This window comes from Pseudoalteromonas phenolica (assembly GCF_044788725.1).
GTDB classification, from domain to species: Bacteria; Pseudomonadota; Gammaproteobacteria; order Enterobacterales; family Alteromonadaceae; genus Pseudoalteromonas; species Pseudoalteromonas phenolica_C.
On the sequence record NZ_CP173162.1, the window covers coordinates 346,029 to 403,699 of the forward strand.

A 57,671-nucleotide genomic window follows, 5' to 3' on the forward strand; every position below is an offset into this window, starting at 1 on the left:
GTGAGTAAGATTGTTCATAGCCCAACTAATGAAAATACGATTTACGCATCTACACGCACAGGTATTCAGAAAAGTACAGATAATGGTGAAAGTTGGGAAATAGTATTTACCTCAGAGACAACAGCAACAGGGTGTTTAGATCTTTCTGTTATTGCGAATGATGGCACTGATGTCTTGCTAACCGCATGTGGTTCTTTCGTTGATGGCGGGGTTCATCGCAGTGCTGATAATGGCGCAACTTGGAGTACGGTATTAGACTTTCCAACACAAGGTAGAACTACTCTTGCTGTAGCACCATCAGATAACAATATTATTTACGCCCTGGCTGCGAATTTGAGTGATCACGGCATGGAGGGTGTGTATAAATCAACCGATATGGGTGCAACATGGACTGCCACAGTGACCCGCGACACAGCTGATGATTTTTCTAAATTATTATTAAGTAATACCGTATTTGGTCTTTTTGAACAATGTGGTTTCGGTGCATCTCAATCATATAACCAAGGTTGGTATGACAATATTATTGCCGTAGATCCAGTCAATCCTGACGTGGTTTGGACTGGTGGTATTGATTTGTTCCGTTCAGATGATGGTGGTCAAACTTTCGCACCAACAAGTATATGGTGGTTTGATATGGATAACCCTCAGTATGCTCACGCTGATCAACATACCATAGCTTTTCATCCTAATTATGATGGTGTGAATAATACAACCATGTTCGTCGGTAACGATGGTGGTGTGCAAAAAACGGAAAACTCTAATGGCATTACTTTAAACCTAGATCAGGTATGTGGTAACGCTAGTGATTATCCGGACACGTTAGTGAATTGGACAACGTTAAATAATGGCTATGCTGTGACTCAGTTTTATCATGGTACAGTGAAACCAGATGGTGCAACTTACTTTGGTGGAACACAAGATAACGGTACATTATTAGGCCAAGATGAAGGTTTTAATAATTGGCAAGAGATCAATGGTGGTGATGGTGGTTGGACTGCTGTTGATGCAAATAACCCTGACATTATTTTCTCTGAGAATACTGGGCTCTCTCTACAAAAGTCTTTAGATAATGGACGCAGTTGGGCGCGAGCAACGAATGGTATAACGGGTGATGGCTTCCCTTTTATCACTCGATTTGAAATGGCACCTTCAGATTCGAATACTTTGTGGATTGGAGGTAACCAGCTTTGGCGTACAAAAGATCAGGCCGACTCTTGGGTTGCAGGCTCGCCAATGCTTGATAGTGCTGTGATGGCTATAGGTATTTCCCCTCAAGGGACAAATGCTGTAGCTGCAGGCTCGAGAGGCGGGTTTATTTATGTAAACTACGATGCAGATAATGCTGATCAAAGCTCTGATTGGAAAGCAACTCAGCTCAGTTCAGGTACAATTAGTTCAATTGCTTTTGACCCATATGATAATCAAATTATTTACGCAACGATGACAACATTCGGTGTGCCTCACGTTTGGAAAACAACAGATGGCGGTGATAGTTGGTCTGCAATTGATAATGGTTTACCTGATATTCCAGCAACCTCTATTGTTGTTGATCCTGTTGATAACACACGATTAATTGTTGGTACTGACTTAGGCGTCTTTGTTTCTACTAATTCAGGAGAGTCATGGTTTGCAGATGGTTCAGGTCTTGCTAATACTCAAATTGCTGAATTAGTCATAAAAGATAATGAGCTATTTGCATTCACTCATGGTAGAAGTGTTTACAAAGTTGATATGGCAATGCCAGTTGTTCGTGATTTAACACTTACTGAAGACTCTGAAGTTGGTGTTGTGAAATTCTTAGTTGATGATAATGGTACTCGTTTTGATTCAATTTCATTCACAGTACTCCCTTCATCAGCAAGCATTCTTTTAGATGGCAAGGAAGTTGAAGTCGGAAGTAAAGTTGAATCTGCTGATTTCGCGAAAATTTCATACGTGCCTAAAGCTGACTTTTATGGTTCGGATAGCTTTACTTTTAATGGCAGCATTGCAGATACAGTGAGTGAAGTCGCAATTTCTGTAAATGTTACTCCTATAAATGATAAGCCAATACAGATTGGTACTATGCCAATTATTGACGCAGAAGTAGGTGATAAAATTGAGATAGATTTATCGCCTTTCTTCACGGATGTTGAAGAGCATGAATTAACTTATTCTTCAAACTCAGAATCGAAAAACTTGACTATTAGCCAACAGGGTGTGATTTCTGGTAGTTTTACAGAGGTCTTTACAGGCGAGTTTAATTTTGTTGTTAAAGATGAGCAAGGTGCTGAACTTGAAGCTGCAATGTCTGTGTCTATAAAACCTAGCTCATTTACTGAAGCGCCTGTGATTGAAGAAAATCAGAGTTTTACTACAGACGAAAATGTACCAGTCGGAACTGTGATAGGTAGGATCAAATTCGAATTACCAAACCCAGACAAAGTATCTATCTCTAGATTTAATGTTTTTGGAAATAACACGTTCCGTATTGATAATGACGGTAATATCATTGTTCAAGGCGAAGTTGATTATGAATATGCGCCGACATATACATTTACTATTCAAGCAGAAGATAGCAAAGGTAATTTATCTAATAATGCTAAAGTAAGTGTCAAGATCAATGACCTTGATAAAAATGATGGCGATGATAATGATAGCGGTTCTTTTGGTTGGTTAGCACTTCTAGCTGCACCATTCGCTTTTTTACGCCGTAAACGAAAGTAATAGCTCATATAATTTAAAAGCGGCCTAGGCCGCTTTTTTTATATACGCTTTAAATTTTTATTTAAAATAAATTAAATGCCTTATTTTTTCTTTTTCTTCATTCCTTGAACGGCTTTGAATCTTGGGTTTGACTTACAGATCACAAAAACACGTCCACGTCTTTTTACCACTTGGCAACCAGGGCGACTCTTAGCACTTTTTAACGAACTTAATACTTTCATAAATTTTCCTTTTTATTTGCTTGCTAGATTTTTGAAGCGACGGTTGAATTGAGCAACGCGTCCATCAGAAGCGGTTATTTTTTGCTTACCTGTGTAGAAAGGGTGTGATTCACTCGAAACATCAACTGGCACATAGGGATATGTTACGCCATCAATTTCTACTGTTCTATCAGATTTGATTGTCGAACCTACAATGAAGTATTTATCAATAGATGTATCGTGAAATGCCACTTGTTCGTAATCAGGATGAATATTAGGTTTCATAGAATGCTCTTTAGTTTTGTTATAATGTATCGAATGTTATTCTAAATGAAAACTATTTGCAAATGGGTTTTTGGAAAATTTATTAATTTTGATGGTTTGTTGTGCAAACAAACCATTTGTCACTAGCTATTCGTTGTAGGCCTGATATAAATAAGGTGTTAGTTTTAAAGGGTAGCAACAATGGAAGAGCTAAATAACAATTTGGATAACACAGTGATCGACTCGCTCAAAAACAAAGATCACAGTGGCATTAATCAACAACTCGATAAGTTAAGTTGTACACATAGCGACATCATTGAGTTGCTTGCTGAATATGTTGTTCTAGCAGAGCAAGACGATGAGAGCTTTGACGCTTGGTATGACGGCCTGTGTGAAGATAAATTGAAAGTATTGAAAGCATTTGAAATCATGAGAGCTCACTTAGAGTCGTGAGCTCATTTTACCGATAAGTCATACTGCTTTATCAAGCGTTCAATGTAGCGTTGACGAATAAGTTGTTTTGGTAACATTGGGTTGTCTAATGCTACTGAGCAGTTTAATTGCTTCAGTGCCAAATGAAGTATTTTACGACTTTCTTCATCAAGTATGTCTAAGCTAAAATCTTCAGTTAAAAAGGAAATTACATATTTAAATAAATCAATAGCAACGATTTCTTCTAGCTTTCCTGTTAAACAGATAGCGCCGTATTTTCCCACTAAGAAATACTGCCAGCTTGTTTGAATTGATTCTTCAAGGTCCTCTGTAAATGAAGCGATAAGTGCATCAGGTAAGCCTTGCACCAAACGAGTTAGCGCTTGTTGATATTGATTGCCAAAATGCATGAAGGCTTGAGATGATGACTCAATTTTATGCTTTATCAGTGTTTGAGCCCAAGCTAAATACCCTCTCGGATAATATTCAATCTGCTCTGTATGTTCTGTGATCCCCAAGTAAGAATTGACTTGAAGTTTATTCTCAATAACAAAACTACTAGCAGGAAATAAACCTGATTCTTGCCACTCAAATATGATGTCTTCATCAACCCTTGCAGATTGACATAGTTCAATAGCTTGATAAAAATTTTCATTGAAATGATTGAGTAAGCTCATAGTGATACTGGTTAAATGTACAGTATTTGTATTTAATCAGTAATACAACCAATTTACAAGTCATTCAGTCTAAAGAAAGCTCGGAACTGTTATTGTTTTATGTAAGAATATTGGCACTTGGAATAAAAATACTTGTAAATATGCAGATTAACGAAAAACTACAACAAGCAAGCTTGATCACCGCGATAAAAACCCCTTATTTAGAAACTGGCGAAATTGATTTAGCAGCATACGACAAATTAGTCGAGCTACAGATTGAAGCGAGTGTTGATGGTATTATCGTTGGCGGTACAACCGGTGAAGGCCAATTAATGAATTGGGAAGAGCACCTAATGTTAATTGCGCACACGGTGAGTAAGTACAAGCAACAAATTTTAGTAATTGGTAATACGGGTAGTAATAACACTCGTGAAGCTGTGAAAGCGACAGAATATGGCTTTGCAACGGGAATGGATGCCGCATTACAAATCAACCCTTACTATGGTCGCACTTCAGTTGAAGGTGTAATTAAACATTTTGAAAAAGTGCTCGAGATTGGCCCAGCATTTATTTACAACGTACCGGGAAGAACTGGGCAGGACTTAACGCCTGATATTATTGAGCCCCTTTCGAAGCATGACAATTTTATTGGTGTTAAAGAGTGTGCAGGTAATGAGCGCATTGCTCACTATGAAAAACAAGGTATCTCATGCTGGTCAGGTAATGATGATGAAGCACACGATGCGAGACATTTATATGGTGCTCACGGCGTAATTTCTGTGACGTCTAATATTGTACCTAAGCAATTTAGAGCTTTAATGGATGAGCGTAATGATCAATTAAACCAGTCATTACAGCCACTAATGTCTTGGTTGTTCTGTGAACCTAATCCGATTGCTATCAACACTGCTTTGATGATGACTAATGCTGTAAAGCCGGTTTTCAGACTACCTTATGTACCATTAAGTACATCTCAACAACAACAAGGCTTGCAATTAATCTCTGAGCTAGCAACGGGTAGTTATGTTGGTAATGCACCAACTTTACTAGACTCTGAGTCAATTATTCTTTGTTAGAACTCACTAATTGACGTATAATCTGCGGCCTTTTAATGATTGGCCGCAGGTTTATGTTATGAATTTCAAATCTTTTAGTTTTTCTCCGCTTATTCTGCAAGCACTAGACGAATTAGAATTTCACACCCTTACACCAATTCAGCAAGCTGCTATCCCTGTTGTAAGAAAAGGGCATGATGTACTAGCTACTGCACAAACAGGTACAGGTAAAACCGCTGCTTTTAGTTTGCCAATCATTCAGAATATTTTTGAACATGCTGAGCAACATCCTAGAGCTTTGATCATCGCGCCAACCCGTGAGTTAGCAGAACAAATTGCAAATAACTGCAAACAATTTGCTAAATATACGGACCTTAATGTGGTTGCCTTATTTGGTGGTGTGAATACTGCTGGACAAGAAGAACAATTGAACGCCGGCTGTGATATCTTGGTTGCAACACCTGGTAGGCTTCTCGATCACTTACGTCTAGGCAGCGTAAATCTGTCTCAGGTAAAGCACTTAGTGTTAGATGAAGCCGACAGGCTACTAGATATGGGCTTTATTACAGACATCCAAAAAGTAATAGAGCTATGTCATGAAGATAAACAACAACTTTTCTTCTCGGCAACTTTCCCAACAGCAATGAAACAGTTTGCTCGTCAAGTATTAAAGCACCCAAAGTTTGTCCAAGTCACACCTGAAAATACAACGGCAGAAACGGTTAGACATATTGTTTATCCCGTTGAGCAAGGCAGAAAGCAAGAGCTGCTTTCTGAGTTGATTGGTAAGAAGAATTGGCAACAAGTTCTTGTATTTGTGAACATGAAAGATGTTGCTGACGATATTGTTAAAGAGCTAAACCTTGATGGTATTCCTGCCACTGTGTGTCATGGCGATAAAAAGCAAGGTGCTAGACGTCGTGCTTTACGTGAGTTCAAAGAAGGCAAGGTTCGCGTATTAGTTGCCACTGAAGTTGCTGCTCGAGGAATTGATATCGAAGGCCTGCCTCGCGTGGTTAACTATGATCTACCTTATCTTGCAGAAGATTATGTACACCGTATTGGTAGAACAGGTCGTGCGGGTCAGCAGGGCCAAGCAATCACATTCGTTGCACGTGAAGAAGAACAAGTATTACTACATATTGAAGAGTTAATTGGCCAGCAAATTAAGCGCTATTATTTACCTGGCTATGAAGTAAGCAGTCGTGAAAGTCTTATTAAAAACTTAACTAAGAAACCTTCACATCAAAGAAGAAAGCCAAAGACCAACCGACCAAGCAATCAGGCAAGTGGTGAAGCGAGAGCGAAAAACAGAGCGCGTATTGCGAATGTAAGAAAGCAGATTAAAGGTAAGTCTTTAAAGCTGAGTAAATAATTCTTTTTAAGAAAAATATTCAAAAGGTTGCCAAGTGCAACCTTTTTTATTTTTGAACTACTATGTTCAAATAGAATAAGCTGCGAGGCTTATCTCTTCAATTTTGCAAGCTTGTTGTATTGCTTCATTTCTTGCCATGGTTTTTAAATATCTATTTAGATTACTAAAGCTTAATGGTGGATGCTGAATTTCATCCGCCCAAATACACAGCATAAATAAAATGTAATCACAGACAGTAATTGATTCACCAACCAAATAGGTGTTGTCGTTTAGCTGTTTATCAATGATCTGTAACACATCTTTTAATCTTGTTTGTTGAGTTCTAACTATGTCATCATAAATTAATGCGTTTTGAGTATGCCTTTCTGGATAGAAGTAAGTCATTAGCTCTGTTTGTAGAGTACTGGTTAAATACATCAACCACTGATTGAAAATTGCTTTTTGCTTAATATCAATCGGAATAAGTGCGGCTTCAGGGTGCTTTTCAGCAAGGTATAAACAAATTGCAGCACTTTCGAATAGGATAAAATCATCATCAACCAATGTTGGGATCCGTCCTGTTGGGTTGAGAGATAAATATTGTGCCGACTTTTGAGCCATTTTTTTTCTATCTACAAGCTCAAGTTGATAGGGGGCATTAATCGATTTTAAAACAAAATGAGGGGCAAGACTGGCATTACAAGGATAGTAAAACAGGGTATACATACTTCACCTATATAGTTAGTGTTTTTCGATAGCAGTGTCCTTTCAGTTAAATGGTACTTGAAAAACCTAGGTGAGATAATCATTTTAATCAAGAAAATACTTCACTTTACAAACAAAAACGGCAACCTGAGTTGCCGTTTCATAACTTTAAAATACTGATTTAGTTACCGACTAAGGCGTATAGTAAATCGGTGAGTTAGGACCTACAGGTAAGCCAAAACCGAATACCCAGATATAAAATAGGGCAACCCAGCCAACAAAGAAGAACATACTGTACGGAAGCATAGTTGCTACTAGCGTACCGATCCCCATATCTTTTTTGTATTTAGTTGCAACTGCGAGTATCAGGCCGAAATAACTCATCATAGGTGTGATCAAGTTTGTTACTGAGTCGCCAATACGATATGCGGCTTGAATAGTTTCAGGTGCATATCCAATTAACATTAACATAGGTACGAAGATAGGTGCAGTCACAGCCCATTGAGCAGACGATGAGCCTAAGCTTAAGTTAACTAGTGCACACATAAAGATGAACAGTACAAACACTTCAGGGCCCGTTAGGTTAAGGGCTTGAAGTAGCGCAGCACCGTTAATTGCTAGAATAGTACCTAGGTTAGTCCATTTAAAGAAAGCAACGAACTGAGCCGCAAAGAATACAAGTACAATGTACATACCCATAGAGCTCATTGACTTACTCATAGCATCAATTACATCACGGTCATTTTTCATAGTGCCAACAACGCGGCCATATACAAAACCAGGAATAGCAAAAGTAACGAAGATAAATACCACAATACCTTTTAAGAACGGTGAACCTGCAACAGCACCTGTTTCAGGGTGACGTAAAATACCGTTTTCAGGCACGATGGTTAAAGCTAGAAGGGCAGAAACAACAAGCAAAGAAACACCTGCCCATTTTAAGCCAGACTTTTCTTTAGCACTTAGCTTCTCAATGTTGTTTTCATTTAAGTCGATACTCGCTTCATCTGGGTTGTATTTTCCAAGACGAGGTTCAACAATTTTTTCTGTGACCAATGTACCAACGATGGCAATTAGGAAAACTGAGATCATCATGAAGTACCAGTTTGCCTCAGGGCCAACTTGGTATGTAGGGTCAATCATCTGTGCCGCAGGGGTTGTAATACCTGCAAGTAGCGGGTCGATTGTGCCGAGTAAAAGGTTTGCACTGTAACCACCTGAAACACCAGCAAACGCCGCAGCTAGACCGGCAAGCGGGTGGCGACCTAAGCTATGGAAAATCATTGCAGCTAGCGGAATTAAAACAACATAGCCTAATTCAGAGGCTGTATTTGACAGGATTGCTGCGAAAACAACCATAAAAGTTACTAGACGCTTTGAAGCACCCATTACCATGCCACGCATCGCAGCAGAAAGCATACCTGAGTGTTCTGCAACACTTACACCTAGTAGTGCAACTAACACAGTACCTAATGGCGCGAAGCCTGTGAAGTTAGTTACAAGGCCGGTCACGATACGCTGAAGACCTTCCGCACTTAAAAGGCTAACAACTTCGATGACCCCATCAGGATCACGTCCTTTAGCGCCTTCAGGGCGAGGGTCAATGGCGCTTAAGCCAAACCAATCTGCTATACCACTGAAAATAACAATGGCAATACAAAACATGGCAAATAGTGTAATAGGATGGGGTAACAAATTACCTAAAAATTCAACAGTGGCTAAGAAGCGATTAAACAAACCCTGTGGTTTTTGTTCTGTTGATTGTTGATTTTCAGGTTTTGTCTCAACGGCGTTCGACATAATGAAAAATACTCAATACAAAAATTGCCGCATAACCTACCACTTTTTTAATTTGAAATCATTTTTTTACCGTTAATCGGTATCAAAAATAAGACAAATACCATGAATACAAAAACGCAATTTGGCAAAATGGAATTATCTGAACCCATGATTATTAATTATGAATATACATTTCCTAGGCACTTCATCTGGTGTTCCAAGTAAAACTCGAAATACTTCTTCGGTTGGTATTACGTTCGAGAGGACAAAATCTTGGCTAATGGTTGATTGTGGTGAAGCTACACAACAACAGTTACTAAAATCAGACCTGTCTTTTTTTCATATTGAGACCATCTGTATTTCACATGTTCATGGTGATCATTGTTATGGTTTACCTGGTTTGCTGTCGACAATGTCTATGAATGGAAAAAAGTCTGCGCTTAACTTAATTGCACCTAAAAGTGTCATTGAGTGGATCAACATGACGCTTAAAATGTCTCATACTCAACTCTCATTCGATTTATTAACCCATGATATCGAGAGTATAAATAAACAAATTGAATTTGAGTCTTATGATATTGAACTCATAACTCTGAAACATCGTGTGCCAAGTTATGGCTTCAAATTTACTGAGAAGAATATTCCTAACAAATTAAATATTGAAAAGCTTCGAAATGAAGGAATAGAGAGTGGTCCTCATTTCAATTTATTGCAAAAGGGTGAAGATGTCATTTTCCAAGGCAAAACTTTATTAAGTAAAGCGTATACATATCCGAGCTGGACAGCGCGGCGAGTCATTATTTGTGGTGACAACGAAAAACCTGCTCTATTGCAAAGTTATTGCAATAACATCGATTTGTTAGTGCATGAGGCAACATTTACACACAGTGACTTGCATCAAGTTGGGTTTCACACTGGACACTCCGATGCTAAGAGAGTCGCAGAGTTTGCTCAAATGAATGCAATCCCAAATCTTGCTCTTACACACTTCAGCGTCAGGTATCATGGTCCTCATGGCTTAGCAAAAATAAAAAACGAAGCCGAGATATCTTATAAAGGAAACTTAATCTTGGCAGATGATTTTCAGGTGTATAACATCGTCAAAAATGAGATGCATTAATTGCAATAAAATTCGGTAAAAAATAGCAGTTTGTTAACTTTGATATATGCTTTAGAAAGATGCCGCTACTCATTGTTAATATGCCAAAGTTAAATATAAAAACACGTATCTTATTTTTTGTCGTTGTTTTTGAAGTCTTGGCTTATGCGTCAATTGTTTTATTTAGTAATTTTTATTATCGCGATGCATTAACAGAAATCAAAGAGCAAGAAATAGCAAAAACGTTCAAGACAAGTGTCGATACCATTGATCATACGATCACGTTAATGGAACAAAGCGTTTTTAATTTATCTCAACATGGATTATCTATATATTTACAACAAACACACTGTAGTCTCAGTAAAGAAGCACTTGCAATTAAGTTTGAACAGCTGCTTAAACGACATTTCGATTTCTTTACACTCGCGCTTGGTGGCGGTGTATGGTTTGAGCCCCGTAAACTGTTAAATGATGAGCAATATTTCGGCCCATATGTGTATCGGGAGCAGAGTGATTTAATTTTTAGTTGGGATCTTAGCAAGCCAAGTTACGATTATCATAATCAAGATTGGTATGTGCTAGGCAAAAAGTCAGCGAGCAAAGGCAAGTTAACTGAATGGACTCATCCCTATATAGATGAAGCTGGTAGTCATGCGCCTATGATGACGGTCGATGCACCGATTATCTCTGAGCAAGGGGAGTTTCTTGGATTAGCAACGGTAGATTGGTCACTTTCAAAACTGACAGAATTCCTTGAAGAAGTGAAAATTACAGATAACTCCTCGCCATTCCTCATTCATAAAGCTTCGAAAACAATTATTAGCTTTCCGTTAAATCCAAACTTAGCAATGAAATCAATAGATAATGTTGATTGGGCCCGCATCGCAGATATCAATTCTAAAGCGTCGATTTTACAAGTTGAACGGAATATACATTTAGAGTCTGAGGTTCATGATATGTATTTCATCGAAACTAACAGCGGTTTTATATTTGGTTCATTTAGTCCTCATATAGATATTAATAAAGAAATTAAAGAAATCTCAGCCGTCACTCTTGTTGGTGGGACTGTGATCGGTTTCACGTTTATCGGTTTAATGATACTAGTTATGAAGTATCTATTTCAGCCATTCGACTCTGTATTAGATTTAATAAAAGGTTCTATTCAACATACTACAAACGATGATATTGCTGTGCGTAGTATTTCTTATAAAGAGCAAAATGAATTCACTCCCATAATTCAAGAACTTAATTTAGTTTATGAGCAGGTGAATATTCACATCGATGCAGTTAACAAATCAAATACGGCACTACAGAAATCTCGCCTCGAAGTTCAACAACTAAATACTAACCTTGAAGAAAAAGTAAAAATCCGCACAGTTGAGCTTAATCTTAAAACTCAAGAAGCACTAAATGCTTTAGCTAATTTAAAAGCGGTTCAAAAAAAATTAGTTGAACAAGAAAAGCATGCTTCTTTGGGCCGTCTGGTAGCGGGTATAGCCCATGAAATAAATACACCCGTTGGGGTTAGCATAACGGCTTCATCTTATATCGATAGCGAGATTAACTCCCTCGAACAGAAATTCCATGCTTGTACACTGACTAAAGATGAGTTGCAAAAAAAGATCATCGATTTTAAAGAAGGTTGTTTCATTTTAAAAAGTAACTTGCAAAGAACCGCTGAATTAGTTGCAAGTTTCAAACAAGTTTCAGTAGATCAATCTTCTGAACTTATGAGAAAAATTGAGTTAAACAGTTATTTAGATGATGTGATCCGTACTTTACAACCTAGGATCAAGAAAACATCCCATCAAGTACATTTTGAGCAATCAGAGCAAAGTGTCGAAACGCTTTGTAGTCCTGGTGCTATTGCACAAGTTATAACGAATATAGTAGAAAATGCGTTAGTTCATGCATTTAATAAAAATGAGTCAGGTGAGATAAATATAGTTTTGTCTGATACTAAAACAGAAATCACAATTTTGATTTCTGATAATGGTAAAGGTATGACTGAAAACGTTTTAGATTGTATTTTTGACCCGTTTTTTACCACCAACAGAGAAAACGGTGGCAGTGGTTTAGGTATGCACCTTGTTTATAATATAGTTACACAACAATTGAATGGGACAATAAATTGTTCGAGCATTGTAAATCAGGGAACTCAATTCATCATCAAGTTCCCATTTGTTAAAAGTGATCGTTAATCACTTATTAACGTGCATTTGTACTTTCAAAGATTTTATCTGCAGAAGCTGCAACAAAACCTGTATAGATTTCACCATCAGGCTTATTGTAGCGTAAGGCAAATTCATAGAAGCAACTAGGGATTGCAAACTCACCATCAGAGAATGCTACATTTGCGTGGTCTGCAAGTGTTGATGACTGCTCTAGTAGTACTTCAGGTGAGCCTTTAATTTCACCACCTGATGAATTAAGTTCAAAACCTGCGTCTTTTAAAGACTGGTTCACAGCTTCGATTGTTTCAAAGTTAGCTAGGTGGTTAATGCTTACTGTGAAATGGTTAGCACGGTAACCCCAAGCAGACATCCATGCCGCATATTCACTCTCTTCTAGCAACTTTTTATATGTTTCATTGCTTACTTGCCAATGTGTACCTGAGTACAAAAAGTTATCAGCAGTAACAGCATTCTCATCAATTTGAGCAACCATATCTTTAACGATTTGTTGTAAAGACTCAGAGCATTTCTCTACTAATAATTCAGAAATGAACACTTTTGGTTTTGTTGGATCTGTATGTTCGAAGTGCTTTGCATATAGTTTTTTTGCTTCGAAGTGATACTCTCCACATTCTTTGTATCCGACAGCCAAAAAGTGCGCAGCTAATTTCTCTAGCCCTACTTTTTCAAGATTAAAGGTTCTTAACGCGATATGGTCATTGATAACGTCAGACTGTTGAGTTGAACCGAGAAGTTCATGTACTTTTATTGCAGAAGGCGTAACTTCTAAATAGTTAGACCATAGGTTATCGAAAAGTGTATCAACATTGTTGTGCATAATGGTTCCTTAGATTAACGGCTTAGCCGCTTTGTTTATGTATCGATTAAGCACGACACATAATCTTATACCAATTAATTCAAAAAATTTGTTTAGAGTTTAAATACTCTAACTGAATCGTTATTTTCAAGCCCCAGCGCTTCGGCCTCTTTTTTACTTAATGACAGTTCTGCTGCTTTGATGTCTAAGAGTGCATTTTGGGTAAAAGTGGCTTTAAAATTCTCTAGTTTCTGATTCGAAATCGCATAGGTTTTGTCAGAGTGTACTGACTCAACGATTTTAACTTTGACCTCGTGAGAATTTTGTACAGTTCTGATATTACCTAGTTTTGCCTCGACAGTCGGTCCAGCATCAAATAAATCAACGTAACCTCTATGTTCAAACCCTTCTTTTTGAAGAAGTTTGAGAGCTGGTTTTGTTTTCTCATGTACATGACCGATGACAGCTTGCGCTTCTTTACTCAGTAAATTAGCGTAAATAGGGTACTTAGGCATGAGTTCACTAATAAACACTTTGTCACCTAAACCGACTAAATGATCAGCCTGTGGAAACTCGATAGAGAAAAAGTGCTCCTGCAGCCACTGCCAAAATGGAGAGTGCCCTTGTGCATCACTCACACCGCGCATTTCAGCAATAACAGTCTCACTAAAGCGTGAGCTTTGATCAGCCATAAACGCAAAACGTATACGGCTTAAAAAGCGCCCAGCTAAGCCCTTACGATGGTTTTCTCGTAAAAACAAAGTACATATTTCGGAGCAGCCAGTGTAATCATTACACATACTCAAAATATCAACCGTGTTATAGACATTGAGCGTACTAGAGTGATGTACTGTTTTACCTAGATGATAATGGTAAAGAGGTACTTGTGTACCAACAGCAGCTTCAATTGCTGTTGTGCCGATGATTTCGCAGCTTTCTAGATCTTCAAGAACAAACAAATAACCTTCATCAAACGGACTTGTAACATGTTTTGAAAAACTACTTTCAGAACGTGTAATCTTCTCTTGAAGTAGAGTGTCATCTACAGGCAAAGAAGTGAAGCCATGTCCAGATTCATTGGCTATGAGCTTGAGGGCATCGAAATCAGATTGTTGTATTGGTCGTAAGATTTGCATAATTTGGTTAGGGGCCTAGTTGACCCCATCTCCTTGATATTAGCCGTTTACTACATCAGCTACTGCAAGTTCAAAGCGCGCCATACCTGCTTTGATATCATCTTCTTCAATTACAAGAGAAGGTGTGAAACGAATCACATTGGCACCAGCTACCAGTGTCATTAGGCCATGTTTCATGCTCGCTACTAAGAAATCACGAGCACGACCATCAAACTGTTCGTTTAATACAGCACCAATAAGTAATCCTTTACCACGGATTTCACTGAATACATTATATTTTGCGTTAATCGCTTCTAATAATTCACGGAACATCGCTTCTTTTTGTTGAACACCTGCTAATACAGATTCAGTGTTAACTGTATCAAAAGCTGCCTCAGCTACAGCACATGCTAATGGGTTACCACCATAGGTTGAACCGTGAGTACCAATTTTAAGGTGTTTCGCAATATCTGTGGTTGTGATCATTGCGCCAATAGGGAAGCCGCCACCTAGTGCTTTCGCAGTTGTTAGAATGTCAGGCGTTACGTTCAAGCCTTGATACGCATATAGATGACCAGTTCGGCCGACGCCTGTTTGCACTTCATCAAAAATCAACAAAGCGTTGTGTTTATCACATAAAGCTCTGACACCTTCAGCAAATTCTTGAGTCGGAGAGATGATACCGCCTTCGCCTTGAAGTGGCTCCATCATTACTGCACATGTGTCATCATCGATCAGCGCTTTTAATGCATCTAAGTCATTATAATCACAGTGAACGATATCAGCAGGTTTTGGGCCAAAACCGTCAGAATAAGCGGCTTGACCACCAACCGTCACTGTAAAGAAGGTACGCCCGTGAAAGCCTTTATTGAAAGCAATGATTTTAGATTTTTTCTCACCAAAGTTATCAAGGGCAAAGCGTCGTGCAAGTTTAAGTGCAGCTTCGTTTGCTTCAGCACCCGAGTTTGCAAAATAAACTTTATCTGCAAATGTTGCGTCAGTAATTTTTTTTGCAAGACGAAGCGCTGGTTCGTTAGTCATAACATTTGAAAGATGCCAGATTTTTTCGCCTTGCTCTTTTAGCGCCTTAACTAGATTTGGATGGCTATGGCCTAAGCAGTTTACAGCGATACCGCCTGCAAAATCGATATATTCATCACCCTTTTGATCCCAAACTCGAGCGCCTTTACCTTTAACAGGAATTACTTCTGAAGGGTTATAGTTTGGTACCATTACATGGTCGAAAAGTTCGCGATTTACTTGCATCTTACTGCCTCTAATGAATTGTTTATTAATTATTCTTTACTATCGTTTGATAGTTTTCTTCATTATCTACTCCATTAAATTAAATTTGCAGTGCAATAATTTTCAAATTGATTGATAATTTACGCAAATTGACCAGTAAAAGTGCCAAAATGATAAAAATACAAGATGAAAAGTTAATTGCATTACTGCGAACAAATGCTCGAATGAGTGTTTCGGATTTAGCAAGGGTGCTAAATCAATCTCGCTCTACAGTTCAAAATAGACTCATTAAGCTTGAACAGGCGGGTATTATTAAAGGCTATAGTGTTGAGTTTGGAGAAGAGTATTTAGAGAAGCTGGTTGCTGCTCATGTATCGATTAAGGTAAAGCAAAAGCTAACAACACAAACGACGGTTGCCTTGAAACATCATAACAATGTCACTGCGCTTTATGCTATCAGCGGTGAATATGACATGATCGCCATAGTCGAAGCGCAAAGCCTGCAACAACTAAGTAGTATACTGGACGATATTGGAGATTTAGATGGTGTTGAACGTACAAACTCATCTGTTATTTTAGAAACAAAATTCAAACGTTAAGATTTTTGCACTTCTGGTAACCATACGCTGGTACCTGTAGTTGCAATATGGTTAACATTACCATTTAGCACTTTTGTACCAACGTTATAGGAGGTTTCAGGGCGGCTAACTAAGTAGCCTTGCACACAACGAATACCTAGATTTTTTACGAGTTCGAACTGTTCTATATGCTCAACCCCTTCAGCAACGATTTTCAATCCTAGTTGGTGACCCAGTTCACTGATTGAATTTAATATTTTTAGGTATTTTGGGTTTTCATTTGCTTGAGTGATAAACAATTTATCAATTTTAATCACATCAATTGGTAAGTCGGCAAGTGTGCTTAAAGAGCTAAACCCTGTACCAAAATCATCAATCGCAATACTTATTCCAGCTTTACGACATGATTCGAGTTGCTGAATAATTTCGTCGCTTGCGGTTATAAGCGTTGATTCAGTAATTTCAAGCATTAGAGCTGTTGCAGGAAGCCCCGTTTTGCTTAACGCATCCATAACCCAGTTATAAATATCTCGGTGCTTTAATTGAATACCAGACACGTTAACCGATATTTTCACTTTCTTCATGCCTGCATTGTGCCAAGCAGACATCTGCCTACATGATTCAAGCAAAATCCAATCACCGAGCTCTAATATCAAGTTAGATTCTTCTGCAATAGGTATAAATTCAGAAGGGGGGATAAGGCCTTCTATCGGGTGTTGCCAGCGTATTAACGCTTCAAAATAATCAATGGCGCAATCTTCAACATGCACGATAGGTTGAAAAGACATATGGAAGCTGTTTGAGCTGATCGCCAGTCTGAGTTCTTCTAAAAGATAATGATAGCGACGCATTTTATTGCCCATTTCAGGGGAATAAACTCGGAATATTCCACGGCCATCAGTTTTTGCTCTATACATTGCAACATCTGACATTTGTAAAAGTGCATGAGGTTGGGAAGCACTTTCAGGATATGATGCAATTCCGATGCTGGCGCCAATTTTTATTAGTTTATTACCAAGTACAAAATCTCGCTCGATTTCGGCAAGAATAGCTTGAGCAAGCTCAGTGCAAAAAGCGGGATCTCTTATATCTGGTACAAATACAGAAAACTCATCTCCCCCCAGTCGAGATAAGTTTTGCTCAATACCATGTTGCGGGTGTAGGTCCTGAATTTTAAATTGACGAACAATGTCTTTTAGACGGTTTGCCACTTGAATAAGTATTTCATCACCGAAACTATGTCCAAACGAGTCATTTACCTGTTTAAAACCATCTAAATCAATAAACAGTAAACCGCACCTTAATTTATTTTGCTCAGCAAGTTTAAGTTGTTTTTCTAAATGCTCGATGTAAGCATGTCTGTCGATTAATTGTGTAAGTTTGTCTTGGTAAACGTGGTGATCTGTTTGTTGCTGGATCTCTTCTACTTGTTCATTAAGTAAATTTATAGCATGTCTTATTTGTGTCACCGTGGAGCCATAACTTAGCCCTTTTGAGTTAACACCAAATTTCAAAAGCAATTTACTCACATCTTTGTTAATTTCTTCTAATGCTGATTTTTGGCGCTGCTGAGACCGATTACTCCTAATAAAACTGCTAAATGAAATTACTGCAAGTAATATCGAAATGAGTGCATATGGAGATAAAATACTTTCGACAAATGCTTGTTCAGCTTTTATAGCGAATAGTTGATCATTGTGTTTAATTAAAACATGAGGCGTATTATTGAGCTCTATGAATTCTTGAGCAGGCAAGATAACCCTAAACCAGGGGTAAGAAGGGGCTAACATGTTTGTTGAAGAAAGCTCTATTAAGTTGGTTTTACTTCCATTAGAAAGATCAATTAAAGACTTGGCGAAAAGCAAGTTGAATATAAAACCAAATAAAATCACACAAAGTATGACTAGTCCTTGTAATTTAAGCTTTTTTAACATAACAGCTGATTCCAGCAATTCCCATGCAGAGAAACAATTTCAAGCTTAAGTTTTACCATAATTATGACACTTTATGAAAGCAAGATTTCAAAATAAACGACTCTTTGAATAACCATGAAACTATTATGGGTATTTATTAAGAATATTCACTTTACAGTGTTCAAAAGTTGGTCTAATTTTAAATTCTCTCTCACACATACCACTCAACGTAATGTTGAATTTGTTTAACTTGCGCAGTCACGCTTGCGCTGATGACACTGGAGTTGTCACATAAGATAAACATTCAGTTGATTTAATAGGCAATACAATCTTCGACACTGAAATGCTGTTTAATTTCAGAAGCAAGAACTTGATGCGTAAATTCTCTAGGAATAAGGCAAGGCAATGCTAAATAAGCGATTTTTCAAGACAAAAGCAGAAGCTGAAATAACTTTTGAGTGTGGGTTTAAAAACGCGGATAAAATTGAACTGGTTGCAGAATTTAATAACTGGCAACCGGTTGAGATGAAATTCGTTAAATCACGTCAAGTATTTAAGAGCAAGTTTAGATTACCAACAAACAAACAATATCAGTTTAGATATTTGATTGATGGCGAAGTTTGGGAAAACGATAATCAAGCTGATGGCTACAAAGCAAATGGGTTTGGTTCAGAAAATAGTTTAGTGTCTACCATAAAGGAAGTTGGTATTCAGAATGAATGCATTTGAACAACTTTGCTATCTATATGGCATAGGTTCTGAGTTCACAAAATATACAGGTGAAACCGTCAAGTTTTGTTCTTCTGTTAGAGAAGCAGCACTTAAAGCTTGTGAAATTGACTTTCACTCAAATGAATCAATAGATGCCCTGAACTATAAGTTAGACGTGAGTCCTTGGCACTCGTTATTACCGAGTATAAGCCTTGTAGAGCAGTTTGATCCTCATCTCACTGTAAAAGTTATTGATAATCAGGCTTGCGGGACTGTTCATTTAGAAGTGCCAGAGATTGATTTAAGTGTTGAATTATCATTTGAAAAAGCCATTTTCACTGGCGATTATATTGATGATGGAACACGTTTCATTGAACTCAAACTTCCTATTCCGAAACACCTTCCAGTGGGATATTTTGCTGCAAAGGTAATAATCGATAAGAAAGTGCGCTCAACAGAGTTATGGGTGACGCCTAAAAAAGCGGTTTCTTTCAATGCGCAAAAACAACTGGGTGTTAGTGTTCAGCTTTATACATTAACTTCACCAGCAAATTATGGCTTTGGTGATTTTTCAGATTTACAGCAACTGATAAACAATAGCGCAAACTCAGGCATAGATTTTATTTTGCTTAATCCGCTACACCTATTGTTTGAAGAGCAACCGCATAGAGCCAGCCCATATAGCCCAAGTCACCGAGGACTAATTAATCCTCTCTATATTTCAATAGCTGAATGCCTTACTAATTCAGCTTTTGCCCAATTGGAAGATGAACATAATTCGGCATTGGCTATCTTAAAAGCTGAAAAACAGGCGCAATATATAGACTACGAACTGATAGCAGAGACAAAATATAAGTTGTTAAAGTCTCTTTATCGCCAATTTAAGCAAAATGCTTGTTTGAAGTCTCAGAGAAATTTTCGTCGTTTTTGCCAAACAAAGAGTAGCTTGTTAAGCGTTTTCGCTGATGACGAACGGGCAAAATTTTGGCAGTGGCTCGCTCATGTACAGTTGAGTCAATGTCAAAAGCTGTGTTTGTCCTTAGGAATGAAAACAGGTTTGATTAATGATTTGGCGGTCGGTTGTGCAAAAGATGGTCTTGAGTTCATAACAAATCAATCAATATTTGCAAAGCAGGCAGAAATAGGTGCACCACCTGATCCTTGGGCTGAAAGTGGTCAGAATTGGGGGTTACCGGTTATTGACCCTAAAAAAATGGCGGATAATAACTTTGCATACTTTAAGCAATTGATTAAAGAGAATATGCAATACTTTGGTGCTTTAAGAATTGACCATGTTATGTCAATTAGGCGCTTATGGTGGTGTTTAACGGTCGATGATGAGCAAAGTGGCTGTTATGTTTATTATCCGTTCGAACATCTTTTAGCTATCTTGAAAATTGAATCACACCTCAATAATACCGGTTTAGTCGGAGAGGATTTGGGGGTAGTGCCACCTGAAGTTACAGAAGCCTTAGCATTAAGTGGTATTTATGGAAATACATTGTTTTATTTCGAAAAAAACCACATGGGCGAGTTTAAACATGGTAATGATTACCGTGAAAATTGCATGTTAATGTTATCGAACCATGACGTGCCCCCGTTTACTTCTTGGTGGCATGCACAGGACGTCGACTTGAAATTAAATCTTTCTCTTTGCACTGAGCTAGAAGCAAGTGAATTAAAATCACAAAGACAAATTGATAAACAATGCGTATTAAATTGGCTCAATAAATCGCATCTTAATTTAGAAAGCGATGTGAACGAATTGTTTAATGAACTAGTTAAAACGCTCATACAAACCCCACCTAAACTATTTAGCTTGAATTTTGATGACTTAGCTAAACAGACTCTGCCTATCAATATGCCTGGCACAAATACGGAATATCAAAATTGGCGGCGCCGCATCCTTACTCCAATTGATGAAGTATTTTCTTCACAGCAGAGTTTACTCAATGATTTAACAGAATTAAGGAAAAGCAATGATTGATTCTTTGGCTCGCAAAGAAACTACCTACGACACACAAATAAAAGCATTACAACAAGGTCAATTTAGTGATCCTTTCTCTTTCTTAGGTTTGCATGCTAATTCAGAACAGCAGTTTGAAATAAGAGCATTCATTGAAGGGGCATGCTCAGTCGAGTTAGTGAGTCTTTCTGGCAATATTAATTTCTCCAACATCAATGATTCGGGTTTATTTGTCCTAACGCTAAAAAATGTTGATTTACCAGAGCCATATAAACTGAGGGCGTTATACCACGATGGCTCAGACCACGTTTTTTACGACCCTTATCAGTTTAAGTCATCTATAAATCAGAATGATATGTATCTTTTTAATGAGGGAACCTTAGAGCATGCATATCGATTATTAGGTGCACATTGTGTTGAACAACAAGGTGTCTCAGGTGTAAGGTTTACAGTGTGGGCACCAAATGCACACTCAGTGTCTGTTATCGGCGAGTTTAATCATTGGCATGCTAATCAGAACTTTATGCGCAAACATCCTGCAAGTGGTATTTGGGAATTATTTTTGCCAGAAATAGAAACGGAGCAGTGTTATAAATATGCGATTACAGATTGCCATGGTAATCGTTTTGAAAAGGCAGATCCTTACGCATTAAAAACACAACAGTCTCCAGGTACTGCATCTGTTATTCAAAAGTCGATCCCTCAAGTCTCCGTTAAACAAAGTAAAGTCCAAAATACCCTGAATAGAGTTGATGCGCCTATCAGTATTTACGAAGTACATCTAGGCTCTTGGAAAAGAAGAGAAAATGAAGGGGCGCGTTATCTTACTTATCGAGAATTGGCAGATGATTTAGTTAACTATGTAAAAGAGCTAGGTTTTACGCATATTCAATTAATGCCTATCAGTGAGTATCCTTTTGATGGCTCTTGGGGCTACCAGCCAGTTGGGTTATTTTCCCCATCGAGTCGATTTGGCTCTGTAGATGACTTTGCATATTTTATTGAGTCATGCAAAAAGGCTGAATTGGGTGTCTTATTGGATTGGGTACCGGGGCACTTTCCGTCTGATCCACATGGTTTGCATTGTTTTGATGGCACGCATTTATATGAGCATGCGGACAAACGACAAGGGTTCCACCCAGATTGGAATACGTATATTTATAACTATAGTCGACCTGAAGTTCAGTCTTATTTACTTTCAAACGCCATCTATTGGTTAGAACAATATCAAATAAATGGCTTACGCGTTGATGCCGTTGCTTCCATGTTGTACTTAGATTACAGCCGTGAAGAAAATGAATGGGTACCAAATCATTTAGGTGGTCGAGAAAACTTTGACGCCATACATCTTTTACAAAAAGTAAATACCCGCAGTTATGCTAATCAAAACGACATCATGATGGTTGCAGAAGAGTCAACAGCTTGGCCTGGTGTGACTAATTCTGTTGAAAATAATGGTTTAGGTTTTGGTTACAAGTGGAATATGGGGTGGATGAATGACACGCTAAATTATATGAAGCGTGATCCAATTCATAGGCAATACCACCACCATGAAATGACCTTTTCGATGGCTTATGCTTATTCGGAAAATTATATTTTGCCACTGAGCCATGACGAAGTGGTACATGGTAAAGGCTCTTTATTATCTAAAATGCCTGGAGATGATTGGCAACAATTCGCTAATCTAAGAGCGTATTATGCATTTATGTATGCGCACCCAGGTAAAAAGTTACTTTTCATGGGCGCTGAGCTCGCACCCAGGGAAGAGTGGAACCACAATGCTGGTTTAGATTGGGATTTACTTAACTCTGAAGCGCATCATGGTGTATTTAAGACAATACAAAAATTAAACCAAGTCTACAAATCAACGCCTGCGTTTTATGAATTGGACCAGCAACCAGACGGATTTAAGTGGATTGACAGTGATAATAGTCAGCAAAGTATTTTCAGCTTTGTTCGTTTTTCAAAATCTCTAAATGAGCATGTCGTCGTAATTTCTCATTTCACTGGTCAAGTTTATCACCAATTCAGAATGGGGGTGCCAGCTAAAGGTGTATATCAAGTTGCCCTAAACACGGATGATGAAACGTTTTGGGGTAGTGGTGTTAATGCAGTTGCACACAGCCAGCAGCTTATCGAGACTCAAGATATCGCCAGTCATGGTTTCGAGCAAAGCATTCAAATAACCATTCCGCCTTTATCTACACTTTATTTACAGTTTGTGACGGGGTAAGAATGCTGATTACTGGTAAAGGCAATAGCTCACCCTTGGGTGCATCACTCGAAGAACATTCAGTGAATTTTGCACTATATGCTCCACAAGCTTCACATGTTTCACTCTGTTTATTTGATGACAGTGGTTACGCTGAAACAGACCGTTTGGCTATGCATTTACACGAAGGGGGCGTCTGGTCAGTCAGTGTTGAAGGTTTACATGAAGGTTGTATTTATGGCTTCCGGGTTTCTGGTAATTATGATTTGAGTTCAGGTCAGTTACATAATGAACATAAATTATTGCTAGACCCCTACGCAAAAGACCTTCACGGTCATTTCTATTGGAGCGAAAGGCACTTTTGTCATTTACCAGTCGGGCATTTCAATGATGCAGATAATGCCTTTGATATGACTAAGTCTAAATTAACTTTACTTGAAAAATATCAAGGAGAAAGGGCGAATGTTCCATGGGGTGAGACTGTTATTTATGAATGTCATGTAAAAGGTGCGACGAAATTAAATAACAAAATCCCCGAAGCGCTGAGAGGTAAATTTCTTGGCCTTGCACATGAACACTTCATTCGTCATTTAAAGTCTATGGGGATTAATGCAATCGAGTTATTACCTGTTCATAGCTTTATTAGTGAACAGTTTTTAACAGCCAAAGGCTTACAGAATTATTGGGGCTACAATACGCTTAACTTTTTTACCCCACATAAAGAATACCTTGTTGATGGAAACATTGATGAATTTCAGCAAATGGTTGGACTACTTCATAAAGCCGGTATAGAAGTTATCATTGATGTTGTCTTTAATCATACCGCTGAAGCTGGGCTTGAAGGGCCAACGCTGTCATTTAAGGGGCTCAATAATTCTGGTTATTATCGATTGTTAGCTGACAACTGTGACTACATTAACGATACAGGGTGTGGCAACACAGTCAATATAGATGACCCATACACGCTAAAACTCATACTTGATAGCCTAAGATATTGGGTTGAATATTACGGGGTTGATGGTTTTAGGTTTGATCTCGCCAGTATTCTCGGTAGAGGCAGAAAAGGGTTTAATAAAGGTCACGCCTTCTTTCAAGCAATCCATCAAGACCCGATTTTAAGTCAATGTAAACTCATCGCTGAGCCTTGGGATATCGGCCCTGGAGGCTATCAGCTCGGTGCATTTCCTGCTCCTTGGCGTGAGTGGAACGATAAATACAGAGATACTGTTCGTCAGTTCTGGCAAGCCAAGCAACATGTTCTTCCTGAATTGGCAAAACGGATCCATGGCTCCAATGACTTATTTGAACACAACTTGCGAGGTCCGTTAAATTCAATCAATTTCATCACCAGCCATGACGGTTTTACACTCAATGATTGGGTGAGCTATGAACATAAAAACAATCTTGCAAATGGTGAAAATAACCAAGATGGTCACAATGACAACCACAGTTTTAATTGTGGTATTGAGGGGGAAACCCAAGATGTTGAGGTTAATGCTCTCAGAATGAAACAGCAAAAGAATGCACTTATCACACTATTTATGTCTTGTGGTGTGCCAATGATCGCCGCAGGTACAGAGCTTTGCCATTCTCAAAAAGGTAATAACAACGCCTATTGCCAAGATAACGACATAAGTTGGTTAAATTGGGAAGAGCAAAACAGCCACGATTTGAGAAACTTCATTGCTAGACTTGTAGAGATAAGGAATTGTTTTGCTATTTTCAAGCATCCTTTTTTTGTACATCAAGAAGACAGCGACTTTTCTGTGCACTGGTTTGATGAACAATCTCAGCCAATGGATACCGTTAAATGGCATGACCCAACTTCGCAATTTTTAATGTGTCGCTTGGATGATAACAACAATAAAGTCTCACTGTTGTTACTCTTAAATGCAGGAGAGGCAGTAGTCAATGTCAGTCTCCCTAAGGTTACTGAAAAGTGGCATTTACAAATCACCTCTGAGCCCACGGTTAAAATAAATCAAATAGATCAAGTTTTAGATATTTCAGCGCAATCAAGCTGGGTTTTTTCTACTAATTTTGAAGGAAATGATAATGAGTCATAAAAATTCAAATGGACAAGTGCCTGATACAGCCAAGGTTGACACCTTGTTAGCTGATGTCAGTGAAGATCTAAATCGACATTTTTACTATACCTTAGGGCGAGATAAAAATGTCGAATCAAGGCTCTATTTATATCATGCACTCGCATTAACTATTCGAGATAGGCTGGTCGCTAAATGTAGAAAAACCAATGAGCATAGAAACAAGCAGCCTACTAGAAAAGCGGCATACATTTCACTTGAGTTTTTAATGGGCCGAGCGCTTGGTAACGCTATTTTGAATCTTGATTTAGAACAAGATGTAAAAACAGCGCTTGAGCAATATAGTGCAGAATTGGAGTGTGTAAGTAGTGCAGAGCATGATGCAGGTCTTGGTAATGGTGGCTTAGGTCGACTTGCAGCGTGTTTTTTAGATAGTTGTGCCAGTCTAGCGCTTCCAGTTGTTGGGTATGGTATTCGTTATGAATATGGCATGTTCAATCAATCTATTGAAAACGGTTATCAAGTCGAGCATCCAGACAACTGGTTACGTGAGGGACACCCTTGGGAGCTGAGTGCGCCAGAACAGTCAAAGCGAGTTAAGTTCTTTGGTCATGTTGAGTCATATGTCGATAAGCATGGAAGAACACATAGAGCGTGGGTGAATACCCAGGATGTTCTTGCTGTGCCTTATGATGTGCCAATTCCTGGCTATAAAAATGACATAGTAAATACATTGAGGCTTTGGAAAGCAGAAGCAACAGATGAATTCAATTTAAGAGAATTTAATGAAGGTAGCTATTCTGATGCTGTTGCGCAAAAAAACTTAGCAGAGCAAATTTCGATGGTGCTCTACCCCAATGACAGTAGCGAAAACGGTAAAGAGTTAAGGCTTCGACAACAGTACTTTTTAACCAGTTCTAGTTTACAAGACATTCTTGATGATTGGGTGGTCGAGCATGGTGAAAACTTTGATGATTTTGCAAAATTTCATGTATTTCAGTTAAACGATACACATCCAAGCATTGCTGTCGCAGAGCTTATGCGTTTGCTGATTGACGATTATGAAATCGAGTGGGATAAAGCGTGGGAAATCACCACAAGTACCATGGCATACACGAATCATACTTTGTTACCTGAAGCATTAGAGCGTTGGTCAGTTCCTTTATTTGAAAGGCTTTTACCTCGCTTACTAGAAATTATTTATGAAATTAATGCTCGTTTCTTAGCGCAGGTTGCCATTCATTGGCCAGGCGATGTTGAAAAACAAAGAGAGCTTTCTTTAATTGAAGAAGGGGATGTACCACAAATTCGTATGGCGTATTTGGCAATCGTCGGAAGTTTCTCCGTTAATGGTGTTGCCGCGCTACATACTGAGTTGTTGAAAAGCGGTTTATTCAACACTTTCTACCAGCTTTGGCCAGAGAAATTTAATAACAAAACCAATGGGGTAACCCCTCGAAGGTGGCTTGCGCATTGCAATCCAGAGCTTAAATCATTAATCAGTGACTATATCGGCAATGAGTGGATTGCTGATTTCAGTAAGATTAAAGACTTGCGTCGCTACTATGATGATAAGCAGTTTCAAACTAAATGGTTTGAAGTTAAGAAAGCGAACAAAGATAAGCTTGTAGCTTTGGTTAAATCACAATGTGGTGTTGAGTTTGATTCAACTATGATGTTTGACGTGCAAGTAAAACGTATTCACGAATATAAACGTCAATTATTGAACATTCTTCATGTCATTCATTTGTACATTCAGATTTGTAAGGGTGAAACAGAAAACCTGACACCGCGATGTGTTTTGATTGGTGGTAAAGCTGCACCCGGGTATTACATGGCGAAGCAAATCATTAAATTGATCAATAATGTTGCTGAAGTCATTAATAAAGATGAAAGGGCTAAACCTTACTTAAGAGTCGCATTTCTTCCTAACTACAATGTTACTGCTATGGAGACTATTTGTCCGGCGACCGATTTATCAGAGCAGATCTCAACCGCAGGCAAAGAGGCATCGGGCACAGGCAACATGAAGTTTATGATGAATGGTGCCATTACAATCGGGACACTCGATGGTGCCAACATCGAAATCTTAGAAAATGTTGGTGCAGATAATTTCTTTTTATTTGGTGCAAAAGCAGAAGAAACAAGCGCTATCAGGGCGCAGTATGACCCTCAGAAAATTATTCGTAACAGTGAAAATTTAAGCGCAGTGTTTAAGTTGCTTGAAAGCGGCCACTTTAATTTATTCGAACCTAACATCTTCGACGACATTATCAATGCGGTTAAATGCCCAAGTGACCCTTGGTTAACCGCGTATGACTTTGACAGTTATTGTCAGGCTCAAAGTAATGCAGCCAAAGCGTATCAAGATAAAGTTCATTGGACTCAAATGAGTATTCTCAATACTGCGGCCAGTGGCAAATTTTCAAGTGACAGAACTATTTCACAATATAGTGAAGAGATCTGGCAAATAACGCCGGATACAGCACAGATTACAGACAAGGAACAAATGGAGAAGCAACATGCCTAGTTATGAAAATCGTTATATTAGTAATTTAACCAGAGAGACCTATGCCCTGATTTTGGCTGGTGGCCGAGGCTCTCGCTTACATGAGTTAACTAACTGGCGTGCAAAGCCTGCTGTATACTTTGGCGGTAAACATAGGATCATCGATTTTCCGCTTTCAAATTGTATAAATTCAGGGATCAGACGTGTCGGTATTGCCACACAGTATAAGTCTCACTCACTAATTCGCCACGTTAATCGAGCATGGGGACACTTTAAAAAGGAACTGGGTGAATCTGTTGAGATCTTACCGGCATCTCAGCGTTATGGTGATGAATGGTATTGTGGAACAGCGGATGCGGTTTTCCAAAATATGGACATTATTCGTCATGAATTACCCAAATATGTCATGATCTTATCAGGCGATCATGTCTATCGTATGGACTATGGCGCTTTGCTCGCAAAGCACGTTGAAACGGGAGCAGATATGACAGTATGTTGTATTGAAGTCCCTTGTGAAGAAGCCGCTAACACGTTTGGTGTGATGACGGTTGATGACAATAACCGAGTCAGACGTTTTGACGAAAAGCCAGCTGAACCTTCTTCTATTCCAGGAAAAGAAGGGACTTGTCTAGCATCAATGGGCAACTATGTTTTCAATACTGAATTCCTATTTGAGCAGTTAAAAAATGACGCAGAACGAGAGGGGTCTGGCCGCGATTTTGGTCACGATATTATTCCTGCCATCATCGAAGAGCATAACGTGTTTGCATTCCCTTTCAGAGAGCCAACACAAAAAGGTCAAGCTTACTGGCGTGATGTGGGCACAATCGACTCATTCTGGGAAGCAAATATGGAGCTCGTTTCTCCTGAACCTCAATTAGATCTATACGACCCAAGTTGGCCAATTTGGACTTATCAAGAACAGCTTCCTCCAGCAAAATTTATTTTTGATGACGATGAAAGACGTGGCATGGCGGTAGATTCAACGGTTTCAGGTGGTTGTATTATATCTGGCTCTGTTGTGCGTAAATCATTACTGTTTTCAAATGTCCATGTTCATTCTTATTGTACTATTGAAGGTTCAGTGATCCTGCCCGGCGTTAAAATTGGCAGAAATTGTAAAGTCAGAAATGCCATCATCGACCGTAGCTGTGAACTGCCAGAAGGTATAGTGATAGGTTATGATTCTAAAGTAGACGAAGAAAATGGCTTTAGAGTGTCTAAAAAAGGTATTGTATTGGTGACGAGAGATATGCTGGCTGCGTATAATCAGCGCCAACAAGTAAATGAAGAAAAACAAGAGCTTTCAGTAGTTTAAAAGGCAAAGTATGCATATTTTAATGGTCGGTGCAGAAAATGATCGACTGCCAAATTGTAAGGTTGGGGGGGTTGCGGATGTTATCCGTGACATCCCTTACGCTTTAACTGAACATGGTTTAACGGTATCTGTTGTAGTACCAGATTATGGTCAAGAGCAATTAACTCGACATTTTATCGCAGACATAGCAGTGCCTTTTAGGCAACATTTAGAGACAGCGAGTTTGTGGTTAGTTGAATCAAGTGAGGGTGTAAATCAATATGTAATTTCACATTCTTTGTTTTCAGACAATGGTGGAAAGATATATTGTGATGATGGTGCAAACAGGCCGTTTGCCTCAGATGCAACGAAATTTGCTTTTTTCAGTGCTGCAGTTTGCGAAATCATAGAGCATAGGGTTATGGATAATTTAGATGTTGTTCACTTACATGATTGGCATGCTGCGGGTGTGTCTGTGCTTGCGAGGTTTAGTCCACGCTTTGTGTATTTGAAAACATTGAAACTTGTATACACGGTACACAATTTAGCTCTTCAAGGCATAAGACCTTTTAATCATGATGAATCAAGCTTAGAAGCCTGGTTTCCAACCTTAAATTATGATGGTCATCAAATTTGCGATCATAAATATCCACACTGTTACAACCCGATGCGTAGTGGTCTTAACTTGTGTGATGTGATCCACGTTGTTTCACCTACCTACAGTTTGGAGGTTCAAGAGACAAGTAGACCTGATGAAGGTTTTTTTGGTGGTGAAGGTTTAGAACATGATATGCGTTTGGCTGCGACTCAGGGGAGACTGTTTGGTATTCTGAATGGGTGTAATTACGGCTCAGAAGCTAGTCAAAGACTCTCGTATAGTGAATATCTAACTGAAGCGGAAAAGTGCATATTCAAATGGATGTCCAAGTCTCACCTTATTGAAACTAAGCACTATATTGCTCATCAAAGAGTGTCTAAATGGAAAGCTCTTGAAGAAAAAACAATTGTTTCTAGTGTGGGCCGTATAACGGATCAAAAAGTGCTATTACTAATGCAAAAATCACCAAATGGTATTGTTTTGGATGACTTAGCTTTAGTCGCTGATAAATTTGATAGCAATATCGTTATCCTGGGTAGTGGTGATCCATATATTGAATCGCAATTCATGCAGGTCATGGCTCGAAGAGATAATGTTTTATTTTTAAATGGCTATGATCAAAAGCTTGGAGATACATTATATCCATTGGGGAAGCTATTCTTAATGCCGAGTTCATTTGAGCCTTGCGGCATAAGTCAAATGCTTGCTATGCGGGATGGACAGCCATGTTTAGTGCACGGTGTAGGTGGCTTAAAAGATACGGTTACGCACAACGAAACGGGCTTTGTATTTAATGGTGAGTCATTAGCTGAACAAGTTGAACAATTAACGGATTCATTTGAAAACGCTTTGTCTTTGCTTGCTTCTAATAAGGAAGTGTTCTCAAATATTTCAATGAATGCAAAAGCTAAACGGTTTGAGTGGTCGGGTTTAGCTAAACAGTATATTTCTAAATTGTATAAATAAACTTCAATAATACGGCTGGGGCACAAAATTGGATCTACTTCAGCCGTAATCCTTCCTATAATTTGCTATAATTTTAGATTAAAGACTTTGTTTTTAGTGATTTAGTGTGGTTTTTTTGCTGGGCTATAGTGCTATTATATTAAGTGTTTGTACTTGAAAGATTGTATTTGGGAAAAGGAGCTTATGCTTGAAAGTTTTTGTTGCAAGACAAGCTATTTTTAATAGGAAAATGCAAGTTGTAGCGTATGAACTTCTTTTTAGAGATGGTTCTAGTAACAGTTTTCCCAACATTGCAGAAGATAAAGCAACTGCAAAGCTAATACTTGATAATCAATTGAATCTTGGCACGCGGTATCTTACGTCTGGTAAGAAAGCCTTAATCAATATCGGTCCAGAGTCTTTAAAACAAGAGCTTGCAACTTTTCTTCCTGCAAATGACGTTATTTTAGAATTACTCGAAACAATTCAGCCTACTAAAGATAATTACGAGCTTGTTCGACGTTTATTTCATCAAAATTATAAATTAGCGTTAGACGACTTTGTATATGAAGATGCATGGCAGCCTTTCTTGAAACTAGTACGTTTAATAAAGTTTGACGTTATGCAAAACCCTTTGCATACCATAGTACCGCTAGTTGAAGAGCTAAAACAGAAAAAGAACATTAAGCTGTTAGCAGAAAAAATTGAAACAGAGGAAGAGTTCGAAATAGCAAAAAAAATGGGCTTTCATTTCTTCCAAGGCTATTTTTTTGCAAAACCTCGGGTGATAGAAGAAACAGATATAGAATTTAATTACACCATAGTCATGCTCATCTATACTGAAGTACTTAAGCCTAATTTGAATATTACCAAAATAGCTCAGTTATTTTCGCAAGATACAGCGCTTGCGTATAAATTGCTGCGATTAATAAACTCGGGTGTATTCCCGATAAAAAGTAAGATTGAGTCCATCAAACAAGCCTTGGTTTATTTGGGATACGAACGTACTAAAAAGTTTGTAGGCTTGATCATGACGGCACATGTTGCCAAGGGTAAACCAACAGAGTTAACCAGGATGAGCATTGTACGCGCTCGATTTTGTGAACTTATAGGCAATAAGGTTCAACCAAACTCAGGCTCATCTTGTTTTTTAGTGGGACTTTTTTCATTACTTGATGCCATTTTAGATAGACCCATGGAAAAGGTTGTTGATAAGTTGCCCTTTCCTGAGGAGCTCCAAAATGCGTTATTGGGCGAAGCGAATTTCCATTACTATGTACTTAATATAGTCAAAGCTTATGAATCTGGTAGCTGGTGGAAATTACAAAAAGCGTGTCAATATTTAAATATCAGTGATGAATGCTTACCCGAGTTCCATGCATCAGCGATTTTATGGGCTGATATGTATAAAGATAAGGCCTTTTAGACATATGGTTAATCACAACTAAATGCAGTTTATAATTAGAGTTATCTTATTATTGTTCGTTTCCATGACATTTAATGTTATGGCTAAACAAACGGTGCTTTTTGTAAACCCTTCAGTAGTCGACGATCCATTTTGGAGTAAAGTCCAAACTATTAGTCAAAATGCGGCAAAGCAATTAGGTTTTGACTTACAAGTTATCTATGGAGAAGGAAATAGGCATATTCAAATTCAAGAGCTAAAAAAATACCTTGAATATCAAAGTAAACCTGATTACGCCATTTTGATACTTTACCCCGGTGCAGCAGAAGAAACGTTAGAAATACTAGAACAACATCAAGTGTCCTCAATTACCTTGGAAGAAACAATTTCTGGTGATGAAAAAAAAGTTATCTCTGAACCAGGGCAGAAATTTAAGTTTTGGCTTGGTGAGGTTTACCACGATAATTATCAAGCTGGATATGAATTGGCCAAAACTTTACACCAGCTCAGTGATAAAAATTTAAAATCAAAAGCCGTAATTATCAATGGTCATTATGGTTCCGAATCAGATATGAGGGCAAAAGGCGCAGTTGATTTTTTCGGATCCCATAATGTAGATGTTGCCCAAGAGGTTCATGCGTCTTGGTCTGAATCTCTTTCGACTGAGCAGACATTAAAACTGCTTAAAAGACATAAAGATATTAATATTGTTTGGGCTGCATCAGATCTTATGGCCATTGGGGCAATGAAAGCATGCAAACAAGCTTGCGCTGAAAGTCAGAATATCACATTTGGAGGGTTTGACTGGTTATCGGTCGGCCTTGAAAAAATAGCCTCAGGTGAAATACAAGCAAGTGTCGGAGGGCATTTTATGATGGGTGCATGGGCGCTTGTTAGTTTGTTCGATCATCACAACAAACATCCTTATTGGGCTGAGCACAAAGAGTTAGTGATACCCATGGGTATTATTACGAAAGACAATGTGCACAATTATCAGTGGATGAAAAGTAATCCTAATTGGGGGCAAATTGACTATAAATCTAAAAGTCTGTACCTAAATAAACAATCAGAATATCAACTCCACTTAATTCCTAAGGTTTGGCAGAAAAATTAGAGAAAATTAAATACTAATCCTTTAAAATACTGCCAATTGAATTTTAGGGATTGTCTTTTGACTGCTACAACACGTTTAAATAAATACATTAGTGAAACAGGTTTTTGTTCAAGAAGAGAAGCTGACAAGCTTATTGACGCTGGACGTATTAAGGTTAATGGTAATCTGCCTGAAATGGGTGTGAAAGTATCTGACGCGGATACAATCCTGATTGATGGCAAGCCACTTAAAGCAAAGCCTAAACGTGTTTACATTGCTTATAATAAACCAGTTGGCGTGACCTGTACGACTGAGAAAAAAATAAAAAGTAATATTGTCAGTGCGATAGATTACCCCGAGCGTATATTCCCAATTGGTCGACTCGATAGGCCTTCAGAGGGGTTAATATTTCTCACTAATGAAGGTGACATCGTTAATAAAATTCTTCGTGCCGGTAATAACCACGAAAAAGAATATGTGGTTACAGTTGATAGAAGCATCAATAAGCGTTTTGTTGAAAGAATGGCTGGTGGCCTGCCAATTTTAGATACGGTAACAAAAAAGTGCTTCGTTAAGCAGACCGGCGATAAGACTTTTACCATTATCCTCACTCAGGGTTTAAACAGACAGATCCGTCGAATGTGCGAATACCTTGGCTATGAGGTAACAGCCCTGAAACGCGTGCGTATTATGAATGTCAATTTGAATGGATTAAGACCTGGGCAATGGCGTCATTTAACTGAGCAGGAAATGGCTGAAATAAACAAAGCCATTGAAGGATCAGCAAAAACCGAAGATGGCTCAGTGGATAGCAATAAAAAAGTCAGAAAGCCATCAGATAAAAAAGCTGTGACACGTTATACCGATGCAAAGCCCAAAAGAGATGAGCAGCAGCTTAAGAAGCATTCAAGAAAGCCTACAGAAAGAAAAAAAGGTACCTTGTCTTTGAATAGGAAATCAAAATAGTTTCAGTTAACTAGAACTGAATTATTTATGCATGCAAGTACTAAAGTAATTGCATGCATAAAAATGGCCGATTAAGGCCATTTTTTATTTTTGTTTAATCGAAAAAAACAAACAGTAAATCACTGGTAAAACAATCAGAGTGAGGATTGTGGCGAATCCTAATCCAAACATGATAGTCACAGCCATTGATTTGAAAAACACATCAAATAATAATGGGATCATGCCTAAGATTGTCGTGATAGCAGCCATCGAAACAGGTCTTACACGACTCACACCTGAATCAAATACTGCTTGATAAGGTGATTTACCTTCACTTAACTCCAGGTTTATCTGGTCGACTAATACAATCCCATTCTTTATAAGCATGCCTGATAGACTTAATAAGCCTAATAGAGCCATAAAGCTAAATGGTGCTTGAAACACGACTAACCCGGCAGTAACACCAATAATGGCTAAAGGGACGGTTGACCATATCACAAGCGGCTGTCTTACAGAATTAAACAAGCAAACAGTAATGATAAACATGACTAAGTAACCCAAGGGTAATGAGCCAAAAATTGCTTTCTGCGCTTTACTTGAGGCCTCAAATTCACCCCCCCAATCTAAGTGATAGCCTTTAGGGAGTGGTATGGCTTCAATATCACTTCTCACACGTGCAAATAGTTTAGCTGGCGTTTCGTCGCCTATGACATCATGATCAGCCATGACTGTGATAGTACGCTTTCTATCTTTACGCATGATCAGAGGATCTTCCCAAGTTACTTCAAAGTCATCAACAACCGTTGTTATTGGTACAAAGACATTGAGGATAGGGCTATATATTTGTAAATCTGATAAGTTATTTACCTGATTACGTTCATCAACTGGTGAGCGCGCAATAATTGGTAGTAGCTCTGTGCCTTCTCGGTATAAACCGACCGTTTTACCTGTTACAGAGGTAAGCAGTAAGTCGTCAATATCAGTCTTACTAATACCCAGTCTTCTGGCTTTTTGTTCATTAAATTGAGGGCGGATCACCTTAGTTCGCTGACGCCAATTATCACGAATGTTAAATGCCCCTTGATCTTGCTGTAGAATTTGTTTTGCCTGCTCTGCAAGCTGTCTAAGTACAACCGGATCTCCACCTGAGAAACGAGCTTCAATTTTTGCACTCGTAGATGGACCAATTTCCATACGCTTCACTTTGATTTTGCCATCAATTGGCATATTCATTTCAAACGTTCTTAACTTTTCAATCATAACCGCAACGGAGTCACGGTCCTTCACTCTGACAATAAGTTGTCCATAGGCGTTGTATTGCTTTTCTGGCTCATAGGTAAGCATAAACCTAGGTGCCCCTTGACCAACTGTTGTTGTAACATCCTCAACGAGTTCGTCATTTAACAAGAAAGCCTCTATCTTAGCTATGTTTTCTGCGGTACTGCGAATATCAGCACCTTGATAATGCCAATAGTCCACATAGAACATTGGTGTATTTGAAGCTGGGAAGAACGACTGTTTTACTTGGCCAAAGCCGATAACAGAAGAAACGAGTAGTGCAACCATGAGTAAAATGGTTGAAACTCGGTATTTAAGCGCGGTACTTAACAGGGCTTTATAAACAGTAAAAATAACACCTTGATATGGGTCTGATGTTTTTTCATCGCTATTTTTCGTTTCTTTGAACATAAGGTCTGCGAAAAATGGCGTTAATGTAATAGCAGTAACCCAACTCAACATCAATGAAATGAGTAATACCCAGAATAAAGAGCCTGCAAACTCACCACTGGCATCGCTACTTAAACCAATAGGTGCAAATGCTGTGATACCTATGATAGTCGCACCAAGTAGCGGCCATTTAGTTTGAGCAACAATATTTACAGCGGCTTGAACTTTAGTTTGTCCGCGCTTTAGATTGATTAAGATACCTTCAGTGACGACTATGGCATTATCAACCAGCATCCCTAGTGCAATGATCAGTGCACCTAAAGAAATTCTTTGTAAATCTATGGCGTACAATTTCATAAATATAAATGTACCAAGTACCGTAAGAAGGAGTACACCACCGATTAGAATGCCACTTTTTACGCCCATAAATACTAGTAACACCACAATCACAATCGCGACGGCTTCAACTAAACTAACAATAAAACCGTTAACTGACTTTTCAACTTCGCTTGGTTGATTATATATAGACGAAATTTCCATACCATGTGGACGCTGATATTCTAGGTCAGCAAGATGTTTATCGATTGCTTTACCAACATCAACAACATTCACGCCTGAATTAAATGAAATGCCTAATAACAGTGCCTGCTGCTCATTGTATTTAGTTAAATGGGTAGGGATTTCTGCAAACTCTCTTTTGACTGTCGCGACGTCTCTTAAATAGATAAGCTCATTGGCACCAGGGCTTGAAATTAATAAGCTTTCTAACTCAGACACATCATGGAACTCACCAGTTGGGTGAAAACGGATTGACTCGTCGCCAACACGTATTTTACCCGCATTAGAAACATGGTTTTGAGATTGTAACAGTGAAAAAATTTGTGCTGGCGGAATGCCTAGTTGTGATAATTTTTGTGTCGATATTTCAACAATAACCTGTGATTGCTGAGTACCAGAGACGGTGACTTTACTGACCCCGTCAACAAGTACGAGTTCACGCTTTAAGTAATCAACATAATCTTTTAATTCACTGTAAGAGTAGCCATCACCTGTTATCGCATATAACACACCATACACGTCGGCAAAGTCATCAATTATATTTGGTGTAGAAACGCCTTTAGGAAAGCGTCCTGACAGATCGTTTACTTTTCTTCTTAGCTCATCCCAGATCTGTTGTAAATGCTGCTTTCTATAAGTACTTTTCATTTCAACAGTTATCTGTGACTTTCCAGCAGAAGAAATTGAAGAAATAGTATCGACATAAGGCAATTGCTGAATGGCATTTTCTATGACAAAAGTGACTTCTTCTTCTACTTGTTCTGGAGACGCACCTGGGTAATAGGTGATGACCATGGCTTTTTTGATTGTAAACTCTGGGTCCTCGAGCTGCCCTAAGTCTAAGTAAGAGGCTGCACCTGCTATTAAAAGCAATAGCGCGAACATCCAACTGATGACTTTGTTATCAATTGACCATTTAGCTAGGCTCATTATTATAAACCTCGCTCTTTAACCCAAGGTTTTACCTTTAGGCCTTCAGACAGGTGATATACGCCAGCCGATACAACTTGTTCGCCAACGTTAAGGCCTTCAAGTACATCAATTTGGTCTTGATAGATATTGCCAACCGAGACTTGACGCTTAGACAAACTCAGTGTTTCTGGATTAAAAACCCAAACATAGGCGTTATTTTCTAACTGCTCTGTATCAGAAGAGAAAACCGCAGAGGCAGGGATGGTGATTGCATTGCTGTGATGTTCGGTGATTTTTGAAAGGTCTATCGAAACCTGACCAGTCATCCCCTCAAATAAATTAAAGTCTTTAGGAATGGGTAGCGAGAAAACCACCTTATAGCTTAGAGTGGCAGGATCAGCCTGTGTGTCCCACTCTTTGATTGATAGGTCATACGCTTTGTCTGGATAACCATCAAAGGTTACAGAAGGATGATAATCTAAATCCTTTTTAACTCTGGCAACTAAACGTTCAGGTACGTAAATGACCACATCCATCATATCTCTGCTTTCTAGACGCAGAATATTTTGCTTGGCAACGATATTTTCGAAGTTCTTAACAAAGACTTTAGCAACCGTTCCTGAGAAAGGCGCGCGAAGCTCGCTATTTTCTAAATTTGTTTTAGCGATTTTAAATGCTGACTCTGAGACTTGCTTGTTAGCCAGTGCCTGATCAAACTCTGCTTTGGTTGCAATAGAGCGTTTAAATAATGAATCCACACGTTTGAGTTGAGCACTAGCAAGTTCGAATTGTGCTTTACGTTGTTCATACTGTAATTGAAAATCTTCTGGATCTAATTTAGCGAGTAGGTCGTTTTTATTAATAGTTTGCCCAGCGCGAACAGGGAACTCTATGAGTTCTCCACTGACACGAAAAGCTAGGTAAGAGCCTTGGTTAGCCACGACTTCGGCTGGGAAGCTGCGAATATTGTGCGCTGTAGGATCTTTCACTTCGAATAGTTTTACTGGTCGTATGACCTCTATCTGTTCAGACTTTTCATTTTCTTGACTGCAGCCTAGTGTCAAAACTGTAAGCAGTGCGATAACACTTAACCTCAACATGGTTCACTCCATTTAGTTAGCTCTGAAAATTTTCGGTAAGGATAAGAAAAAACCTGATAAAATTAAAATTATTAAAAATTGTAAAGTTGATAAGTTTAATTTATGAAGTTGGCAGATCTCGAAATACTCGATGCAGTTGCAAATTCTAGAAGCTTACAAGAGGTTGCATCAAGAATGCACAAGACCCAGCCGGCCATTTCTCAGTCAATTAAAAGACTAGAACAAAACCTTGGGTTTAGCATTGTCGATAGGGAGGCATATCGATTAAAACTCACAGAGCAAGGTAGGCATTTTTATTTAGAAGCAACCAAGTTGCTGGCTATTCGTGATGATTTGAAAATACTGGCGAATGAATTTGCAGAGGGCAGTGAAGCTAAGTTTAGTATTTGTTATGAACCCATCTCATATCAAAACATATATAATGAGGCCATTGGAGATATTTTTAAAACGTATAAATCTACCGAGTTTTCAATTACCAGTGGTCCGCGTTTTGAAGCACTGCAACAAGTGAACAGTGGTAGAGCTGAGTTAGGCATAGGCCCTTGGTTTGATCTGTTTCACGCAACAGGTGAGCTTGAAACGATGAAAGTAGGGGAGATAGAGCTCGGAATAGTTGCAAAAAAAGGTTTGTTACCTTCATCTTTGCAATACGAAGCCTTAGAGTCTTATCCATGTATTGCTATGTTTGAAAGTGCGTTTGCTTTTGACAGTGAGCGTTTGGCTTACACGCTAAACACGAACCGTATGAAAGTCGACGACCTGACCTCCATGAAGTCTTTTTTGTTGTCAGGCTTAGGGTTTGCTCTAACCAGTCTCGCGCATTGTAAAAATGAAATTGATAACGGTGAATTAGAGCGAATAAGGATTGTAGACAGACAAGACAGTTTCACAGCTAACATCCATGTGTTTAGAAAGCATACGAGACACCATGGGCCTGTAGCTAGAGCGATTTGGTCTAGATTTAAACAGTTAGGTGAAAAATATGATGGATGATTTTGAATTACGGGTGCATACAATTATTGGTGCAATCCCATGTGGTCATGTTGCAACGTACGGACAAATCGCCAAACTGGCGGGACAAGCCAATTACTCTAGGAAAGTGGGCCGCATTTTAAAAACGCTACCAAAAGATTCTAAGTTACCTTGGTATCGAGTGATAAACTCACAAGGAAAAATTTCATTTCCGGTGGATAGCAGCAAGTTTTTTGAACAGAAAGAAAGGCTTGAAAATGAGGGTGTGGTTTTTCTAAATAATAAAGTGAGCTTAAAAGAATTTAAGTGGCTTGATTAAAATAAACTCTAAAACAACTCGAAAGCCCTTTATTTACGGTATTTAATGCGATTTTTCATAAAAATCTGTAGTAAATAGTTGCACTAAGCCGAAAAATACATAAACATAGGTTTTGCTTAGGCAAAATTACAATAAATAGGAATTAAATAATGAATAAAGCTCAACTAGTTGAAAAGATGGCAGCTGATGCTGAAATTTCTAAAGCCGCTGCAGCAAGAGCGCTTGAATCATTCACTGGTGCTGTTACAACTTCTCTTAAAGAAGGTAATTCAGTAGCACTGGTTGGTTTTGGTACTTTCTCAGTAAAAGAGCGTGCAGCTCGTACTGGCCGTAACCCACAGACTGGCGCTGAGATCCAAATCGCAGCTGCAAATATTCCTAGCTTCAAAGCAGGTAAAGGTCTTAAAGATCAAGTAAATCAGTAATATTTACTTATATTGAATTGACTAAAAAGGGGCCTCAGCCCCTTTTTTTATTGTTAATTTAGGCTCTTAAAGCCTTATCACCGCGGCCGATCCCCACCGCACCAGAACGTACTAACTCTATAATATCGCTCTCATGTCTTAGCATATCTAAAAACGATTCAATTTTTTCAGAGCTACTAAGCAGTTGCAGTGTATAGCTTTGCTTACCCATGTCGATAATGGCGCCTTGATACACATCAGCAATACGCGTAACAGCGGCACGCATGGTTTCGTCTCTGGCATACACTTTAACAAGTAACAGTTCTCTTTCAATATGCTGAACTTCTGTTAAATCCTGTACTTTTAGCACATCTACCAGTTTATTCACTTGTTTGGTTATTTGCTCGACGACTCTATCGTCACCATGGGTGGTGATTGTAATACGCGACAAGGTTTGGTCGTCAGTCGTTCCAACCGTTAAGCTGTCAATGTTATAGGCGCGCTGTGAGAATAAGCCAACAATTCTTGATAATGCGCCAGGCTCATTTTCTAAAAGGATACTTAAGATTCTACGCATTATGCTTTTACTCCTTTTTTCAACCACATATCGTCAACTGCACCCAGCTTTATTTGCATAGGATAAACATGTTCTTTTTCGTCTACACGAATATCTAAAAATACTAATCTATCTTTGATAGAGAACGCTTTTTCAAGTGCTTCATCAAGTTGATCAGGTCTATCGACTTTAATGCCGATGTGGCCATAACTTTCTGCCAGGGCAACAAAATCAGGTAAAGACTCCATGTATGAACTGGAATGGCGACCACCATATTGCATATCCTGCCATTGTCTTACCATGCCTAATGAGCGGTTATTCAACGAAATAATTTTCACTGCTAAGCCATATTGCAAACATGTTGATAGCTCTTGTATATTCATTTGAATAGAGCCATCACCGGTTACACACAGAACCTCGTTTTCTGGGAAAGCCATTTTAACCCCCATCGCAGCGGGCAAGCCAAAGCCCATGGTGCCAAGGCCACCTGAGTTAATCCATTGGCGTGGGTTTTTAAACGGGTAGTACTGGGCAGCAAACATCTGATGCTGGCCAACATCAGAGCATACGTAGGCATCGCCATTAGTGATCTCGTATACTTTTTCGATGACAGTTTGCGGTTTTAAAACTTCAGGGTTGGTTTCATAAGCAAGACACTTTTGTGCTCTCCATTTTGTAATTTCTTCCCACCAAACCTCTTGTGCAGCTCGGTCAATGCGCTCTGAGCTGGCGTTAATTGCACTTAACAATTGCTCGAATACAGTCGCAAGGCATCCTACTACTGGAATATGTGCTTTGATGGTTTTAGAAATAGAAGTAGGGTCTACGTCGACATGAACAATGGTTGCATTTGGACAGAATTTTTTAACATTATTTGTGACACGATCATCAAATCGTGCACCTAGCGCTAAAATCACATCTGCATTGGCCATCGCTTTGTTCGCCTCAACACTGCCATGCATACCAAGCATGCCGATAAAGTTAGGGTGTGTGCCACTAATGCCTCCTAATCCCATGAGGGTATTTGTGATTGGGGCATTCAAGGTTTCTACCAGCTCTTTCAATTTATCTGATGTATCAGATAAAACAACGCCACCGCCAGAATAGATAACTAAACGCTTTGCATTTAAGATAGCTTCAACGGCTTTCTTTATCTGTTTTCCGTGACCTTTAACACTAGGGTTATAAGTACGCATTTCTATTTGATTAGGCATCTTAAACTCGAACTTTAACTGCGGATTTAAAATGTCTTTTGGTAATTCAACGACCACTGGACCTGGGCGACCAGAATTAGCGAGATAAAAAGCTTTGGCCAGAACCGTAGGGATTTCTTCGGCACTTCGGCAGTTGAAGCTATGCTTAACGATTGGTCTTGAACAACCAACAATATCTGTTTCTTGGAAAGCGTCATCACCGATTAAATTTGAAGGCACTTGACCAGATAGTACGACCATTGGAATAGAATCCATGTACGCAGTAGCTATACCCGTAATACAGTTTGTTGCACCAGGGCCAGATGTGGCTAGCACAACCCCGACTTCACCAGTTGCTCTGGCGTAGCCATCAGCCATATGTGTTGCAGCTTGTTCGTGTCGAACTAAAACATGCTCAATGTCGCTTTGTTGAAATAATGCATCATATAAGTCCAGTACTGACCCACCAGGGTAACCAAATATATATTCTACTTCTAAAGCTTTTAAAGCTTTCACGACTAACTCTGAGCCGTTAAATTGCGTTTGTACCATCCTCATTCCTCGGTGCAATCGTAAAATTAAACAAAAAAAAACCCCGCAATTGCGGGGTTTCATCGTAAATCAAGTTAATACGTCCCCGCTGAGCTTATTAAAAAGACCAGTACGAGCACGACATTTACAAATAAATTAGAAATCATAACTTGAAATAAAAATACTATTAAAATTTAAACAAAAACATTAAAGGTTTTTTGTATGCATAAGTCAAGGCAGATTAAACTAAAGTTGCATAAATTTTTCGTTAAGTCGGTTTTGGAGTGAAGATGTGTTTGATATGGCCTATTTTTATATTCTGTATGGAATAAAGTATTTTTGTGAGCAAACGAATTGATTTTAAGACTCGTACAAAAAGTAATGGTAGTATTTTGTTTCCGATATGATTTGGTGATTTTATGAACTTTAAGTTAAGTACCTTGTTGAGTTTGTTTTTATTTTTTAGCTTACAGACTTACTCTATGCCTGATTTGTTAAGGTTAGATGAAGAAAGAATTATTTATTGGCAAGAGAAAAAGCTTGGTAGAACCTTAAGTGAATACGAGAAGCGTCAGTTAATTAGTGGGTATATTCAAAATAGTGGCAAACGAAAAGTCAGTGCACTTCAAGCTCCGCTAGCGGTCTCAAGAAAACAGTCAAAGCAAAGTGTAAATTATGCGCAGAGTAATGTCGTTGATACCTTGCGTAGTGTAAAAATTCTCACGATCTTAGTCGATTTCCCTGACTTAATGTCAAGTTCACCAGGTCTTGAGCCTGAAGACACAGATATGTTTTACAATAACTATTCTGCTGAACATTATTCTAACCTGCTGTTCTCAACAACGGGTTACACAGGACCTTCAGAGCAAACACTTAAAAGCGCAAGACAGTTTTATAGAGAAGTAACAGGCAATAACTTTGACTTAACTGGTCAAGTTTATGGCTGGATTACAGCAAAAAATAATGCGGCTTATTATGGAAAGAGAAATGGTGAAGAGCGAGACGTCAATGTCACTATTTTGATCAAAGAAGCTGTAGAATCACTTGTAGCGCAAGGAGTTGACCTTTCTGATTTCGACCTAACAGATTTAAATGATATCGACGGTGATGGCATCATTAACGAACCGGATGGTGTAATTGATCATATCTTAGTTTTCCATTCTAGTATTGGTGAAGAAGCTGGTGGGGGAGCTTTAGGTGAAAATGCTATTTGGTCGCACCGTTTCTTTGTGACAGAAAATAACCAGCCAGCTTCAATCCAAGGCTCAAGCATAAAAGCATATAACTATACAATCAATCCAATTGATGCTGGTATTGGTGTAGTAGTTCATGAGTTTGGTCACGATCTAGGGTTACCTGACGAGTATGACTTAAAGGATATAAATATAGGTGAGCCTGTTGCGAATTGGTCTGTAATGTCTAGTGGTAGCTGGATGGGGGAGTTAAGAGGCTCAGCCCCAGTTATGTTTAGCCCTAAGAATTTGAATTTTCTGCAAACTCGTTTTGGTGGAAATTGGACTAATCAAGTCAATATTGATCTTATTGATTTAAGCAATACAAACACATATAACTTAACTCACGCAGGCGTCCATAGCGATGCCATTAAGCAACTAAAAATTCAACTTCCTCCGAATTTAGAAGACTTCATTAAACCTAATTCTGGCTCATTACAATATTACTCTGGAGAAGGTAATAATTTAAATAATCAAATGTCGTTCTCAATAGAGTTACCAGAATCTAAAAGCGTGATTTTGAAAATGCTTAGTCAGTTTAGCATTGAGTCTGATTATGATGTTTTTCAAGTATTTGTTAATTCACAAGCCATTGCTGGTAATGCGACTAAAGCAACTCATCCAAACTATCCTAATGTTAAACATTATCTTGACGGCAACTCATTTGCTGGAGACAAAGCAAGTGGTGAGTTTGTCGAGCTTTCATATGATTTAACAACATTCAATAACCAAGAAGTGACTATTACTTTTGTGTATCAAAGTGATGAAGCTATTTCGTATTTTGGGATAGTGTTAGATGATATCAGAGTACTTGCAGATAACAGTGTCGTTTATATTGATGATGTAGACTCTAATGAGACTACAAAGTTAAACGGTTTTAGGAAAATAGGTCGTTATAAATCAGGCGCAGAACATGCTTATTATGTGCAGTTAAGAAGTCATCAGGGTGTAGACCAAGGACTCAAGTTAGCACAATATGCAGCAGGCTTAACTCTTTGGTACTCAAACGAAAATTACGATGATAATAATACTTCGGAGCATCAAGGTTTTGGAGATCTATTGGTTGTAGATACAGATCAAAGACCTATTTATCGTTCAAATAACACCACACTCGCTGAATCTTCAATTCAAGTAAGAGATGCAGCTTTGCGACTAAATGATCAGTCTGCTGGTTTAGGTGATAGTGATTTATCACCTATTACTGCTTTCGATGACAGCAATGATTATTCATTTGAAGTTCAACCAGAGTCTGGCGTTAACATTCCGCTATACGGCTTATCAATTTCACTTCTAGATTTATCTGCATCTTTTGATACTGCTGAAATTCAAGTTAGTTACGATATGAAGACCAGCCTGACGTACAAGGTAGATGATAAAAAGGTCAAATTCAGAGTTAATGGCTTTGTCTTAGAAGAAACTGACACATTCACTTGGACTTTTTCAGATGGACAACAAAGTACTGAATTAAACCCTGAAATTCAATTTGAACAATATCAAAATTATTCTGCGACCTTCACCCAAACAAAACAGGATGGGCAAACTCGTTCCGAAACTATCACACTTAACCTAACAAAACCGGTAGAAATATCTGCATTTAATGTAAGCCACGCAAATGGCGTTTTAACTGGAAGTGTGGAGGTAACCGCTGGGCTTGCGCCGTATGAGATAACTTGGGATTTAGGCGATGGAAACACGCTAGTTGGTGAAAAAATTACACATAAATACAGTAAGAACGGCACCTACGTCATTATTGTTTCAGTTAAGGATAGCAATGCGGATGTAGTTACTCAAAGTAAGCAGTTCACCATAACTGTGCCACTAGAAGTCACTACAAGTTTAAGTAGTAACCAATTATCTCTTAATGCAAGTGCTAATGTCTCAGGTGGAAGTGGTAATTATGATATATCTTGGGAATTTGGAGATGGCAATACCGGAACAGGTAGAAGCACAACTCATGCTTATACAGCGACCGGCACTTACTCTGTAACTGTGATAGTCACTGATCTAGATACGAATAAAGTCGAAACACTCAGCAAGACAATTAATATATCGCAGCAACAGCAAAGTGGTTCGAGTTCAAGCGGTAGTCTATTTTTCGTTTTATTTGCCAGCATTTTTATTATAAGAAGAATACAGTAAAGATAAAAAAAGAGCTGTCATTAAGACAGCTCTTTTATAAAATTATTAAATTTCAATTTTATAGACGATCAATGACAGCTTGTGTGAAGTCTGTTGTACCGTGGCTGCCGCCTAGGTCGCGTGTAGTTCTGTCACCAGTTTTGATTACATCAGCTACAGCGTTACGAATACGATCTGCTGTTTCACCCATTTCTAAGTATTCAAGCATTTGAATTGAAGCTAGGATAACTGAAGTTGGGTTAGCAAGGTTTTTACCAGCGATATCTGGCGCACTACCATGTACAGCTTCAAAGATTGCTGCATTTTCACCAATGTTTGCACCTGGTGCCATACCTAAACCACCAACTAGACCAGCACATAGGTCAGATAAGATATCACCAAATAAATTAGTTGTTACGATTACATCGAATTCTTCTGGTGTCATAACAAGCTTCATACATGTTGCATCAACAATCATTTCAGCAGATTCGATATCAGGGTAACGTTCACCTACTTCACGAGCAACTTTTAGGAATAACCCAGAAGTTGACTTAAGAATGTTTGCTTTATGAACAGCCGTTACTTTTTTACGACCTTCGCGTTGAGCAAGTTCATATGCAAAAGTTACAATTTTCTCTGCACCTTCACGAGTGATCTTAGACATTGCTTCTGCTTCGTTACCATCATCAGAAACAACTTGACCTAAGCCAGAGTACATACCTTGTGTATTCTCACGAACAGTAATGATATCGATGTCGTCATAACGTGCTTTGGTGCCAGCGAATGATTTAACTGGACGAACGTTAGCATATAAGCCAAATTGCTTACGTAAAGTTACATTGATAGAAGTAAAGCCTTCACCAACTGGAGTAGTTAACGGACCTTTTAATGTGATTTTATTTTTTTCGATTACTTCCAACGTTTCTTTTGGTAGAAGCTCACCCGTTTTTTCTAACGCAGTCAGACCTGCATCAACAAATTCGTAATCAAAATCACAGCCTGCAGCATTAAGGATCTCAATTGCTGAGTCGATAATGCTAGGACCGATACCATCGCCTTTAATCACAGTGATAGTTTGCTTTGCCATTATGGTTTCCTTTATCAATATTGTATTTCACACCAGGCCACTTGGGCACTAAATTCAAAGTGTAGTAAACAAAGAGGGAAGGTGTGTGTTCGCTTGAAAAATTAAGCGCGTTTTATAACAATTTATGCAGACTTATGCCAGTTAGGAATGAAAATTAGCCATAAAGACAATTTATATTTGCCATTGATAATATTTATAGAATAAATATTACTCAATAACACACTGAGGTGCTAATGATAATAGCTCAGTTTTAAATTCATTTATGTTCTGCCAATCAAATAGCTTGAGCACCTCATTTGTTGTTTGCTTTTGCCACTCAGTTTCAATATCTAATTCATAGAGTGTTGAAACAGCCAAATATTTAATAGCAATAAACTCTTTATCAACATCATTTAGTTGGCTTTTAGACTTTGTTTCTGTGTGTAATAAAGCGCGATGAGAAAAGGATTCTGAAAAATAGTGACGTACATATTCTTCAAGTGATGATTCTTGATACTCTTTAAGCCCAAATAGCTGTGCTATTGAAAAAGGTTTGCTGGCATATTCATTATCATTGAGTTGAATAAATCGCATAACTTTTTCAGGGTGTTGTTGAAGAAGAAAGTAAATAAATGCAGCAAAAGGACACAGATAAAACTCAAATTTTTCACTGTGTTTTTTACTTATCAAAAGTGTGATCACTTTATTAATATGCGCGTATTTGTTCGCAATATCTGTAGCAAAAGGGTGAGATATATTGGCAATCATTGTCTCTAATAATACCCTTTGGCAGAGTAGAGCGGCCGTATCTAACCCGACCATGGTCAAACTATGCCTTAAACTACCAGCCTTTTGACCTTGTCTATTATATTGCATTGCAGCAACACGTAGTGCTTGGTCAACATGTCCAAAACTAGAGACAACTTTTTCAAGATGTTTAAAATCGGGATACTTTGTATTGCCAAGTTTTGCGATGATTTCTAGGCAGTCTTTATCAGTATGATCACTTACCAATGTTTGTGGTAGCTGTTCATTGAACCAAATCTTATAAAGTAGAATTGGGTCAAGGGTCACTCTTGTCCTATAGTCGCCTATCAGTGGCTGTGATGTTTTTATAATGCGTCTTGCTTTGTTATCGATGATAAGTGCAAGATAACTGATTTTTTCTTTTCTTGATAAAACAACACATTGCTCACCTTTGTAGGTCACAGATAGACCTGCTGGATAATGGTTTAGTTGTTCTGCTAATTGACACAAAGTATTTTGTGCAAACTCATTATAGCAACTTAAATATAAAGACTTGATTGCTTGGTTAATGCTAAATGTTTTAATTCTTGCTCTGGGTGTAATAGCCTTGGCAATTCGCATTGAAATAGCCACAATGATGCTTGAGTTATCATACAGAGGAATAGCTTTTACGCCAGTTATCGCGCTCGCATACTTATCTAGTCGGGCTAACACTCTCTGTATTTGGCCTGTAGGAACGTTACCTTTGTTGAGCATTTTAACCGCAAGTGCATGACGATTTTTTACTAATCTCTCAGCTTGTTCTGTTAAGGCTTGACCCGCGGCTAGTTTGTTTGCCTCATTACTTGTACATATTTGATCTGCTATTGCTGCAATAACAAGCGATTCAGTCAATTCTTTTGTATAGCCAAGCGCATGGCACATAGCCGTGACTAAGATAGCTTGATTGACTATAAGGTTTGTTGTGTAGCCTTGCTCTTTGGCATAAAAATGTAAGTGCGCATGTAAAGCATTTGGTTGTTGGGAGTAACATTGTACAAACCGTTCTGCTAATTGCGTAATACTTGGGTAAATAACAGCCCATTTTTCTTTTTTATAATAAAGCCTAAGGACCTGATGGGAGTGTTCAAATAGCTTCTTAAATTGTAACGGAGAAACTTTCACGTGTGTATCAATCCTTGCTCACTTTTTTATACTCTAGCGTGGCATTATCACCCCAAACCAGCAATAACCCATTTTTAAATAATAAACCCGTACATTCATCTTGCGTCGTAATACCATCAGATTTTACTAACTGAGTTCGGTAATACACGATTTGGTAGACATCATTTTGCTGCTTTGAAACGTATGTAAGATCTGGGCTGCCAAGAGTTTCTAACACTTCTTCAACGGGCATAGCTTCATTTTCATCTAACTTTGAGATGAAACGGTTGTTAAAAGCCTCTCTGTCTTGCCAGATCATCGCTTGGGGATCATCTTTATAAAAATTAATTACCAACATTACAATACTGCCATAAACAGCAAGGCCTAAAACAATGTATTGCAGTACTTTTTTTATCATGACCAATCCAACAATGAGAACTTAATGAGTATACCAAATACTGCTAGACATAAAACTTTCTGCGCCAACTAACGCAATAATCTTAAACTTTGTAAATTAAATCCCAAATGTATATCAGTTCTCAGGGTTACAAGGTTTTTACTTAGAACAAAGTCTTCAATACCTTGCTCAATTTTCTTCTTTTCAGAAGGCTTTAGGCTATCAGCTTTTAATATATGCTCAAAATCGTGATATTCATTAAGCAACCGCTGGGCCGTTTTCAAACCAATCCCGGTTATTCCTGGAATATCATTGGTTTTATCGCCTGCCATCGCCCATAACTCTGTTAATTGTTCTTTTTTTACTAGAAACTTTTCTTGAACCTGTTGTGTTTCCAGCCAAGATTTCTTGAAATAGTCATAAACTTCAAGATTGTGTGTTAAATGTGGCAAAAATCCTTTATCAGTTGAGACAACAATAACATTAACATTGGCAAGTGAGGCTTTTGTCGCAAGTGTGGCGATTATATCATCAGCTTCATCTTGTTCAGGTCGATATATTGGCACACCTGAGTTTTCAAAAGCTTGCTCAATTAAATGCATATTCTCAGCTAAAATTGCTGGCATTGGCTTTCTTGTTGACTTGTATTGGGGGTAATAGTGGTAACGCCAACTTGCATCGCCGTCAAAAACAGCAAGCGCATGTGTAGCAGTCGTTAACTTCAATAGCTTTTTGGTAGCTGAAGAGACTCTTTGTGCGGTGTTGGTTACCGCAACTAGATTTTCAGTTTGAGATTCAATTGCAAAAATGCGCCGAACAAGGTTCAGCGCATCGATTAGTACTAATGTTTTACTCATTTATTTACTACATAACACGGCGTATATTTACTACCTGGTAATTTCATACGCCCTTGTTCTACAAATGCTTGTAATAGGGTGTCCATTTTTTCCATTAATGAGGTTTCACCATGAAGCTGATAAGGACCATGCTTTTTGATTTCTCTAATGCCTTCATCTTTAACATTACCTGCGACAATCCCTGAAAATGCTCTTCGTAAATCAGCAGCCAGAAGCTCTTTATTCTGATTTAAAGACAAGTTCAAATTCGCCATGTTTTCATGCGTTGGTTCAAATGGCATTTGGAACTGATGCTCAATTTTTAGTGTCCAGTTAAAGTAATAAGCATCGCCCTGAGATTTTCTATATTCTCTTACCTTAGGCATGGCTTGCTTGAGAGTGACAGCCACTTTTTGTGGATCGCCGACAATCACTTCAAATTTGCTTAAAGCTTCTTCACCCAATGTATCTTCAACAAATTGGCAAATTTCTTTGAAGTAATCAGCAGATGATTCTGGACCAGTTAAAATAACTGGCAGGCATTGTTTTTGGTTTTCAGGATGCAACAGTATACCTAATAAATATAGAAGTTCTTCGGCCGTACCAGCACCACCAGGGAAGATGATAATTCCGTGTGCTGTACGCACGAATGCCTCTAAGCGTTTTTCGATATCGGGTAAAATTACAAGCTCGTTGACGATGGGGTTAGGTGGCTCAGCGGCGATAATACTCGGTTCTGTTAAGCCTAAATAACGGTTGCTTGTAATACGTTGTTTTGCATGACCAATCGTTGCACCTTTCATAGGGCCTTTCATTGCACCTGGCCCACAACCGGTACAAATATTTAAGCCTCTTAAGCCTAATTCATATCCGACTTCTTTTGTGTATTTATACTCGATCTCGCTGATTGAATGACCGCCCCAGCAAACGATCATATTAGGATCTGTATTAACTGGTAATGCTGATGCATTTCTGAGCATATCAAATACCATATGTGTAATTTGATTCTCGTCTTCAGTTGGCTCGTGGCGTTGGTAAATAAACAACAAATCACGGATAACAGAAAATATATGCTCGTGAATACCTGTGATTATCTTCCCATCTACAAAGGCGGTTTCTGGTGGGTTACCTAACTCAATTTTTATGCCGCGCTCTCGGGCGATAAGTTTTACATCAAAATCCTGGTATTTGTCGTAGATTTCACTGCTAGAATCAGTATGACTACCTACGTTTAATACCGCTAATACACAGTTTCTAAAAAGTTTATATCTTTCTGTGCTTGAAGAGGCTTGTAGTAGGTCGACTTCAAGCTTTGAAAGTAAATTAAGTACGCCAGTTGGATTTAGTTGGACTTGCATAGGCATTCTCCTTGTTATTTACGAATGCAAAGGCGATCTCTACCACTGTTTTTTGCTTCGTAAAGTGCATCATCAGCTCTATCAAAAGCTGCCAAAGGTGTGTCACCTTTTTTAAATTGCGTCGCTCCTAAAGACACAGTTATTTGTACTTGCTTATCTTTAAACTTAAATGGAATTGCTTTAATGGTATTCCTAATTTTCTCTAGTGGTGCCTTAGCATGTGTTAAAGGCATACCAGGCATTAATAAAACAAATTCTTCGCCACCATATCGAGCAATAAAGTCAGATTTACGTATCGCTTTCTTTAATGCTCTTGCAATCACTTGCAATGTTTTGTCGCCAGCACTGTGACCATATTGATCATTGATTGATTTAAAGAAATCAACATCAATCACCACTAATGTCGTTTCACTGTCATGCTGTTCAAACATATGAAATTCTTGATTGAATCTATCATCAAAAGCCGCTCTGTTCGGCAGTTTAGTTAAACCATCAAGTAAACTCTTAAATTGTTGTTCAGAAAGACGTTTCTTATATTTATTAACTTTAGTCTCTAAAATTGCAATACGTGAATTAATTTGCTCAAAACTGGTTAAAAGTGCTTCTTTGTCTTCTTGTTCTAATTGCTCTCTTTTAACCAAGTCTTTTCTCAAAAGCTTTAATTCGCCGTCAACGAGTTCTTTTAACTCAGCGATTGATGTGGCTTTTTGAGTTTGCTCGTTTAAAAGCTTAATTTTAGTTTCAATTTGTTTATTAAGCCCAGATAGCTCTGCACTCATGTGCTTAGTTGAATTAGTTGTACTTAAAATTGAAGCGTGTAATTCTTCTAGTGTTTGGTTTAATGAAACCAAGAATCCTTGTGCTGACTGTCTTTCACGGGCAATGCTATTAGCGATAATTCTGATTATTGCTATTGCACAATCAAGTAATGAATCAACATCGGCTGTTTGTGACAAGGTCGTTTTAATATCAGTGACTTCTTTTGCGACATCTTCTTCAAAAGTAATTTCATTTGTTAGTGTAAGAAGTTCACTGGCAAGTTCTGGTTTAGCAATGTTTGTTTTGTCAGTACTTGAATTGCTTTTTGCGTTTAAAACTTTCTGATAAATAACGATTAACTTTTCAAAAACCGGTAAAAATTCATAACTAACATTCACTTCTTTTAATTCACTATCTAGCAAATGACGTAGCTGTCTTCGTGTATCGTCTGGAATGCCTTTAAGCTTTTGTAGTTGTCTCCCAGCTTCAGAAATACTTGTAGACAACTTTTGATGGTTTTCAGCGTTTACAGATTCTTGATTCTTTAAAGTTTGAGTAATGGTATTAATAAGAGGGGCTAAGTCGTCAAAGCTGACCCCTTTACTGAGCGCTTGCCTGAATTTAGCCAACAAGTTGTCAAGCGCAACATCCTGGCCTTTGCAACTTACCGCAAGTCTTGCAGCAAAATTACTGAATGTGGATATTTGATCTTTATGCGCGTTTTCAAGCTCTGTTCGAGCTTTTACAGCTTGTTGAAGTTTTTTTTCTATCAGCGCATCTTTATTAGTCACAAATTCTGCCATCTTTAAATTTATTAACGCTTTAAGTTTACAACAATTATCTAATATTTGAAGGCAAATTGTTTGTTACATATCATAACAAGCGAATGGTTTCGCAATTTAACTCTTTTTTTCTATTTTACACTCAGAGTTTGCTAGCCTTGTGTATTGCCTTTTTTTGACAAGTAGTAAGTATGAATAAAATTACACTCTCTCTTCTGGCTGCTTTTGCAGCTCTTCCTGCATTTGCAGATGTGGAATACAAATTATCAATTGATGAACCAGCTCATCATCTAGGTGATGTTAAAGTTACTTTTCCCAAAACAGCTCAAGCTCATTTAGATGTGCATCTTCCAGATTGGCGTACGGGTCGTTATGAAATTTTAGACCTTGCTAATGGTATTCGTTTTTTTGATGCAAAAAGTGAAAACGGCGAAGATCTTCAATGGAAAAAGATTGATAAAAACACGTGGCGCGTACATTTAAATGAGCCAACTGAAGTCAATATTTCTTACCAAGTCTATGCGAATCAATTGGGCATGCGTTCTCGTCATATTGATGATAGCCACGCATTTATTGATGCATCAGGCTTTTTTATGTTCAGTGATTCATTTAGACAAGAGCCAGTAACTGTAGACCTAGATGTACCAAAAGGGTGGCGTTCAGTCTCTGGGATGGATTTCGCTGATGACAAGCATAGTTTTAAAGCGGATAACTACGATATTTTATTAGATTCTCCCATCGAAACTGGTATTAATGACTTATATAAGTTTGAAGTGGATGGTCGTAAGTACGAATTAGTTATCTGGGGCGAGGGTAATTATGATGTTGACTTAATGCTTTCTGATATTAAAAAGCTCGTTAAAACAGGCAGTTTGATTTGGCATGATTATCCGTATGAGCGTTATGTATTTATGGTGCATGCGACCAGCGGTGCACGTGGTGCGACTGAGCATTTAAATTCAACCATAATCCAAAGGCATAGAGATTCGTTTGCTAAGCGTGATGATTATATTGGTTTCATTGCAACGGCTGCGCACGAATTTATCCATACGTGGAATGTAAAAAACTACCGTCCAGCAGGCTTAGTGCCATACGATTACATTGCCCCCAATTATTCGGATTTGTTGTGGTTGTCTGAAGGTTCAACCAGTTATTTAGAAAACTACTTACTGTTAAGCGCTGGCATAACAAGCAATGAAGAGTTTTATAAAGATCTGAATAAAACAATTTCACGTCATTTAAAAACGCCGGGTAGAGAAGTGCAGTCAGCTGCTGAAACCAGTTTTGATAAGTGGATCAACGCAGGTGGCGACCATGGCCGTAACTTCAGTACCAATATTTACTCAGAAGGGTCATTAGTGTCACTAGCACTTGATATTGACTTACTAGATAAGAGTGAAGGTAAAGTAAGTTACAGAGATGTGCATTCAGAACTATATAAACAGTTCAAATTACCTAAAAGCTTTAATAGCCAAGATGTTCAAAATATTTTAAAGCAAATTTCTGGTCGTGATTATTCAACATGGTGGAAAGAGAATGTTGAATCACCGCTAAGTATTGACTTCGATGTGTTGCTTGAAACTGTTGGCTTAGAATATACACGCCCAGACAATAGCAAAGCCGTTGCTGATTTGGATGTGATGGCAAAATCTAATGGCGAGCTACTTATTTTAAATCATGTAGCGAGAGAAAGCTCTGCATGGCAAGGTGGTTTAACAGCCGGAGATAAGTTAGTTGCTTTAGATGGACGTCAAGTACGTAAGTCATTAAAAGAGACGCTGGCTTTGTTTGAGCCAGAGCAAGAAGTTACTGTAAGCTTTATTAGACGTCATCAACTTATGACAACAAAAGTAAAGCTTACCTCTGACTTTGATAAACCTAAAAAGGTTAAAGCAGTTAAAGCACCAACTGAACGTCAAGCTAAATTGTATAAAGCATGGACGGGTGTAGAGCATCCAAATGCGATTTAATTTTTACTTTTTAAAGTAATAAAAAAGCCCAAGTAATTTATAATCACTTGGGCTTTATATTTTTCGATGAACAAATTAACCAGAGATCAGGTTAATTACTTATGACGCTGTTCAAGTGTATCAATCACATCTTTTAAGTTTAACTCGCTACGTTGCAATAAAACTGTCAGGTGATAAAGCAAGTCAGCTGACTCATTAAGCAATTCTTCTTTGTCATTTTTCATGGCGGCTAGTGCGACTTCTACACCTTCTTCGCCCACTTTTTGACAACTACGGCTCAAGTCTTTTGCAAACAATGACGCTGTATAACTTGATGCTGGATCTGCATCTTTACGTTCAACAATCACATTCTCAAGCTGAGCTAAAAAAGCTAAGTCAGGTTTTGCATCACCAAAGCAACTTGTTGTACCTAAGTGACAGGTTGGGCCTTTAGGGTTGGCAAGCACTAATATAGAGTCGAAGTCACAGTCAGTGTGAGCAGACACTAGCTCTAAATAGTTTTCTGAACTTTCGCCTTTGGTCCACAAGCGTTGTTTAGAACGAGAATAAAAGGTTACTAGACCTTTTTCAAAGGTCATTTCAATGGCCGCTTGATCCATAAAGCCCTGCATTAGAATCTGTCCGGTTGATGCATCTTGGATGATCGCAGGCAGCATATCGGACTTTTTAAAATCAAGTTTTGATAAGTTTTCTTTGGTTAGTTGCATAATCTCGCTGCGACCCCATTGTTTGTTAGGTATTTTTTAAGTTCGTTTATGTCGATGACGTTTTTGTGGAATACGCTTGCTGCGAGAGCACCGTCAACTTGGCTTTGCTCAAATACATCAACAAAGTCTTGCATGGTACCAGCACCGCCTGATGCGATAAGCGGCACGTCACAAATCGCTCTTATTTCAGATAGTTGTTTATTGTCGTAGCCTTTACGTACACCGTCTTGGTTCATGCAGTTTAATACAATTTCACCAGCACCTAAGTCTTGCACGCGTTTAACCCATTCTTGTGTTTTGTAACGCGTTCTTGAAGAAGCATTTGGATCGCCAGTAAGCTGATAAACAAGGTATTGATCTGTTTCTGCGTCATAAAAACTGTCGATACCGACGACAACACATTGTTTACCAAATTCATCGTGTAATTCTTTAATGAGTTCAGGCCGGTGTATTGCAGGGCTGTTGATACTGATTTTATCAGCACCACTTTCAAGTACTTTAGCGGCATCTGCAACAGACTTAATGCCACCAGCAACACAAAACGGAATATCGATGTGACGGGCGATTTGTTCCACCCAAGTGACATCAAGTAAACGTTTTTCAACGCTGGCAGAAATTTCATAGAATACCAGCTCGTCAGCACCGGCTTTACTGTAAAGCTTGGCGAGTTCTAGAATGTCTCCGACAACTTCGTGGCCTTTAAACTTAACGCCTTTTACTACTTGACCATTTTTAACATCAAGGCAAGGAATTATGCGTTTAGATAACATGCAAGTGCCTCCTCAACTGTAAAAGCACCATCAAGGAGTGATTTACCTAATATGACACCGCCGACACCAATTTCAGCGAGGCGTTTAATGTCATCTAATGAACTCACTCCACCAGAGGCTTGTACTTTAATGCTGTTATTGTGTGCGACGATTTCTTCATACAAGGCAAAAGAGGGGCCTGTCATGGTGCCGTCTTTACTGATGTCCGTGCATAAAAAGTCAACTACCCCTAACTCCACATAAAAGTCGAGTAGGGTGAATAGGTCTTTGTCGGCATCACTTAGCCAACCGTGTGTAGCAGGCGCCCAACCAGATTCGGTTTTGTTCACATCCAGTGCAATCACAAATTTCTCAGGGCCAAACTCTTTTATCCACTGTGCAACTTGAGCTTGTTGATCTACTGCCATTGAACCAATAACAACTTGAGCCGCGCCGGCTTCAATCCATTGCTTTACATCTTCATAGCTGCGCACGCCGCCACCGACCTGGTAAGGGACGTTTAATGCTTTTGTTGCTGCTTGAATTTGTTGCCATTGCTTCTTTTGTGGATCACGAGCGCCTTCTAAATCGACTAAATGTAATTTTTCTGCGCCTGAGCTCTGATAAGCTAGCAGACGAGCTCCTAATTCAAATGGATAGAACTGGGCTGTGTCGTATTTACCTTGGTAGAGGCGAACAATTTGATTTTGTAGTACATCTAAAGCTGGAATTATCATGTTAACCTCTGCCTATACATTCCAATTTAAAAAGTTTGTTAAAAGCTTTGCGCCGACTTGTGCACTTTTTTCAGGGTGAAATTGCATACCTGCGTAGTTGTCTTTACAAACGATGGCAGAAAAGGTTTGACCATATTCGCCAGATGCTAAGGTGAAGTCATTCACATTGTGTGCAAAGCTATGCACAAAGTAGACTTGATCTTGTGCAGTGAGTCCCTGCGTAAGCGCGTGAGGTTTTTCAATTGCCAAATTATTCCAGCCCATGTGCGGTGCAGTTAAATTGCCTACTTCGAGCTCAGTGACAGCACCCGGAATTTTGTTCAAGCAGTCAACGTCACCTTCAGAGGTTTTCTCACACAAAAGCTGCATACCTAAACATATGCCCATTAATGGCTTTTGGTATTCATCTATGGCTTGTTGCCAACCATTATCAAGCAAACGTTTCATGGCAACAGATGCATGACCAACACCTGGAAGTATTGCTCTGTCAAATTGTGCTAGTTGTTCAGGGGCTGTAATAATTTCAGGATTAGCGCCTAATCGGTCAAATGCAAAACGCACAGAGTTAATATTGGCACAGCCGGTGTTTATAATGGCTATCATAAACACCCCTTAGAGCTTGCCGTTAATTGGCTCGCATCTTTTTGGATTGCCACACGTAATGCTCTTGAGAAAGCTTTAAATAACCCTTCTACTTGGTGGTGACAATTACCCTCTGATACGGACAAGATCAAACTCACAGCAGCATTATCAGAGAAAGACTTAAAGAAGTGCTCGACCATTTGTACATCTAAGTCCCCAACTTTTTCGCGGGAGAAATCGGCATTAAGTACAAATGAGGCGCGACCTGATAAATCAATCTGACATTCTGCTTTACATTCATCCATCGGCAGAGCAAAGCCATAACGGTTAATTTGCGTTTTTGTACCAAGGGCTTGTTTTACAACTTGGCCAAGCGCGATACCGATATCTTCAACTAAGTGGTGCTCGTCTATGTGTAAGTCGCCAGAGGCTTTAATATTTAGATAGATATTGGCGT

General features: G+C 38.6%; 47 protein-coding genes (2 of these 47 cut by a window edge). 23 read left to right on the forward strand and 24 right to left on the reverse strand.

The annotated features are described in order from the left end of the window. Positions 1-2,706: the 3' portion of a cadherin domain-containing protein gene (locus ACH784_RS19160; protein ID WP_404396714.1), read on the forward strand. The gene continues 705 nt to the left of window position 1, outside the view; the window shows 2,706 of its 3,411 coding nt (coding positions 706-3,411); its start codon lies beyond the left edge, outside the window; its stop codon occupies positions 2,704-2,706. 80 nt (positions 2,707-2,786) lie between these two features. Here the strand turns inward: ACH784_RS19160 and ykgO are convergent, their stop codons facing one another. Then, positions 2,787-2,927: a type B 50S ribosomal protein L36 gene (gene ykgO / locus ACH784_RS19165; protein WP_058032458.1), complete on the reverse strand. Its 141-nt coding sequence runs from the start codon at positions 2,925-2,927 to the stop codon at positions 2,787-2,789. A 12-nt stretch (positions 2,928-2,939) separates the two neighbouring features. Next, positions 2,940-3,191: a type B 50S ribosomal protein L31 gene (locus ACH784_RS19170; RefSeq protein ID WP_404396717.1), complete on the reverse strand. Its 252-nt coding sequence runs from the start codon at positions 3,189-3,191 to the stop codon at positions 2,940-2,942. A 180-nt stretch (positions 3,192-3,371) separates the two neighbouring features. On the opposite strand from ACH784_RS19170, the gene ACH784_RS19175 reads away from it, so the two are divergent. After that, positions 3,372-3,623 (forward strand): hypothetical protein, encoded by a 252-nt coding sequence (locus ACH784_RS19175; protein ID WP_404396720.1) that lies wholly within the window; start codon positions 3,372-3,374, stop codon positions 3,621-3,623. Between the two features lie 2 nt (positions 3,624-3,625). Here ACH784_RS19175 and ACH784_RS19180 read toward each other — a convergent pair whose 3' ends face one another. Continuing rightward, on the reverse strand, positions 3,626-4,279 hold the full coding sequence (locus tag ACH784_RS19180) for a DUF6058 family natural product biosynthesis protein (RefSeq protein ID WP_404396722.1): 654 nt from the start codon (positions 4,277-4,279) through the stop codon (positions 3,626-3,628). A 140-nt stretch (positions 4,280-4,419) separates the two neighbouring features. On the opposite strand from ACH784_RS19180, the gene dapA reads away from it, so the two are divergent. Beyond that, positions 4,420-5,334: a 4-hydroxy-tetrahydrodipicolinate synthase gene (dapA, locus tag ACH784_RS19185; RefSeq protein WP_404396724.1), complete on the forward strand. Its 915-nt coding sequence runs from the start codon at positions 4,420-4,422 to the stop codon at positions 5,332-5,334. 58 nt (positions 5,335-5,392) lie between these two features. After that, positions 5,393-6,688, forward strand: coding sequence for a DEAD/DEAH box helicase (locus ACH784_RS19190; RefSeq protein ID WP_404396727.1), 1,296 nt, complete (start codon positions 5,393-5,395; stop codon positions 6,686-6,688). Between the two features lie 66 nt (positions 6,689-6,754). Here the strand turns inward: ACH784_RS19190 and ACH784_RS19195 are convergent, their stop codons facing one another. Both ACH784_RS19195 and ACH784_RS19200 read right to left on the reverse strand, forming a co-directional pair. Beyond that, positions 6,755-7,393: a glutathione S-transferase family protein gene (locus ACH784_RS19195; RefSeq protein WP_404396730.1), complete on the reverse strand. Its 639-nt coding sequence runs from the start codon at positions 7,391-7,393 to the stop codon at positions 6,755-6,757. Between the two features lie 171 nt (positions 7,394-7,564). After that, positions 7,565-9,172: an AbgT family transporter gene (locus ACH784_RS19200; protein WP_404396733.1), complete on the reverse strand. Its 1,608-nt coding sequence runs from the start codon at positions 9,170-9,172 to the stop codon at positions 7,565-7,567. 160 nt (positions 9,173-9,332) lie between these two features. On the opposite strand from ACH784_RS19200, the gene ACH784_RS19205 reads away from it, so the two are divergent. Both ACH784_RS19205 and ACH784_RS19210 read left to right on the forward strand, forming a co-directional pair. Further along, positions 9,333-10,271 (forward strand): ribonuclease Z, encoded by a 939-nt coding sequence (locus ACH784_RS19205; RefSeq protein ID WP_404396735.1) that lies wholly within the window; start codon positions 9,333-9,335, stop codon positions 10,269-10,271. 59 nt (positions 10,272-10,330) lie between these two features. After that, a complete protein-coding gene (locus ACH784_RS19210; protein ID WP_404396737.1) occupies positions 10,331-12,451 on the forward strand; it encodes an ATP-binding protein in 2,121 nt (706 codons plus the stop codon). A 7-nt stretch (positions 12,452-12,458) separates the two neighbouring features. On the opposite strand, the gene ACH784_RS19215 is transcribed toward ACH784_RS19210, so the two are convergent. The 3 genes from ACH784_RS19215 to ACH784_RS19225 all read right to left on the reverse strand — a co-directional run bounded on the left by ACH784_RS19215 (position 12,459) and on the right by ACH784_RS19225 (position 15,622). Next, complete coding sequence (locus ACH784_RS19215) at positions 12,459-13,262, reverse strand: DUF1338 domain-containing protein (protein WP_404396739.1); 804 nt, start codon at positions 13,260-13,262, stop codon at positions 12,459-12,461. A 92-nt stretch (positions 13,263-13,354) separates the two neighbouring features. Further along, on the reverse strand, positions 13,355-14,377 hold the full coding sequence (gene astA / locus ACH784_RS19220) for an arginine N-succinyltransferase (protein WP_404396742.1): 1,023 nt from the start codon (positions 14,375-14,377) through the stop codon (positions 13,355-13,357). Positions 14,378-14,416: 39 nt separating this feature from the next. Beyond that, a complete protein-coding gene (locus ACH784_RS19225; RefSeq protein WP_404396744.1) occupies positions 14,417-15,622 on the reverse strand; it encodes an aspartate aminotransferase family protein in 1,206 nt (401 codons plus the stop codon). 149 nt (positions 15,623-15,771) lie between these two features. Between ACH784_RS19225 and ACH784_RS19230 the strand changes: the two genes are divergently transcribed. Continuing rightward, on the forward strand, positions 15,772-16,200 hold the full coding sequence (locus ACH784_RS19230; RefSeq protein WP_404396747.1) for an Lrp/AsnC family transcriptional regulator: 429 nt from the start codon (positions 15,772-15,774) through the stop codon (positions 16,198-16,200). Here ACH784_RS19230 and ACH784_RS19235 read toward each other — a convergent pair. Beyond that, the gene (locus ACH784_RS19235) at positions 16,197-17,969 is read right to left on the reverse strand and encodes a putative bifunctional diguanylate cyclase/phosphodiesterase (protein ID WP_404396992.1); all 1,773 of its coding nucleotides are present in this window, start codon (positions 17,967-17,969) and stop codon (positions 16,197-16,199) included. The two genes, ACH784_RS19230 and ACH784_RS19235, sit on opposite strands and share 4 nt — an antisense overlap. On the opposite strand from ACH784_RS19235, the gene ACH784_RS19240 reads away from it, so the two are divergent. The 11 genes from ACH784_RS19240 to rluF all read left to right on the forward strand — a co-directional run bounded on the left by ACH784_RS19240 (position 17,968) and on the right by rluF (position 33,839). Further along, the gene (locus ACH784_RS19240; protein ID WP_404397020.1) at positions 17,968-18,162 is read left to right on the forward strand and encodes a hypothetical protein; all 195 of its coding nucleotides are present in this window, start codon (positions 17,968-17,970) and stop codon (positions 18,160-18,162) included. The genes ACH784_RS19235 and ACH784_RS19240 overlap by 2 nt on opposite strands. Before the next feature lie 335 nt (positions 18,163-18,497). Beyond that, on the forward strand, positions 18,498-18,821 hold the full coding sequence (locus ACH784_RS19245) for an isoamylase early set domain-containing protein (RefSeq protein ID WP_404396749.1): 324 nt from the start codon (positions 18,498-18,500) through the stop codon (positions 18,819-18,821). Then, positions 18,808-20,790: a 4-alpha-glucanotransferase gene (gene malQ, locus ACH784_RS19250; RefSeq protein ID WP_404396752.1), complete on the forward strand. Its 1,983-nt coding sequence runs from the start codon at positions 18,808-18,810 to the stop codon at positions 20,788-20,790. Before ACH784_RS19245 ends, malQ begins: the two co-directional genes overlap by 14 nt. Next, complete coding sequence (gene glgB / locus ACH784_RS19255) at positions 20,783-23,002, forward strand: 1,4-alpha-glucan branching protein GlgB (protein WP_404396754.1); 2,220 nt, start codon at positions 20,783-20,785, stop codon at positions 23,000-23,002. The genes malQ and glgB overlap by 8 nt, the downstream gene beginning before the upstream one ends. Positions 23,003-23,004: 2 nt before the next feature. Further along, the gene (gene glgX / locus ACH784_RS19260) at positions 23,005-25,047 is read left to right on the forward strand and encodes a glycogen debranching protein GlgX (RefSeq protein WP_404396757.1); all 2,043 of its coding nucleotides are present in this window, start codon (positions 23,005-23,007) and stop codon (positions 25,045-25,047) included. Beyond that, positions 25,037-27,556 carry a glycogen/starch/alpha-glucan phosphorylase gene (locus tag ACH784_RS19265; protein ID WP_404396760.1) on the forward strand — a complete coding sequence of 840 codons (2,520 nt, stop codon included), beginning with the start codon at positions 25,037-25,039 and terminating at the stop codon, positions 27,554-27,556. Before glgX ends, ACH784_RS19265 begins: the two co-directional genes overlap by 11 nt. After that, complete coding sequence (gene glgC, locus ACH784_RS19270) at positions 27,549-28,853, forward strand: glucose-1-phosphate adenylyltransferase (RefSeq protein ID WP_404396763.1); 1,305 nt, start codon at positions 27,549-27,551, stop codon at positions 28,851-28,853. The genes ACH784_RS19265 and glgC overlap by 8 nt, the downstream gene beginning before the upstream one ends. Positions 28,854-28,863: 10 nt before the next feature. Then, a complete protein-coding gene (locus tag ACH784_RS19275; protein WP_404396766.1) occupies positions 28,864-30,396 on the forward strand; it encodes a glycogen synthase in 1,533 nt (510 codons plus the stop codon). 187 nt (positions 30,397-30,583) lie between these two features. After that, on the forward strand, positions 30,584-31,801 hold the full coding sequence (locus ACH784_RS19280; protein ID WP_404396769.1) for an EAL and HDOD domain-containing protein: 1,218 nt from the start codon (positions 30,584-30,586) through the stop codon (positions 31,799-31,801). A gap of 22 nt (positions 31,802-31,823) precedes the next feature. Then, positions 31,824-32,894: an ABC transporter substrate-binding protein gene (locus ACH784_RS19285; protein ID WP_404396771.1), complete on the forward strand. Its 1,071-nt coding sequence runs from the start codon at positions 31,824-31,826 to the stop codon at positions 32,892-32,894. Positions 32,895-32,951: 57 nt separating this feature from the next. Further along, complete coding sequence (gene rluF / locus ACH784_RS19290) at positions 32,952-33,839, forward strand: 23S rRNA pseudouridine(2604) synthase RluF (RefSeq protein ID WP_404396774.1); 888 nt, start codon at positions 32,952-32,954, stop codon at positions 33,837-33,839. A gap of 84 nt (positions 33,840-33,923) precedes the next feature. Here the strand turns inward: rluF and ACH784_RS19295 are convergent, their stop codons facing one another. After that, on the reverse strand, positions 33,924-36,974 hold the full coding sequence (locus ACH784_RS19295) for an efflux RND transporter permease subunit (protein ID WP_404396776.1): 3,051 nt from the start codon (positions 36,972-36,974) through the stop codon (positions 33,924-33,926). A gap of 2 nt (positions 36,975-36,976) precedes the next feature. Next, positions 36,977-38,056, reverse strand: a complete 1,080-nt coding sequence (locus ACH784_RS19300; RefSeq protein ID WP_404396778.1) for an efflux RND transporter periplasmic adaptor subunit — start codon at positions 38,054-38,056, stop codon at positions 36,977-36,979. 102 nt (positions 38,057-38,158) lie between these two features. Between ACH784_RS19300 and ACH784_RS19305 the strand changes: the two genes are divergently transcribed. The 3 genes from ACH784_RS19305 (at position 38,159) to ACH784_RS19315 (ending at position 39,772) form a co-directional block, all read left to right on the forward strand. Further along, positions 38,159-39,049: a LysR family transcriptional regulator gene (locus ACH784_RS19305; protein WP_404396780.1), complete on the forward strand. Its 891-nt coding sequence runs from the start codon at positions 38,159-38,161 to the stop codon at positions 39,047-39,049. Next, positions 39,039-39,347 (forward strand): MGMT family protein, encoded by a 309-nt coding sequence (locus tag ACH784_RS19310; protein ID WP_404396782.1) that lies wholly within the window; start codon positions 39,039-39,041, stop codon positions 39,345-39,347. The genes ACH784_RS19305 and ACH784_RS19310 overlap by 11 nt, the downstream gene beginning before the upstream one ends. Before the next feature lie 149 nt (positions 39,348-39,496). After that, positions 39,497-39,772 carry an HU family DNA-binding protein gene (locus tag ACH784_RS19315; protein WP_138479433.1) on the forward strand — a complete coding sequence of 92 codons (276 nt, stop codon included), beginning with the start codon at positions 39,497-39,499 and terminating at the stop codon, positions 39,770-39,772. Positions 39,773-39,830: 58 nt separating this feature from the next. On the opposite strand, the gene ilvN is transcribed toward ACH784_RS19315, so the two are convergent. Then, positions 39,831-40,328: an acetolactate synthase small subunit gene (gene ilvN / locus ACH784_RS19320; RefSeq protein ID WP_138479431.1), complete on the reverse strand. Its 498-nt coding sequence runs from the start codon at positions 40,326-40,328 to the stop codon at positions 39,831-39,833. After that, positions 40,328-42,052, reverse strand: coding sequence for an acetolactate synthase 3 large subunit (locus ACH784_RS19325; RefSeq protein WP_404396785.1), 1,725 nt, complete (start codon positions 42,050-42,052; stop codon positions 40,328-40,330). The genes ilvN and ACH784_RS19325 overlap by 1 nt, the downstream gene beginning before the upstream one ends. Positions 42,053-42,450: 398 nt before the next feature. On the opposite strand from ACH784_RS19325, the gene ACH784_RS19330 reads away from it, so the two are divergent. Further along, positions 42,451-45,402 carry an immune inhibitor A domain-containing protein gene (locus tag ACH784_RS19330; protein ID WP_404396788.1) on the forward strand — a complete coding sequence of 984 codons (2,952 nt, stop codon included), beginning with the start codon at positions 42,451-42,453 and terminating at the stop codon, positions 45,400-45,402. Positions 45,403-45,460: 58 nt separating this feature from the next. Here the strand turns inward: ACH784_RS19330 and ACH784_RS19335 are convergent, their stop codons facing one another. The 6 genes from ACH784_RS19335 to ACH784_RS19360 all read right to left on the reverse strand — a co-directional run bounded on the left by ACH784_RS19335 (position 45,461) and on the right by ACH784_RS19360 (position 52,478). Then, positions 45,461-46,468 (reverse strand): isocitrate dehydrogenase, encoded by a 1,008-nt coding sequence (locus ACH784_RS19335; protein ID WP_404396790.1) that lies wholly within the window; start codon positions 46,466-46,468, stop codon positions 45,461-45,463. Between the two features lie 207 nt (positions 46,469-46,675). Next, on the reverse strand, positions 46,676-48,358 hold the full coding sequence (locus tag ACH784_RS19340; RefSeq protein ID WP_404396793.1) for a hypothetical protein: 1,683 nt from the start codon (positions 48,356-48,358) through the stop codon (positions 46,676-46,678). 7 nt (positions 48,359-48,365) lie between these two features. Then, on the reverse strand, positions 48,366-48,755 hold the full coding sequence (locus ACH784_RS19345) for a DUF3192 domain-containing protein (protein WP_404396796.1): 390 nt from the start codon (positions 48,753-48,755) through the stop codon (positions 48,366-48,368). A 68-nt stretch (positions 48,756-48,823) separates the two neighbouring features. Continuing rightward, on the reverse strand, positions 48,824-49,591 hold the full coding sequence (gene xni, locus ACH784_RS19350) for a flap endonuclease Xni (protein ID WP_404396799.1): 768 nt from the start codon (positions 49,589-49,591) through the stop codon (positions 48,824-48,826). Then, the gene (ppnN, locus tag ACH784_RS19355; protein ID WP_404396802.1) at positions 49,588-50,928 is read right to left on the reverse strand and encodes a nucleotide 5'-monophosphate nucleosidase PpnN; all 1,341 of its coding nucleotides are present in this window, start codon (positions 50,926-50,928) and stop codon (positions 49,588-49,590) included. Before ppnN ends, xni begins: the two co-directional genes overlap by 4 nt. A 14-nt stretch (positions 50,929-50,942) precedes the next feature. Continuing rightward, positions 50,943-52,478 carry a GGDEF domain-containing protein gene (locus tag ACH784_RS19360; protein WP_404396805.1) on the reverse strand — a complete coding sequence of 512 codons (1,536 nt, stop codon included), beginning with the start codon at positions 52,476-52,478 and terminating at the stop codon, positions 50,943-50,945. A gap of 182 nt (positions 52,479-52,660) precedes the next feature. On the opposite strand from ACH784_RS19360, the gene ACH784_RS19365 reads away from it, so the two are divergent. Further along, positions 52,661-54,439 (forward strand): M61 family metallopeptidase, encoded by a 1,779-nt coding sequence (locus tag ACH784_RS19365; protein ID WP_404396808.1) that lies wholly within the window; start codon positions 52,661-52,663, stop codon positions 54,437-54,439. Positions 54,440-54,534: 95 nt separating this feature from the next. Here ACH784_RS19365 and hisIE read toward each other — a convergent pair whose 3' ends face one another. The 5 genes in view from hisIE to hisB are tightly spaced (at most 12 nt apart) and all read right to left on the reverse strand, a layout consistent with a single transcriptional unit that may run on beyond the window. Next, entirely contained in the window at positions 54,535-55,146 is a 612-nt protein-coding gene (gene hisIE, locus ACH784_RS19370; RefSeq protein WP_404396810.1) for a bifunctional phosphoribosyl-AMP cyclohydrolase/phosphoribosyl-ATP diphosphatase HisIE, read from the reverse strand. Next, complete coding sequence (gene hisF / locus ACH784_RS19375) at positions 55,137-55,916, reverse strand: imidazole glycerol phosphate synthase subunit HisF (RefSeq protein WP_404396813.1); 780 nt, start codon at positions 55,914-55,916, stop codon at positions 55,137-55,139. Before hisF ends, hisIE begins: the two co-directional genes overlap by 10 nt. Beyond that, positions 55,898-56,632, reverse strand: coding sequence for a 1-(5-phosphoribosyl)-5-[(5-phosphoribosylamino)methylideneamino] imidazole-4-carboxamide isomerase (locus tag ACH784_RS19380; protein WP_404396816.1), 735 nt, complete (start codon positions 56,630-56,632; stop codon positions 55,898-55,900). The genes hisF and ACH784_RS19380 overlap by 19 nt, the downstream gene beginning before the upstream one ends. A 12-nt stretch (positions 56,633-56,644) precedes the next feature. After that, positions 56,645-57,235, reverse strand: a complete 591-nt coding sequence (gene hisH, locus ACH784_RS19385) for an imidazole glycerol phosphate synthase subunit HisH (RefSeq protein ID WP_404396818.1) — start codon at positions 57,233-57,235, stop codon at positions 56,645-56,647. Next, a protein-coding gene (hisB, locus tag ACH784_RS19390) for a bifunctional histidinol-phosphatase/imidazoleglycerol-phosphate dehydratase HisB (protein ID WP_404396821.1) crosses the window boundary here: on the reverse strand, positions 57,232-57,671 show its 3' portion. It continues 622 nt past the right edge of the window; only the last 440 of its 1,062 coding nucleotides appear in the window; its start codon lies off the right edge, out of view; the stop codon is at positions 57,232-57,234. The genes hisH and hisB overlap by 4 nt, the downstream gene beginning before the upstream one ends.

Bases quoted from the DNA above. Each gene is read 5' to 3' on its own strand.
- ACH784_RS19345 (WP_404396796.1), bottom strand. From the start codon at position 48,755: ATGATAAAAAAAGTACTGCAATACATTGTTTTAGGCCTTGCTGTTTAT.
- ACH784_RS19265 (WP_404396760.1), top strand. From the start codon at position 25,037: ATGAGTCATAAAAATTCAAATGGACAAGTGCCTGATACAGCCAAGGTT.
- ppnN (WP_404396802.1), bottom strand. From the start codon at position 50,928: ATGCAAGTCCAACTAAATCCAACTGGCGTACTTAATTTACTTTCAAAG.
- ACH784_RS19310 (WP_404396782.1), top strand. From the start codon at position 39,039: ATGATGGATGATTTTGAATTACGGGTGCATACAATTATTGGTGCAATC.
- ACH784_RS19205 (WP_404396735.1), top strand. From the start codon at position 9,333: ATGAATATACATTTCCTAGGCACTTCATCTGGTGTTCCAAGTAAAACT.
- malQ (WP_404396752.1), top strand. From the start codon at position 18,808: ATGAATGCATTTGAACAACTTTGCTATCTATATGGCATAGGTTCTGAG.
- ACH784_RS19365 (WP_404396808.1), top strand. From the start codon at position 52,661: ATGAATAAAATTACACTCTCTCTTCTGGCTGCTTTTGCAGCTCTTCCT.
- ACH784_RS19230 (WP_404396747.1), top strand. From the start codon at position 15,772: ATGATAAAAATACAAGATGAAAAGTTAATTGCATTACTGCGAACAAAT.
- ACH784_RS19170 (WP_404396717.1), bottom strand. From the start codon at position 3,191: ATGAAACCTAATATTCATCCTGATTACGAACAAGTGGCATTTCACGAT.
- hisF (WP_404396813.1), bottom strand. From the start codon at position 55,916: ATGTTATCTAAACGCATAATTCCTTGCCTTGATGTTAAAAATGGTCAA.
- ACH784_RS19225 (WP_404396744.1), bottom strand. From the start codon at position 15,622: ATGCAAGTAAATCGCGAACTTTTCGACCATGTAATGGTACCAAACTAT.
- astA (WP_404396742.1), bottom strand. From the start codon at position 14,377: ATGCAAATCTTACGACCAATACAACAATCTGATTTCGATGCCCTCAAG.
- glgB (WP_404396754.1), top strand. From the start codon at position 20,783: ATGATTGATTCTTTGGCTCGCAAAGAAACTACCTACGACACACAAATA.
- ACH784_RS19315 (WP_138479433.1), top strand. From the start codon at position 39,497: ATGAATAAAGCTCAACTAGTTGAAAAGATGGCAGCTGATGCTGAAATT.
- dapA (WP_404396724.1), top strand. From the start codon at position 4,420: ATGCAGATTAACGAAAAACTACAACAAGCAAGCTTGATCACCGCGATA.
- ACH784_RS19200 (WP_404396733.1), bottom strand. From the start codon at position 9,172: ATGTCGAACGCCGTTGAGACAAAACCTGAAAATCAACAATCAACAGAA.
- ACH784_RS19215 (WP_404396739.1), bottom strand. From the start codon at position 13,262: ATGCACAACAATGTTGATACACTTTTCGATAACCTATGGTCTAACTAT.
- ACH784_RS19325 (WP_404396785.1), bottom strand. From the start codon at position 42,052: ATGGTACAAACGCAATTTAACGGCTCAGAGTTAGTCGTGAAAGCTTTA.
- hisIE (WP_404396810.1), bottom strand. From the start codon at position 55,146: ATGCAACTAACCAAAGAAAACTTATCAAAACTTGATTTTAAAAAGTCC.
- hisH (WP_404396818.1), bottom strand. From the start codon at position 57,235: ATGATAGCCATTATAAACACCGGCTGTGCCAATATTAACTCTGTGCGT.
- ACH784_RS19330 (WP_404396788.1), top strand. From the start codon at position 42,451: ATGAACTTTAAGTTAAGTACCTTGTTGAGTTTGTTTTTATTTTTTAGC.
- ACH784_RS19240 (WP_404397020.1), top strand. From the start codon at position 17,968: ATGTTTGTTGAAGAAAGCTCTATTAAGTTGGTTTTACTTCCATTAGAA.
- xni (WP_404396799.1), bottom strand. From the start codon at position 49,591: ATGAGTAAAACATTAGTACTAATCGATGCGCTGAACCTTGTTCGGCGC.
- ykgO (WP_058032458.1), bottom strand. From the start codon at position 2,927: ATGAAAGTATTAAGTTCGTTAAAAAGTGCTAAGAGTCGCCCTGGTTGC.
- glgC (WP_404396763.1), top strand. From the start codon at position 27,549: ATGCCTAGTTATGAAAATCGTTATATTAGTAATTTAACCAGAGAGACC.
- ACH784_RS19195 (WP_404396730.1), bottom strand. From the start codon at position 7,393: ATGTATACCCTGTTTTACTATCCTTGTAATGCCAGTCTTGCCCCTCAT.
- ACH784_RS19295 (WP_404396776.1), bottom strand. From the start codon at position 36,974: ATGAGCCTAGCTAAATGGTCAATTGATAACAAAGTCATCAGTTGGATG.
- glgX (WP_404396757.1), top strand. From the start codon at position 23,005: ATGCTGATTACTGGTAAAGGCAATAGCTCACCCTTGGGTGCATCACTC.
- ACH784_RS19180 (WP_404396722.1), bottom strand. From the start codon at position 4,279: ATGAGCTTACTCAATCATTTCAATGAAAATTTTTATCAAGCTATTGAA.
- ACH784_RS19300 (WP_404396778.1), bottom strand. From the start codon at position 38,056: ATGTTGAGGTTAAGTGTTATCGCACTGCTTACAGTTTTGACACTAGGC.
- ACH784_RS19235 (WP_404396992.1), bottom strand. From the start codon at position 17,969: ATGTTAGCCCCTTCTTACCCCTGGTTTAGGGTTATCTTGCCTGCTCAA.
- ilvN (WP_138479431.1), bottom strand. From the start codon at position 40,328: ATGCGTAGAATCTTAAGTATCCTTTTAGAAAATGAGCCTGGCGCATTA.
- ACH784_RS19335 (WP_404396790.1), bottom strand. From the start codon at position 46,468: ATGGCAAAGCAAACTATCACTGTGATTAAAGGCGATGGTATCGGTCCT.
- ACH784_RS19175 (WP_404396720.1), top strand. From the start codon at position 3,372: ATGGAAGAGCTAAATAACAATTTGGATAACACAGTGATCGACTCGCTC.
- ACH784_RS19305 (WP_404396780.1), top strand. From the start codon at position 38,159: ATGAAGTTGGCAGATCTCGAAATACTCGATGCAGTTGCAAATTCTAGA.
- ACH784_RS19210 (WP_404396737.1), top strand. From the start codon at position 10,331: ATGCCGCTACTCATTGTTAATATGCCAAAGTTAAATATAAAAACACGT.
- ACH784_RS19245 (WP_404396749.1), top strand. From the start codon at position 18,498: ATGCTAAATAAGCGATTTTTCAAGACAAAAGCAGAAGCTGAAATAACT.
- ACH784_RS19190 (WP_404396727.1), top strand. From the start codon at position 5,393: ATGAATTTCAAATCTTTTAGTTTTTCTCCGCTTATTCTGCAAGCACTA.
- ACH784_RS19275 (WP_404396766.1), top strand. From the start codon at position 28,864: ATGCATATTTTAATGGTCGGTGCAGAAAATGATCGACTGCCAAATTGT.
- ACH784_RS19285 (WP_404396771.1), top strand. From the start codon at position 31,824: ATGCAGTTTATAATTAGAGTTATCTTATTATTGTTCGTTTCCATGACA.
- ACH784_RS19380 (WP_404396816.1), bottom strand. From the start codon at position 56,632: ATGATAATTCCAGCTTTAGATGTACTACAAAATCAAATTGTTCGCCTC.